The sequence below is a fragment of the Sphingomonas sp. Ant H11 genome, from assembly GCF_000797515.1.
Taxonomy (GTDB): Bacteria; Pseudomonadota; Alphaproteobacteria; order Sphingomonadales; family Sphingomonadaceae; genus Sphingomonas.
This window is the reverse complement of the sequence record NZ_JSBN01000031.1, coordinates 1-57671: the sequence shown is the minus strand read 5'-3', so window position 1 is coordinate 57671 and position 57671 is coordinate 1. Positions and strand designations below refer to the sequence as shown.

33 protein-coding genes and 9 pseudogenes (1 of these 42 running past the window's edge) are annotated in these 57671 nt (G+C 64.4%); 18 read left to right on the top strand and 24 right to left on the bottom strand.

Features of this window, described 5'->3' with window-relative positions:
* The 8 genes and pseudogenes from trbJ to NW75_RS07405 form a co-directional block, all read right to left on the bottom strand.
* A protein-coding gene (gene trbJ, locus NW75_RS07440; protein WP_033964519.1) for a P-type conjugative transfer protein TrbJ crosses the window boundary here: on the bottom strand, positions 1-641 show its 5' portion. 106 nt of this gene lie to the left of the window's left edge; the window shows 641 of its 747 coding nt (coding positions 1-641); its start codon is at positions 639-641; its stop codon lies off the left edge, out of view.
* Between the two features lies 1 nt (position 642).
* Positions 643-3087: a conjugal transfer protein TrbE gene (gene trbE, locus NW75_RS07435; RefSeq protein WP_033964517.1), complete on the bottom strand. Its 2445-nt coding sequence runs from the start codon at positions 3085-3087 to the stop codon at positions 643-645.
* The gene (locus tag NW75_RS07430) at positions 3081-3341 is read right to left on the bottom strand and encodes a VirB3 family type IV secretion system protein (RefSeq protein WP_033964516.1); all 261 of its coding nucleotides are present in this window, start codon (positions 3339-3341) and stop codon (positions 3081-3083) included. The genes trbE and NW75_RS07430 overlap by 7 nt, the downstream gene beginning before the upstream one ends.
* A complete protein-coding gene (locus tag NW75_RS07425; protein WP_033964565.1) occupies positions 3338-3673 on the bottom strand; it encodes a TrbC/VirB2 family protein in 336 nt (111 codons plus the stop codon). Before NW75_RS07425 ends, NW75_RS07430 begins: the two co-directional genes overlap by 4 nt.
* 1 nt (position 3674) lies before the next feature.
* Complete coding sequence (gene trbB, locus NW75_RS07420; RefSeq protein ID WP_033964515.1) at positions 3675-4673, bottom strand: P-type conjugative transfer ATPase TrbB; 999 nt, start codon at positions 4671-4673, stop codon at positions 3675-3677.
* The gene (locus tag NW75_RS07415) at positions 4673-5077 is read right to left on the bottom strand and encodes a hypothetical protein (protein ID WP_033964514.1); all 405 of its coding nucleotides are present in this window, start codon (positions 5075-5077) and stop codon (positions 4673-4675) included. Before NW75_RS07415 ends, trbB begins: the two co-directional genes overlap by 1 nt.
* A gap of 7 nt (positions 5078-5084) precedes the next feature.
* Positions 5085-7108: pseudogene (locus NW75_RS07410) on the bottom strand (conjugal transfer protein TraG).
* 161 nt (positions 7109-7269) lie between these two features.
* On the bottom strand, positions 7270-8124 hold the full coding sequence (locus NW75_RS07405; RefSeq protein ID WP_231565034.1) for a HEPN domain-containing protein: 855 nt from the start codon (positions 8122-8124) through the stop codon (positions 7270-7272).
* 276 nt (positions 8125-8400) lie between these two features.
* Between NW75_RS07405 and NW75_RS07400 the strand changes: the two genes are divergently transcribed.
* The 11 genes and pseudogenes from NW75_RS07400 to NW75_RS07355 all read left to right on the top strand — a co-directional run bounded on the left by NW75_RS07400 (position 8401) and on the right by NW75_RS07355 (position 22618).
* Positions 8401-9597 carry a Fic family protein gene (locus tag NW75_RS07400; RefSeq protein ID WP_033964513.1) on the top strand — a complete coding sequence of 399 codons (1197 nt, stop codon included), beginning with the start codon at positions 8401-8403 and terminating at the stop codon, positions 9595-9597.
* A 518-nt stretch (positions 9598-10115) separates the two neighbouring features.
* The gene (locus NW75_RS28160; RefSeq protein WP_081988669.1) at positions 10116-10598 is read left to right on the top strand and encodes a nuclease-related domain-containing protein; all 483 of its coding nucleotides are present in this window, start codon (positions 10116-10118) and stop codon (positions 10596-10598) included.
* Positions 10546-11697, top strand: coding sequence for a hypothetical protein (locus NW75_RS07395; RefSeq protein WP_052192286.1), 1152 nt, complete (start codon positions 10546-10548; stop codon positions 11695-11697). Before NW75_RS28160 ends, NW75_RS07395 begins: the two co-directional genes overlap by 53 nt.
* A 26-nt stretch (positions 11698-11723) precedes the next feature.
* A pseudogene (locus NW75_RS23585) lies at positions 11724-12415 on the top strand (IS3 family transposase); the annotation flags it as partial.
* A gap of 622 nt (positions 12416-13037) precedes the next feature.
* Positions 13038-14567 (top strand): group II intron reverse transcriptase/maturase, encoded by a 1530-nt coding sequence (gene ltrA / locus NW75_RS07380; RefSeq protein ID WP_171010570.1) that lies wholly within the window; start codon positions 13038-13040, stop codon positions 14565-14567.
* Positions 14568-14634: 67 nt separating this feature from the next.
* A pseudogene (locus NW75_RS23580) lies at positions 14635-15095 on the top strand (IS3 family transposase); the annotation flags it as partial.
* 105 nt (positions 15096-15200) lie between these two features.
* Positions 15201-15662: a hypothetical protein gene (locus NW75_RS07370; RefSeq protein WP_126845143.1), complete on the top strand. Its 462-nt coding sequence runs from the start codon at positions 15201-15203 to the stop codon at positions 15660-15662.
* A gap of 345 nt (positions 15663-16007) precedes the next feature.
* Entirely contained in the window at positions 16008-18458 is a 2451-nt protein-coding gene (locus NW75_RS07365; protein ID WP_137903051.1) for a TonB-dependent receptor, read from the top strand.
* Between the two features lie 293 nt (positions 18459-18751).
* Entirely contained in the window at positions 18752-18889 is a 138-nt protein-coding gene (locus NW75_RS24350; protein ID WP_156142989.1) for a hypothetical protein, read from the top strand.
* A 102-nt stretch (positions 18890-18991) separates the two neighbouring features.
* Complete coding sequence (locus tag NW75_RS24345) at positions 18992-20020, top strand: hypothetical protein (protein ID WP_156142988.1); 1029 nt, start codon at positions 18992-18994, stop codon at positions 20018-20020.
* A 338-nt stretch (positions 20021-20358) separates the two neighbouring features.
* Positions 20359-22618, top strand: a pseudogene (locus NW75_RS07355) (heavy metal translocating P-type ATPase).
* Positions 22619-22756: 138 nt separating this feature from the next.
* Here the strand turns inward: NW75_RS07355 and NW75_RS07350 are convergent.
* Positions 22757-24457 carry a sialate O-acetylesterase gene (locus NW75_RS07350; RefSeq protein WP_231565033.1) on the bottom strand — a complete coding sequence of 567 codons (1701 nt, stop codon included), beginning with the start codon at positions 24455-24457 and terminating at the stop codon, positions 22757-22759.
* Positions 24435-24704, bottom strand: a complete 270-nt coding sequence (locus NW75_RS26110) for a hypothetical protein (RefSeq protein ID WP_231565032.1) — start codon at positions 24702-24704, stop codon at positions 24435-24437. Before NW75_RS26110 ends, NW75_RS07350 begins: the two co-directional genes overlap by 23 nt.
* Positions 24705-24959: 255 nt before the next feature.
* On the opposite strand from NW75_RS26110, the pseudogene NW75_RS07345 reads away from it, so the two are divergent.
* Positions 24960-26530: pseudogene (locus tag NW75_RS07345) on the top strand (alpha-N-arabinofuranosidase).
* 115 nt (positions 26531-26645) lie between these two features.
* On the opposite strand, the gene NW75_RS07340 reads toward NW75_RS07345, so the two are convergent.
* The 3 genes from NW75_RS07340 to NW75_RS07330 are packed head-to-tail and all read right to left on the bottom strand — an operon-like array spanning position 26646 to position 33990.
* Positions 26646-29351 carry a glycoside hydrolase family 3 C-terminal domain-containing protein gene (locus NW75_RS07340; RefSeq protein ID WP_033964507.1) on the bottom strand — a complete coding sequence of 902 codons (2706 nt, stop codon included), beginning with the start codon at positions 29349-29351 and terminating at the stop codon, positions 26646-26648.
* A gap of 42 nt (positions 29352-29393) precedes the next feature.
* Entirely contained in the window at positions 29394-30935 is a 1542-nt protein-coding gene (locus NW75_RS07335) for a tryptophan halogenase family protein (protein ID WP_033964506.1), read from the bottom strand.
* Positions 30936-30993: 58 nt separating this feature from the next.
* Positions 30994-33990 (bottom strand): TonB-dependent receptor, encoded by a 2997-nt coding sequence (locus NW75_RS07330; RefSeq protein WP_405053019.1) that lies wholly within the window; start codon positions 33988-33990, stop codon positions 30994-30996.
* A gap of 259 nt (positions 33991-34249) precedes the next feature.
* On the opposite strand from NW75_RS07330, the gene NW75_RS07325 reads away from it, so the two are divergent.
* The 4 genes and pseudogenes from NW75_RS07325 to NW75_RS07310 all read left to right on the top strand — a co-directional run bounded on the left by NW75_RS07325 (position 34250) and on the right by NW75_RS07310 (position 39084).
* Positions 34250-34933 (top strand): SapC family protein, encoded by a 684-nt coding sequence (locus tag NW75_RS07325; RefSeq protein ID WP_033964504.1) that lies wholly within the window; start codon positions 34250-34252, stop codon positions 34931-34933.
* Positions 34930-35955: pseudogene (locus NW75_RS07320) on the top strand (cupin-like domain-containing protein). Before NW75_RS07325 ends, NW75_RS07320 begins: the two are co-directional and overlap by 4 nt.
* A gap of 112 nt (positions 35956-36067) precedes the next feature.
* Positions 36068-37168, top strand: a complete 1101-nt coding sequence (locus tag NW75_RS07315) for an alpha/beta hydrolase (RefSeq protein ID WP_033964503.1) — start codon at positions 36068-36070, stop codon at positions 37166-37168.
* Positions 37168-39084 carry an NPCBM/NEW2 domain-containing protein gene (locus tag NW75_RS07310; protein ID WP_052192284.1) on the top strand — a complete coding sequence of 639 codons (1917 nt, stop codon included), beginning with the start codon at positions 37168-37170 and terminating at the stop codon, positions 39082-39084. The genes NW75_RS07315 and NW75_RS07310 overlap by 1 nt, the downstream gene beginning before the upstream one ends.
* Before the next feature lie 11 nt (positions 39085-39095).
* On the opposite strand, the gene NW75_RS07305 is transcribed toward NW75_RS07310, so the two are convergent.
* From NW75_RS07305 to NW75_RS07290, 4 genes and pseudogenes are all read right to left on the bottom strand, one after another.
* On the bottom strand, positions 39096-39812 hold the full coding sequence (locus NW75_RS07305; protein ID WP_052192290.1) for a FadR/GntR family transcriptional regulator: 717 nt from the start codon (positions 39810-39812) through the stop codon (positions 39096-39098).
* 143 nt (positions 39813-39955) lie between these two features.
* The gene (locus tag NW75_RS07300) at positions 39956-41392 is read right to left on the bottom strand and encodes a family 43 glycosylhydrolase (protein ID WP_033964501.1); all 1437 of its coding nucleotides are present in this window, start codon (positions 41390-41392) and stop codon (positions 39956-39958) included.
* Positions 41393-41434: 42 nt separating this feature from the next.
* On the bottom strand, positions 41435-42124 hold the full coding sequence (locus tag NW75_RS07295; protein WP_033964500.1) for a hypothetical protein: 690 nt from the start codon (positions 42122-42124) through the stop codon (positions 41435-41437).
* A pseudogene (locus NW75_RS07290) lies at positions 42121-43136 on the bottom strand (alpha/beta hydrolase). The gene NW75_RS07295 and the pseudogene NW75_RS07290 overlap by 4 nt, the downstream one beginning before the upstream one ends.
* 219 nt (positions 43137-43355) lie before the next feature.
* On the opposite strand from NW75_RS07290, the gene NW75_RS27275 reads away from it, so the two are divergent.
* Positions 43356-43724, top strand: a complete 369-nt coding sequence (locus tag NW75_RS27275; protein ID WP_197057743.1) for a glycoside hydrolase N-terminal domain-containing protein — start codon at positions 43356-43358, stop codon at positions 43722-43724.
* Entirely contained in the window at positions 43721-45793 is a 2073-nt protein-coding gene (locus tag NW75_RS07285; protein ID WP_197057742.1) for a glycosyl hydrolase family 95 catalytic domain-containing protein, read from the top strand. Before NW75_RS27275 ends, NW75_RS07285 begins: the two co-directional genes overlap by 4 nt.
* 16 nt (positions 45794-45809) lie before the next feature.
* Here the strand turns inward: NW75_RS07285 and NW75_RS07280 are convergent, their stop codons facing one another.
* From NW75_RS07280 to NW75_RS07255, 7 genes and pseudogenes are all read right to left on the bottom strand, one after another.
* Positions 45810-48296, bottom strand: coding sequence for a TIM-barrel domain-containing protein (locus tag NW75_RS07280; RefSeq protein WP_033964499.1), 2487 nt, complete (start codon positions 48294-48296; stop codon positions 45810-45812).
* Positions 48293-49456, bottom strand: a complete 1164-nt coding sequence (locus NW75_RS07275; RefSeq protein WP_269430290.1) for a tryptophan 7-halogenase — start codon at positions 49454-49456, stop codon at positions 48293-48295. Before NW75_RS07275 ends, NW75_RS07280 begins: the two co-directional genes overlap by 4 nt.
* Complete coding sequence (locus tag NW75_RS27270; RefSeq protein WP_269430289.1) at positions 49440-49829, bottom strand: tryptophan 7-halogenase; 390 nt, start codon at positions 49827-49829, stop codon at positions 49440-49442. The genes NW75_RS07275 and NW75_RS27270 overlap by 17 nt, the downstream gene beginning before the upstream one ends.
* Entirely contained in the window at positions 49826-51451 is a 1626-nt protein-coding gene (locus NW75_RS07270) for an alpha-glucosidase family protein (protein WP_033964560.1), read from the bottom strand. Before NW75_RS07270 ends, NW75_RS27270 begins: the two co-directional genes overlap by 4 nt.
* A 5-nt stretch (positions 51452-51456) precedes the next feature.
* Positions 51457-53256, bottom strand: coding sequence for an alpha-amylase family glycosyl hydrolase (locus NW75_RS07265; RefSeq protein WP_033964498.1), 1800 nt, complete (start codon positions 53254-53256; stop codon positions 51457-51459).
* Positions 53253-54783: pseudogene (locus NW75_RS07260) on the bottom strand (tryptophan halogenase family protein). Before NW75_RS07260 ends, NW75_RS07265 begins: the two are co-directional and overlap by 4 nt.
* Positions 54784-54867: 84 nt before the next feature.
* A pseudogene (locus NW75_RS07255) lies at positions 54868-57671 on the bottom strand (TonB-dependent receptor); the annotation flags it as partial.

Here is a 57671-nt window from a genome sequence, read left to right as displayed (position 1 = left end):
TATTGGGCAGCCATCAGGTTCTGAATCTGGAACTGCTGCTTGGCGGTCAGCGCGAGCAGCTGGTTGGTCGCCTGTTGCGCCTGGAGCGAGCCTTGTGCCCCCTGGCTCTGCGCAACGATGCCGTTCATTGCATTTGCGTCGGCCTGCACGTTCGCGACGACCTGGGACTGGACGCCCATCGTCTGCCGGTACCCGGCCATTGCAGCATCGAGCCGCGCCTTCGCGTCGATCACACGCTGGTTGGTGGTCAGCGCCTGGTTGAAGTCGGTCGGAAACAGGCGGCTGAACTGCTGGTCGAGGCCGTCGATCCGGAAATCGATCCCCTGAGCCTGCGCCATCAGTCGGTCGATCGCTTGCAGGTTCTGGGTGAGCTGCTGGAGCTGGGGGAAATCGATGCGAGTCAGGTTCTTCGCCTGATTGGTCAGCATCTGCGCTTCGTTCTGGAGCGACTGGATCTGATTGTTGATCTGCTGGAGGGTTCGCGCGGCGGTGAGCAGGTTCTGGCTATAGTTGCTGGGGTCGAACACGGTGAACTGCGCATGGGCAGGCGCGCTCGGCATGATCAGCGCGCAGGCGAGCGAACCGATGGCGCCGAACCCGAGCGCGGACGCGATCAGATGTTTGCGGGTGGGGGTACGCATCTCATTTTACTCCTTGGCTTGGGGGGACGGGAAAGTCGGCGAGGAGGCCGGCGGCCCAGTCGAGGCCGGCTCCCTCAAGGAAGCGCGCCGCGAAATCCTCGGGGCCGTGCTCAGCCAGCAACCCATCGATGCGGGCCTGGGTCGCGGGATCGGAGGCACCGCAGAGGGCCAGCGCAATCGGGCCAAGGCCCAGTTCGAACAGCCGGTTGCCGCGTGCGGATTGCAGATAATAATGCCGCTTGGGGGTAGCCCGACTGACCAGCTCGATCTGTCGCTCGTTGAGGCCGAACCTCTCATAGGCGGCGCGCGACTGCGGTTCGATCGCGCGGTCGTTGGGCAGCAATATGCGCTGCGGGCAGCTTTCGATGATGGCGGGCGCGATGCTGCTGTCGGCGATGTCGGCCAGACTCTGCGTCGCGAACAGCACCGCGACATTCTTCTTGCGCAGCGTCTTCAGCCATTCGCGGATGCGAGCGGCGAAGAGCGGGTGATCGAGGAAGATCCAGGCCTCGTCGAGGATCAGCAGCGTCGGCCGGCCGTCGAAGCGCTCCTCAAGGCGGTGGAACAGATAGGTCAGCACCGGGGCGACCACGCCGGCCTGTCCCATCAGAGACTCGGTCTCGAAGCACTGGACGTCGGCGAGCGCGAGATGCTGTTCCGCCGCGTCGAGCAGCCGCCCATAGGGGCCGTCGAGCGTATAGGCGGTGAGCGCGGTGCGCAGCGCATTCGATTGGAGCAGCATTGCGAGCCCGGTCAGCGTGCGCTCCTCCGGGGGCGCCGATGCGAGACTGCCCAGCGCCGACCAGACGGCGTCCTTCACCTCGGGGGTAACGATGACCTTCTCGTGCGCCAGCAGCGCCGCGATCCATTCCGCCGCCCAGCTCCGCTCGCTTTGATCGTCGATCCGGCGCAGCGGCTGGAACGCCAGCGTTTCGCTGCTGTCCGCGCCGAGGCCCAGTGCATGATGGGCGCCGCCCATCGCCAGCACCGCCGCGCGCGCCGAATAGCCCTTGTCGAAGATATAGAGTTGGGAGCCGCCGTAGCGCCGGAACTGCAGCGCGATGAGCGCCAGCAGCACCGACTTGCCAGCACCAGTCGGCCCGACGACGAGCATGTGGCCGACATCGCCGACATGGGTCGAAAGGCGAAACGGGGTCGATCCGCTGGTCTGGGCGTAGAGCAGCGGCGGTCCGCCGAGATGCCGGTTTTCCGTTGGTCCGGCCCAGACCGACGAGAGCGGCATGAGATGGGCGAGGTTGAGGGTATGGATCAGCGGCTGCCGCACATTGGCATAGGCCTGGCCGGGCAGCGACGAAAGCCACGCTTCGACCGCGTTGACGCCTTCGCGCTTGGCTGTGAAGCCAAGGCCGTTGACGATCCGCTCGACCGCGCGAACCTTGTCTTCGGCGCGGGCACGATCGGTATCGGCGACGGTGATCGTCGTCGTCAGATAGCCGAATGCGACATGATCGCCGCCGAGCGCCTGCAGCGCGAGATCGGCGTCGACCACCTTGTTGTCGGCGTCGCTATCGAGAAGCTGGACCGGCTGGTTGTACATCACCTCGCGCAGCAGCGCGGTGATCGACTTGCGCTTGTTGAACCATTGCCGCCGGATCTTCGTCAGCGCCTTGGTCGCGTCGGTCTTGTCGAGCGCGATGAAACGCGTGACCCAGCGGTAGCCAAAATCCTGGTGGTTGAGCGCGTCGAGGATGCCGGGCCGGCTGAGGTTCGGGAATCCCAGCACCGTCAGCGTGCGCAGATGGTTTGCGCCGAGCGTCGGCTCCAACCCGCCGACCAGCGGCGTGTCGGCGAGCAGCGCATCAAGATAGATTGGCGTTTCCGGCACGGCGACCGGGTGACGACGGCTGGAAACGGTGCCGTGGAGATAGGTCAGCGTCTCCGCGTCGCCCAACGCCCGCACCTCGGGCATGAAGCCCGACAGGAGATCAAGCACGCGGTCGGTCTCGGCGATGAAGCCGACGAGGCTGGCGTGCCAGTCCCGCCCTTTCGCGTCGTCGGGCCGCTCGACCAGTGTCCGTCCCGCGGCATCGCTGCTGTCGGCGGGCGGCAACCAGACGAGTGTGCCGTGGAAGCGGCTCTCGAAATGCTGGCCCTCGGCTTCGAACCCGGCACGCCGCTCCTGCTCGACCAGCCAGGATGCCGCATCGGGAAAGACGCTCTCGGGATAGCCGAGCGCATCGCGCCGCTCGGCCTCGAAGAACAAGGCCCAGCCCGAGCCGAGTCGCTTGAGCACATTGTTGGCGCGCGCACAGGCCGAGACCAGCTCCGCCTCGGTCGCGCTTTCGAGATCGGGACCGCGAAAGGCGAAGCTGCGCTGGAAACTGCCGTCCTTGTTAAGGACGACGCCGGGTGCGACCAGCGCTGCCCAGGGCAGATGATCGGCAAGCCGATCGGCACGCGACCGGTATTCCGCGAGGTTCAGCATGCCAGATATCCTTTCTGGCGCAGATGGCGGAGCAGCACGGGCACGAAGTCCGGGTCGCGGCGGGCGGCGAAGACCGCGATGCTGTGTCCGATGGCCCAGATCGCGATCCCGACCAGCCACTGCTGGAGACCCAGACCGACCGCGGCCGCGATCGTGCCGTTGACGATCGCGATACCGCGCGGCGCACCACCCAGCAGGATGGCTTGCCCCAGGCTGGCGTGGATCGGCGCCTCGAATCCCTCGATGTGGCTCACGCGACGAGCGCCCCGCCGCCGAAGCTGAAGAAGGACAGGAAGAAGCTCGAGGCGGCGAACGCGATCGACAGGCCGAAGATGATCTGGATGAGCTTGCGGAAGCCGCCGGCGGTCTCGCCGAACGCGAGCGCGAGCCCAGTGGAAATGATGATCAGCACCGCGACGATCTTGGCGACCGGTCCCTGGACCGACTCCAGCACCTGCTGGAGCGGTTGTTCCCACGGCATGCCCGCACCGCTCGCATATGCGCGGCTGGTCATGGTGATCGAAAGGCCGAGGATCAGGCCGGTGACGAAGAAGCGGTCGCGGTTGGGAATACGAACGGTGGTCATGTCAGTCTCCTTCATGGTCAGGGGTCAGGGTTGGGGTGAGATCCACGACGACGTAGTCGGCCTGCGGGTCGAGCCCGGCGACGCGGACGATCGTCTCGATGCGCCGCGCGGTGCCGCGCCCTGCGATGAACACGATCATGTCGATGGCCTCGGCGATCAGGCGGCGCGGTACGGTGACCACGGCTTCCTGGATGAGTTGCTCGACCCGGTAGAGCGCGGACGTCGCGCTGTTGGCGTGGACGGTCGCGATCCCGCCGGGATGGCCGGTGTTCCAAGCCTTGAGCATGTCGAGCGCTTCGGCACCCCGCACCTCGCCGACGATGATGCGATCGGGCCGAAGGCGCAGCGTCGAGCGCACGAGATCGCCCATGGTGACGGCGCCGGCCCGGGTCCTGAGCGCGACCGTGTCGCGTGCCGGCGATTGCAGCTCGCGGGTATCCTCGATCAGGATCACCCGTTCGTCGAGATGGGCCATCTCGGCGAGCAGCGCGTTGGCGAGTGTCGTCTTGCCCGAACTGGTCCCGCCGGCGACGAGGATGTTGCGGCGATCGACGACGGCGAGCGAGAGGAGGCGCGCCGCTTCCGCCGACATGATGCCGTCGGTCACATAGTCCATCAGCGTGTAGATGCGCGCCGCCGGCTTGCGGATCGAAAAGCACGGGGCGGTGGATACGGGCGGCAGGATTCCCTCGAACCGCTCGCCCGCACCAGAACCAAGCGGCGGCAGCTCAGCCGACACGATGGGCTTGTCGCCATGGACTTCGGATCGGACATGGGATGCCACCAGCCGGATGATCCGCTCGATCTGGGGCGCATCGAGCTTCACGTCGGTATCGACGCGGCCTTCGCCGAGGATATCGACGCGCAGCGCGCCGTCGGGATTGACCATGATCTCGATCACCCGCGGGTCGGCGAGCGCGGCGGCAATCGCCGGCCCCATCGCGGTGCGCAGCATGGCACGGCGGCGTTCCGCCGAGACGCTTGTCGTCTGGGCGGACATCATGATGCGCCTCCAGCGGGTTCGGCGGGCACCAGCGTGCGCTTTCCACCGGCAATGTGGCGGCCGACCTGCGAGACGAACGCCTCGAACCGGTCGCGGCCGATGGCACGGGCTGCTGCATCAGCTTCGGGCAACGGCGCCGTCACCATCAGCTGGTAGCGGACGAACAACGACAGGCTTTCTAGCAGCACATCGATGTCGCGCCGCGCGCCGGCGAGTTCGCGTGTCAGACGGTCGAGGCGAACCTTGAGGAGGTCGTCGACTTCCTTGGTGCCACGGCGCGCCAGCCAATCCTTCAGCGCATCGTTGACGAGGTGGCTCTTGTTGCCGCGCGGACCGGCCGCGAGCGCTTCCAGCGCGTCGCTGAGTTCGCGGTCGATATAGAGGTTCTGGCGGATCTTCATCGCGGCCTCAGAAGTCCGGAATGAGGTCGCGCTTCGCGCCCTCGTTGATGGCATGACCCCGGACGACGGCGTTCTGCCCTTGCGCCTGGTCCATGGCGCGCTTGTCGGCGGCGACATCGTCGTCGTCGGGCACGATCTGGGGATCGCGCGTTTCGGCGGCGTCGGTTGCTCTGGAGACCTGTTCGGGAAGGCCTGGATGGCGCTGCTGCTGCATGCCACCATCGTCCTCGCTGCCTGCGGCGTCCTCCGCCTGGTGCAGTCGGTCATCGGTGCCGCACACCTGGTTGGACCAGTCGTCGCCGCGCGACTTCGGCCGATCGGCATATTGGCCAGATGCCAGTTTGGGTGCGGCAGCCACGCGTGCGGCGAAGTTGCGGTCGCGGAAATAGCGCAGCTTGCGCGCCCGGATTGGCGCAAGCCCGGACACGAGCACAAGTTCTTCGTCGGGAGAAAGCTGCATCACCTCGCCCGGCGTCAGGAGCTGGCGAGCGGTTTCCTGGCGGCTGACCATGACGTGGGCGAGCCAGGGGGCGAGCCGGTGGCCGGCATAGTTGCGCATGGCACGCTGCTCGGTCGCCGTACCGAGCGCGTCGGAAATGCGTTTGGCGGTGCGCTCGTCGTTGGTCGCGAAGGCGACGCGCACATGACAATTGTCGAGAATGGCATTGTGGTCGCCGTAAGCCTTCTCGATCTGGTTGAGACTCTGGGCGATCAGGAAGGCACGAATGCCGTAGCCGGCCATGAAGGCGAGGCTGGTCTCGAAGAAATCGAGGCGGCCCAGCGCCGGGAACTCGTCGAGCATCATCAGGAGCTGGTGCCGGCGCGTGGACGTTCCGGGCTGGTCGAGCCGCTCGGTCAGGCGGCGGCCGATCTGGTTGAGCACGAGGCGGATCAGCGGCTTGGTGCGGCTGATGTCCGATGGCGGAATGACGAGATAGAGCGACAGCGGCCGTTCGGCCTCGATCAGGTCGGCGATCCGCCAGTCGCAGCGCGACGTGACCTCGGCGACGGTCGGATCGCGATAGAGGCCGAGAAAGGACATCGCGGTCGACAGCACGCCGGAGCGCTCGTTCTCACTCTTGTTGAGCAGTTCGCGCGCGGCGGAGGCGACGACGGGATGGACCCTGGGTTTCTTGTGGTCGCCGACATGATTGGTGGTCATCATCCGGCGCAGCGTGGCGACGAAGCTGCGCTGCGGATCGGAGAGGAAGGTCGCGACGCGCGCGAGCGTCTTCTCCTCCTCGGCATAGAGGATGTGAAGGATCGCGCCGACCAACAGCGAATGGCTGGTCTTCTCCCAATGGTTGCGGCGTTCGAGCGCGCCTTCGGGATCGACCAGGATGTCGGCGATGTTCTGGACGTCGCGCACCTCGTCGATACCGCGCCGGACTTCGAGCAGCGGATTGTAATGCGCCGATGCGGCGTCGGTCGGATTGAACAGCAGACAGTGCGAGAACAGCGCGCGCCAGCCGGCGGTCAGCGTCCAGTTCTCACCCTTGATGTCATGGACGACTGTCGAACCGGTCCAGGACAGCAAGGTCGGGACGACGAGGCCCACGCCCTTGCCCGATCGCGTTGGCGCGAACGCCATTATGTGCTCGGGGCCGTCGTGGCGGAGATAGCGGCCACCGAGCGTGCCGAGCATGACGCCCGCGTCGCGGTGCAGCCCGGCGCGCTCGATCTCGCGGGGGCTTGCCCAGCGCGCCGAACCATAGGTGGTGACGTTGCTCGACTGGCGGGCGCGCCACAACGAACCGAAGATCGCCGCAGCACAGCCCACGAAGCCGCTGGCGCCGGCGAGCATGCCCGCCTTGTCGAAGACGACCGGGGCATAGGCATCATAGTGATACCACCAGCGAACAGCGCCCAGGGATGATAGACCGGCACGCTACCGAGCCGGAACCAGGGCAGGCCGAGTTCGGGCTGATAAGCCAGCATCGCCGCTGCCCATTGCGTCGCCGCCCACACCCCCGCGATGACGATCGCGAAGACGACAAGGATCTGGCCGATGAGCAATTTGGTGGGTGTCACGTCGAAGCTCCCGCCCGCCGAACAGGATCGGCTGGGGCGGTCTCAGACTCGGTGACAGGCTCGAAAAACGGAACGGCGCTGATGGGCGCTGATGGGCTCGCGTCGGCCTGCTTTGGCCGAGAGGTGGAACCGGAAGCTATCCGGCAGGCGTCGTCCGGCGGTTAGAGGCCTGCGTCTGTTCGGAGCGTTTCGATGCGTTCGCGCGAAACGGTCTCGACGATGTCGCGAAGGTCGCGGACCGACTGTGAGAGGGCGCAGAGGTCGTCATTGCCGATCTCATAGCTCGCCGAATAACGCGCCTCGACATAGGCGCGCTTCAGAAGTTCAAAGCGGCGGCGGTCGACCCGGGTCGCACGCGGCCATGCCTCGATCAGGCGGGGTTCGCTGTCCTCAGCGAGCGAGCGCAGGAATTTGATGTTGTGCGAGCGCGGAAAATACAGGGTGCGAACAAGCAGGAAGCAAATATAGGCCCGCTCGGTCGCTTGATGGAGCAGGAAAGCCGCATCTTTCAATTCGCCCTCCTGAAGTGCGAATGCTGCCAGTTTGATCCCGCTGTCGATCTTGGCGAGCCAGTCTTGGAAGTAGGTGGAGGCCATCTCATAAGCATCGGCGGCCGTCAGTGGCTGCGGCGTGGCAAGTGCGCTCCCGGGCAATTCGTAGAGAACGATCCCGTCGCGGGCGATATCAACCCAGAAATATTCGCCCCGGCTTAGCGCTTGGTTCACCTCCTCCAGCGTGTGGACGATGATATTCACGGGTCGCGCGATTGCGGTGTCGCGCAGGATCTTGTCTTCGGCAACGTACCAGTAATCGGCGATATCAGTGAGATCGGGATGGCTGACGATGACCAGCAGATCATAGTCGGACTGGTAGCCATTTTCGGGTTCATCAACCCAATCGTCCCTCGCATAGCTGCCGAACAGGACGACTTTGAGGATGCTCCCGTTTTTCTTCCAGGGCTGGGTCGCGCGCGCCGTCGTCGCCTCGGCAAACTCGCCCATCAGCAATTGCTTCACCCGATCCAGTTCGCCTTGCTGGACCGAGGCAGATGATCAACATCAGAGCGCACGGCGACGATTCTCGCGAGAGACCAGGCGCTTGGCAAGCCTTGACCGCGTGCATGGACACGCCGATGGTCCCGCCTCACGCACGAGCACAGCCTCGTAGATATCGTACACGCCTGCGCATCGCCCCGTCGTCTCCCTTATTTAAGCCCGCTTACCTTAGCTTGTTTGCTAATTAAGCCAAGTGCCAGTTGCTTAAATAAGAGGTTTTCCGCATATTGGGTCCGCATGGTCGATCCTGAACCGAATCTGCGGCTGGGCCGCTTCGTCGAGACCCCCGTTGCGGGCGAGGTTGTGCGAGCCTTCGTGCCCCCACCGCTTCCACCAGCGCCACCCATCGACGTGCTGGGCCTCCTCGACCGTCTCAGTCTGGCCGAGCGCGCCTTGGGGCGCCTCGACGGTATCACCATGCTGCTGCCGCGCCAGGAGCTCTTCCTCTACATGTACGTGCGAAAGGAAGCGGTGCTGTCCTCTCAGATCGAGGGCACGCAATCGACCTTGTCGGACCTGCTCCGCTTCGAAACAGAGGCGCAGGCTGGCCAGCCGATCGACGATATCCGCGAGGTCTCGAACTATGTCGACGCCATGATGTACGGGCTCGATCGGCTGGAAGAGCTGCCGCTGTCGCTCCGTCTCATCCGAGAGATGCACGAACGCTTGCTGCAAAGCGGCCGGGGCGGCACCAAGAGCCCCGGCGAATTCCGCCGTTCGCAGAATTGGATCGGCGGCACGCGCCCAGCCAACGCGCTGTTTGTGCCACCGCCGATTACGGAACTCGATGGCTGCCTGGATGCTCTCGAACGCTTCATGCACGAGAGTGAATCTCGCCTGCCCGCCCTGATCAAGGCAGGTCTCCTCCACGTCCAATTCGAGACGATCCACCCGTTCCTTGATGGCAACGGCCGCATCGGCCGTCTGCTGGTGACGCTGTACCTCTGCGTCAACGGCGTCCTTCGCAAGCCGCTGCTCTACCTCAGCCTGTATCTGAAAACCCACCGGACCGACTATTACCGGCTGCTTCAGGAGGTGCGCGAGCATGGCGCATGGGAGGCCTGGTTGGACTTCTTTCTTGCCGGTGTCGCCGACACCGCCAACCAGGCTTTCGACGCCGCTACCCGCATAGTCGATCTTTTCAAGGACGATCGCGAACGCATCACGGCCCAGAGTGATCGCGCAGGCTCGGCCCTGCGGGTTCATGATCTTTTCCAGCAGAACCCGTTTCTCACCGCAAACCAACTCGTCGAACGAACAGGGCTCTCGGCGCCGACGGTTAATGCGGCGTTGGCAGACCTTGAACGCCTCGGCGTGGTCGATGAAATCACGGGCAAGAAGCGAGGCCGGGTGTTCGGCTATCGCAGATATCTCGCTATCCTCAGCGAAGGGACGGAACCGTTGTCATCCGCAGCATCAGGAATAGCGACTTAGTCCCGCGTCCGTCGCTCCAACGGGCCATCCATCAGCGCACGAACGAACGACCTAACGAACGCGCCATCGTTTTGCCGAATGTCGGCAACGTCGAACCTTGCGCACCGTCAGGATTTGACGGGCAATTGCTGTAAGCGATCGTTGGTTCACATGGAGGGGAACTAGGTCTGCGAGGTCCGCGAGGCCGTTCCGAACGGTCCGCTGGTGGCGAGCGGGCCTACCGGACACTATCACTAGCTCGCATCTACAAGGCTCTCCCGGCCAGGCAAAACGTCCAGAAGCCAGTGGAAATGCGAGAGATATCTATCCCGCGGGACGTAACCAAAGAACGCCTAAAGGTGATATCAATACATCTTCGTCATCGACGAACGGGAGGGCAATCGCCTATGGTTACCGTGGGGCAACTGGGCGCAATGTTAATGGGGGTGGCGGCGTGAACTTTTTCTTCGTGAGGACAAGGCCGGCGCACCGTTTCAATCAATCGCGCATCGCCGGACTTGGATTAGCGAGGGACGAAGTTGCGCGTTGAACATCTGCCCTGCGGGCCTTTTGCAAACCGGAGCGAGGAACTCGCTTATCGCGCCGTCGAGGCCCATTTTCGGGCAACGGTTGGCGAGGGCACCGTTTATGTTCTGACCAACCTGGCCCATGCGCTAAAGCCCGACGGTCAGCCCGACGAAATCGATCTGGTCGTGATTGGTCCTGGCGGCGCGACGGCGATCGAGGTCAAGCATTGGGATATTGGGCGGTTGAAGGGCCGTGCGCGCGAGTTCGAGCATCATGCCGACCTCATCACGACCAAGGCCAAGCGTGTAGCTACGCGCTTGCGACGCCTCTATCCCGAACTCAGCTACGTAGCAGCAGGCATGTTGCTTACCACCGGGCCGAAAAACGACTCGTCGCGATGGACAACTGCCCTCTGTCCGAGGGGTCAAGCTATACGGTCTGGTGGACCTCGAAGAGGCGTTTGCGGACATCCTTACGAATCGTGCGATCATTGATACCCATCGGCTGGCGAAGGAACTTGCGCCTTATGAGCTTTCCGTCACACGCGGTGAGTTGAGGCGCCTCGGCCGCTATGCCCAGCTTCAACGCCTGTCACCGGCTGAAGATCAGTTCGTGCGCGTCTATTCCGCGCAGGATGTCAGCGGTGGCGACCATGTGACAATCTACCTGTATGATTTATCAGCCAGCAGCGCCTCAAACGCGGAGAATCTGGCACGCCGTGAATTCGACACTGTCCGACGGTTTCAGAAATCGCCCGCACTTCCAAGCCTGGTCGACAGCTTCCAAGCCTTGCCCGACTATGCAGGTGAGCTGTTTTTCTTTTCGACCGCTGATAGCGCTGCGACGTCCATCGCTGAGGCGTCTACGGATCTAGATTGGACAATAGCTGGCCGGCTTGCCTTCGCTACGGCAGCTTTGCGCGAACTCTCAGATCTCCACGAGCCCACCCTGGACGGAGAGACGCTTGTTCACCGCTCTCTAACGCCGGAAACAGTGCGCGTCCGTTCGGACGGGCGGCCATTGTTCGCCGGATGGCGGTGGGCGAGATTGCCAAAAGCGGAGACGATTGCTGGCGCTGGCGCGAATGTCAGCGCTGACCAATATGCTGCGCCCGAGGTTCTACGGTCTGGCCTTGCCACGGCCGATGTACGGTCGGACGTGTACAGCCTTTGCAAGGTGCTTCTGGAACTCTTTACAGACGGCTCCGCCGAGGCCGACGACGCCTGTGTCATCCTGCAGCAGGGACTTAGCGACGCGCCCGCGCATCGAGCGCCCGCGCGCGAGATCGCCGACGCTCTGACAGCGGAAGCCGTTGTTCCAAGCCAAGCGAATCCCCCTAAATCACCGCTTCATTGGGACGAGGGAGCGATCATCGAATGGAATGATGAGCGGTTTCGGGTCGTTTCAAGACTTGGCGAGGGAGCGGCGGGCCGGACGTTCAAGCTTGAGCAACTCGATGGCCAGACTGACGAACCTATAGGCACATTTGTTGGCAAGGTTGTCCTTAATCCCGAGGTCGGCGAGACGGCACTGATCGCCTATCGCAAGATACGCTCCATTGAGCTGCTGCCGGTTTCGTGGACACCAAGATAAGGTGTTTTCGGAACCGGAGGGTGTAGATGCAACGACGGAAGTTCAGCCGAGAGTTCAAGCTCGAGGCGGTGAAGTTGGTCCGAGATCGCGGCGTGGCGGTAGCGCAGGCCGCGCGCGATCTGGACCTGCACGAGAACGTGCTGCGCAAATGGGTCCGCGAAGCGGAAGCTGATCCCCAGTCGGCGTTTCCGGGCAACGGTCAGATGAAGCCCGAGCAGCAGGAGATTGAGCGGCTACGCCGCGAGTTGGCCCGGATGAAGGCCGAACGTGACATCCTAAAAAAAGCCGCGGCCTACTTTGCCAGGGACTCGATATGAAGTTCGGGTTCATCGCAAAGCATCGAGGGATCTGGCCGGTGTCGTGGCTTTGCGGGGCGCTCGATGTCTCGCGCAGTGGTTTCCACGCCTGGCTCGTACGCGCGCCAAGCGCCCGGTCGCTGAGCGACGAAGCGTATGCAGGGAAGATCCGCGCCAGCTTCATCTCCAGCTACCGAACCTATGGCGCGCGTCGCGTCTGGCACGATCTCTTGGCCGAAGGCCTTTCATGCGGCCTGCATCGTGTCGAACGGCTGATGCGGATGCACGGCCTGATGGCGCGGCCTAGGCGCCGCGGTCTGCCCAAGGATCATGGCGAACGCTCGGTCATCGCGGGCAACGTGCTCGATCGGCAGTTCAGCGCCGACGCGCCGAACCAGAAGTGGGTGGCCGACTTCACCTACAGTGCGCCTCGAGCGCATATGTCTGGAATGCAAAGGAGAAAGGAGGAATCGAACGAATGCCTTGCCCTCTGCTGTGAGGGGGCATGAGCCCAAGCGGCGGTGACCTGCCGTCAACTGGCAGGGTGACGTAGCCCGCAGGTAAAGGGGATTGAGGCGAAGCCGTTACGTCAAGATGGTCCCCGAGGCTGTAGCGCTGGAAGGTTGAGGAACACGAACCGGTTAATCCGCATCCGAGGGCTAAAATGTCGCCTTCGCCTACACGGCTTAACAGGCGGAATGTTGATGGTGGCGCCGGAGACGTATGTCGGCGGCACCCGAGTGCGGTCGTACATGTAGCTCGCCCGCATGGAGTCATGGAGAGAACGCAGCCAGGCCATGGCATCGGCATCGACTTGCAGGACGCAAGGACAAGGACTGCGACCGGCAGCCTCCCCAGCGCGTGAAAGTCCAGCATATGAACGAGGGAAGGCATGATGGAATGCCAAGGGAGTTGACCCTGATGTCCACCATGCTGACGGAGTCCTCGTAGTAGTCCGCGACCGGGAAATCCGGCCACATGGCGAAGGGGGGCAGTTCAATCTGCTTGAAGTGCAAACTACCTGACCAAATGAGGTGAAGACCTTTGATAATCAGCGAAATGCAGCACAAGCTCGCGACATGGGCCGAGAGCGATCCAACCCGCCGGTTTGATCGCCTTCTCCGGCTCATTGCCGATCAGGCGTGGCTTGCCGAGGCCGCCCGGGTCGTATTGGCGTCAAGCGGCGCCCATACGCCGGGCATCGACGGAATGGATAAGCAGCGGATGCGGACAGGCCTTACGCAACATTTGGCCAGCCTGCGTACGGACCTGCTGGACGGGACTTACTGCCCGCAGCCGGTCAGGCGAATTTATATCCCGAAAGCCAATGGCAAGAAACGCCCATTGGGTATCCCGACCCTGAAAGACCGCATCGTCCAGCGCGCGATGCTGATGGCCATGGAGCCGATCTGGGAGAGCGATTTCCATCGCCTCTCCTACGGCTTCAGGCCGGAGCGCAGCGTGCATCACGCTGTTCGGACCGTGAAGATACAGTTGCAGGATACTGGTGCCGGGACGCGGGGCCGCTGGATCATCGAAGGTGATCTGGCGAGCTACTTCGACACGGTCCACCACCGGCTTCTGCTTCGTTGCGTCCGGCGGCGTATCCGGGACGACCGGTTTGTTGATCTGCTCTGGCGGTTCCTGAAGGCAGGCCACATTGATCGTGGCCTGTTCGTGGCCTCAAGCGAAGGTGTTCCGCAAGGCGGCGTTCTGTCGCCACTCCTGTCCAACATCATGCTCCATGAGTTTGATGCGTGGCTGGAGGCGAAATATCTGAGCGACAAGGCCCGGAAGGACCGCTGGGCATGGAACTTCGGTATCCAGCAGGAGCGCCCCATTACGGTTCGTGAGAACCGGCAATGGAAACCTGCTGTCGCCTACTGCCGATATGCCGATGATTTTGTCGTCATCGTCAAGGGCACCAAGGCACATGCCGAGGCCATCCGCGAGGAATGCCGGACCTTTCTGGAGGACGGCCTGAAGCTGACGTTGAATATGGACAAGAGCCATATCACCCACGTTGACGACGGGTTCGTGTTCCTCGGGCACCGGATCATTCGCAGGCGGGGATCAAGCGGACGCATGTCCGTGGTCTCAACGATACCCAAGGAGAAAGCCAAGACCTTCGCTCACCGCTTGATCGAGGCGCTCTCCGGCAATCATGATGTTGCCACGGTGGACATGATCGACAGCCTGAACCGCCAACTGGCGGGATGGGCTGCGTTCTACAAGTTCACCGACTTCACGGCGCGCACATTCCGGCGCATCGACACCGTCGTATTCTGGAAAATGGCGCACTGGTTGGCGCAAAAGTACCGCTCTCGCATCAAACCGTTGATGCGCAAATGGTACCGCGCCCCGGGCATCGGCCAATCGAAAACTTGGCTGCTGTACGGGCGAAGCAATCAGGGCAATGCCGTGGGTAAGGCGCTGCGGCGACTGGTCACAAGCCAGAAGTTGCAGTTCCGGTGGCGGAACCCGGAGCGAAATCCCTACATCTTCCGGGACGAACTCCGAAACACTGTCACCTCCCATTATCATGATGTCGCCATGGCCATGGGCCAAGGCTGAATGGAGAGCCGTATGCGCTGAAAGGTGCACGTACGGTTCGGGGAGGGGAAGCGCTGATGCGCTTCCTACTCCACTCTGGACCGCCGAAGGATGGCTGTACGCGGCCGCAGTGATCGATCTGTTCTCGCGGCGGGTGGTCGGCTGGTCGATGAGCGACACGATGACGGCGCAGCTCGTCACCGATGCGCTGGTCATGGCGATCTGGCGGCGCGGCAAGCCCGATGCGCTGCTGCATCACTCCGACCAGGGCAGCCAATATACCAGCGAGCAGTTCCAGCGACTGATGGCCGACAATGGCGTCACCTGCTCGATGAGCCGGTCCGGCAACGTCTGGGACAACGCGGCGATGGAGAGCTTCTTCTCCTCGCTGAAGACCGAACGGATCGCGCGCAAACCTACCGCACGCGCAATCAGGCAAGGCAGGACGTGTTCGATTACATCGAACGCTTCTACAATCCCATGCGCAGGCACTCGACCTTGGGCTATCTCAGCCCCATGGACTTCGAGAAGCAGGCTCATGTAGCCTAACTTGGTGTCCATGGGACCGGCAGCAGCTCAACGAGCGTCAATCGAAATGGGGAGGAATTCCCCGAAAAAAGATGTGTAAACCATCTATTCGAGAGAGGATGAACCATGAAAAAGCTTGCAGTACTTTGCGCTGCCGCCGCAATGACGTTGGCCGGACCGGCGTTCGCGCAGTCGTTTTCCCCATCGGGTGCTACCGTCACGGCGACGGGCGCGACCAGCTTGACCGCGCCTGGTTTCCCGACCCTCAATTGTGCAGCGACCTTTCGCGGTACCGTCAATAGCGACGGAACGGCGACGATCACCAGCGCCAGCTTTGTCGGCGGGCCGCTCGGTGCTTGTGCGCTAGTGCGGTTGACCACGCCGTTCACGCTCGTTCCAACGTCGACGACTTCGGTCAACGTCAATGGCCTCGAAGTGACCGCGCCGGTATCGTGCGGTCCCGCCAATGTCAGCGCGACCTGGGCCAATGGAACGCCGTCGCACTTCGATATTCCGACGGCCACGATCAGCCCTGGCGGCTGCACGGTCACCGCGCACCTGACCGTGTCGGGCATCACGATCATCTGACCGACGACGATCGGGGGGATCGTTCGTCCTCCCGGTTCCGTCGAAGTGTGATCCCGTTCCTCGTCGATCCCGGTGTGCCGGTGCATCGGGATCGACACGGGGGTGGTACCGCATTCCGGTGTAAAATGAGGGGGGCGGATCAACCGGCGGGGATTGCCCCAGGATGATGTGTGCGTGTCGGATTTGAAGGTAACCCACCCAGCCACTCCGCGAAAAGGTCTGGCCGGTTCCTCCGGTTGCGCGCTTTGGGCAGTCGGCGCGATCTTAGGCGGATGCTCTGCGGCAGCGGCGGCGCAAGTCTCAACGCCGACTGCCAGCCCTGTAGCGGGGCCACTGCCGGCCCCGGTGAACGCGGCGGACCGGGCTCCTCGGACGGACGATAGAGACGACATCATCGTTACGGCGCGGCGCGGTGACGCGGTTGTACCACCGGAAACCGAGCTGGGCGCGGACGACATCGCAGCATATGGCGCGGATACGATCGCGGAGTTGCTAGGCGTCATTGCCCCATTGATCGATGGAAGCGGCAGGGCACCTGTGCTGCTGGTCAATGGAAAACGGATCGGCGCGGCAGCGGGCGTCACCGGATTCCCGCCCGAGGCGCTCGCGCGGCTGGCGATTTTGCCGCCGGGGGCGGCGTCACGATATGGCTATCCGGCCGATCAGCGCGTGGTCAATCTGGTCTTGAAGCCGAAATTCGCCAGCTGGGACGGCTCCACCGGCGTGACGCTTGCAACGGCGGGTGGGCGCGACAGCGAAAACGGTTCGGTGAGCCGCGTCGTGATCGACGGGGCGACCTACTGGAACGCGCAGCTTCAGCTGTCCCGCGACAGCGCCCTTCGCAAGAGTGCCCGACCTTTAACCTCGCCTGCGGCTTTGGTTGATCTGGCGGCGCATTTCGCCGCGCCGGATGGAGGAGAAATCGATCCGGCGTTAAGTCGGATCGTCGGCCGCACTGTTGCCGTCGTCGACATTCCCGCGATGGCGTCGGGGCACTCGCCCAACCTGGCAGCGCTTGCGGCCGCCGCCGCTTCCAATGTGCGGTATGACAATCCCGACGATGTTGATGCGTTGCTTCCCGGCGGTCGGACACTGGGGATCAATCTGGGGGTTACCCGTCCGCTCGGCGGGTTTTCCTTATCCTTGAACACAAATTTCGCGGTCATCGGCAGTATTCAGCAGCTTGGATATCCCGCCCAGGCGCTTCACCTGCCAGCGGGCAGCCCGTGGTCGCCGTTCGCGCGCGATGTCCTGCTGATACCGGCTTTGTCGGGCGTCATATCTACCGCGCGCCAGGATACCGCCACGTTCGGCGTATCGAGCACGCTTGCAGGCTCTGTCGCGGGCTGGAATGTGAACCTGGTCGCAAACTACACCCAAAGCTGGAGCGACAGCCGCTTCGATCGAAGCGGAGATCTTACCGCTGTGCAAGCGCGCATCGATGCACATGATTCAACCTTCAATCCCTATGTCGCGCTGCCGCGCGCGACGCTTATCACCACGGACCGGGTGCAGTCGCAAACGCGCGGTCTTGACGTAAAAGTGATCGTGGACAAAGCGGTGGCGACGCTCCCGGCCGGACCGCTGACGGTGAACCTCGCGACCGGGGGCAGCCACGTTGCGGTGGGCAGCGATGCCCGCGACACCGCGAATGCGTCGCTGCCCGGCCTGCGTCGTACGGAAATTAACGCCCAGGCCGGTTTCACCGTGCCGCTGACCCGGCGGCGCGAAGGTCCCGGTGCCGTATTGGGTGAGCTGTCGGCCACGGTCACGGCTGGGATGGCTGGCATCCTCGGCAGTACGGTGCAACGCCAGCTCGACAACGCGCTCAGCTGGTCGCCCGCCGCCACGGTCCAGGTGTTTGGCGACTATAGTATCGCAGAGGACGCGCCAGACGTAGCCCAGCTAAATGCTCCGCAAACTCGGACGGTGGTTCGCCTCTATGACCCTGTTCGGCAGGAGGTCGCCGCGCCGATCTGGCTCAGCGGCGGCAATCCAAATTTGCGCCGCGGGTCGAGGACGAATTTTGTCCTGAAAGGGGCGTGGCGACCCCTGGGCGGGCAGGGACTGACGATCAATCTAGGCTATCAACGGCAAATCGCGCGTGGCGGCGCGACGGGCTTTCCGCAGTTGACGCCGGCTGTCGAGGCGGCGTTCCCGGATAGGGTCATGCGAAACGGAGCCGGGCAGCTGATCGAGATCGATGCGCGCCCGATCGCGATCGAGCAGGACGATAAGGCACAATTGACCGCAGGATTTACGCTGCTCTGGAACCTCGGGCGCGCGGTCGCCCCCGCCCAGGAGCGGCAAATACGCGCAGGAAACTGGCGGTTTTCGGTGGCACTCATCCATCATTGGCAATTGGAAAGTCGGTTGACGATCCGTGCGGACCTTCCCGCCCTGGATCGGCTTGGGGGGGATGGCGGACAGCCGCGCCATTTGCTGTCGGCGCAGGCGGTGGCGGGTAAGCGTGGTATGGGAGTGACGCTAAACGGTCGCTGGCAAAGCGGCGTCCGTATCCGCAATTTGGCCATTGCCGCTGGGAGGGGCGACAATGCGTATGCTGCGCTGGCCCAGCTCGATCTGGATCTGTTTCTCGAGCCAGCGACGCTTTTCGGCGCGCGTTTCGACCGGGGTTGGGCAGCAAACACACGGCTTTCGATCAACGTCCAAAACATGTTCGATCGGTTCCAACGCGTAACGCTCGCCGACGGAACCGTGCCAGCCGGTTACGATCGCTACCAACTCAACCCGCTTGGCCGAACCGTGCAAGTAACGTTCCGGAAGCATTTGTGAGGAGGCGCTTGCCGACCCGCAGACCTGGCCCTGCGTTCGGGGATGTGACCTCCCGCCCGTCGGTGGCGCGCGGCGTTGGGGATGTTCTCCAGGAGCGGTCTCGAGGCTGGTAGCATCAATGAAAGGCTTTGCGACAATTACGCCCAGAGCAAGATCGGATCGACTTTAAGAGTTTATTGATGCTGTTGACAAAAATACTCTCGCGGAAAAGAATAGATCGCTGTAAAAATCGTAAAACCCTTGGGGGCATTTGTCGCGCACGCCAGTGACGCAGGACTGGAAGGATTGGTATCATGCCGCGTTTGTCGGGAATGGTCCACATCACGTCGATCGAGGACCTGCATGGCGACATGGCCGGTGCCAGCCAAGATGCGATGATCTCGGTTCTTGGTCGTCGGAGAATACCGCTGACCTGCCAGCGCAGCCAATAGACAGGGTCGGCGACACAAAGCACGAGTCCGGCTTCTGGACGCTGTCACGATAGGCGAGAGGCGGACTGGCACGGGCAGAGCAAGGAAAGGGGGACGGGGCGCATGAGGCTTTTGGATCCATCGACATGGTTTGCTGCGGCGAAACCGGTGCCGCCAGTACAACCGCCCACCGAGGTGAGGGTTCATGAATGGAAGCAGGCCGAGATCCTCTGGCGAATCCGCAAGGCGGACACGGCTTCGCCGGCGGACCCCATCATCGCAGCAGAGCTGGACAAGATCTTCTACGATAGCAGCGGGAATCTCAACGAGGCCGACTGGTCCCGGATCAACGAGGCGGAAAGTCTGCTCGGCGCTGTCCTCACCGATGTCCAACTGAGATCGCAATACTCGATCCTGCTGACATTGGCGGCCACGCGAGCGCTTCCCTCGCTCAGTACCTATCCAAACCGGTCCGCATTCGGATTGCTCGGTCTGGATGACAAGCGGGATATCTACGGTGCGCTTCTGTACGAGCTGCAGTCCGGCTTCATCGGCGGGCGTTTCATCCGCCGACTGCGAGCCGAGGCCGCATCCACCTTGCTGCGCTACGGCATTATCATTGCCGCGATCACGATTCTGGTTCCCTTTCTATGGCTCTTCTTCACGTGGCTCAGCCTACCGAAGAAAGCTCTTTTGGAAGGAGGCGCGGTGATCAACGAGACCATCTTCGTGCTGCTGGCGGTCGCGTGCGCCGGCGCGCTTGGCGCATTCTTTAGCCGTGCCATGAAATTTCAGACAGACAGCGCCGCGCTGACCTTCGACACGGTCATTCAGACTTACGTTTCCCGCATGCTTTGTCTCCGCCTGCTCTGCGGAATGACCGGGGCGATTTTCTTCTACTTCTTCATCTGCGGAAAATTTGTCGGCGGAAACCTCTTCCCGGCTCTGAGCTCCGGCATGGTGACAGAGCAGACGATCTGGACGTTGCACTTGGCCGGCCCCGTTACCAAGGGCCTCGCCAAGGTTAAGCCCGAAGATCTTCGTGCGGCGTCCGAACTGTCGCCAACGGTGGAGTTTGCCAAACTTCTGGTCTGGTCGTTTTTTGGCGGGCTTCTCCGAACGGCTCGTTCCGGACACCTTGGCGAGCCTTGAAAAGAAATCGGCCGACGCATTGCAGGCTCCCGGTGCGAAGCCGTAACCGAAGGCATCGAACGGCCTTCTCGACGCGACGTATGCCTGCAGCCAAGACGGCTGATTTCTGCTCGCCATAATGATCTGCGAGATAATCAACGAACAGGCGCGTGCGCGCAGGCACGTTCGGGCCGCCTAAGAACGTCCTTGCGGCGATATTCTGCGACCCTACTTTCTACGGTGCGGTCGCCGAACGGAGCGCGCCGTTAGCGCTCGCGGGAAGGAGCAATATGGCGGATCACCCGGACCACATGGTCCACGCCTCCGATACACGAAGCGCCAAAGATCCGGTCTGCGGGATGTCCGTCGATCCGGATACGGTGCCGCATCACGCCGATCATGCAGGGCGGCGGTATGCGTTCTGTTCGGCGGGCTGTCGCACGAAATTCGTGGATGACCCGGGGAAATATCTCTCGTCCGATGCCCCCCCGGCGGTATCGCCATCGCTTGTCTCAATGTGGACGTGCCCGATGCACCCGCAAATCCATCGGGATGGGCCAGGCACCTGCCCGATCTGCGGCATGGCGCTCGAGCCCGAACAGCCTTCGCTGGACGACGTAGCGAACCCCGAGCTTATAGATTTCACACGGCGCACATGGGTGGCAGGTGTCCTCAGCGTGCCGTTGCTGGCGATATCGATGCTCGCCGAGATGCTGGGCCTGCACTTCGTGCCGCCGGCCTGGTCGCCCTGGATCCAGCTCGGGCTGACCGCACCGATCGTGTTGTGGGCGGGCTGGCCGTTCTTTGTGCGGGCCTGGACGTCGGTGGTAACGCGTCATCTCAACATGTTCACCCTCGTCGCGCTCGGGGTGGGGGGCGGCGTTCTTCTACAGCTTGGTGGTGACCGTCGCGCCGGGCATCGTCCCTGCGACCTCTCGCATGCACGGGGCGGTGCCGGTCTATTATGAAGCGGCGGGCGTCGTCGTCACGCTCGTGTTGCTGGGGCAGGTGCTCGAATTGCGCGCGCGCGCGGCGACGGGGCGGGCAATCCGCGCGCTGCTCAATCTGGCCCCCAAGACGGCGCGGCGGATCGCCGCCGACGGAACGGAAGAGGACGTCGACCTCGCGCTGGTCAAAGCCGGCGATCGATTGCGCGTTCGACCGGGAGAAGCGGTGCCGGTGGACGGGGTGGTGGTCGATGGACGGTCCTCCGTCGATGAATCGATGCTGACCGGTGAGCCTGCTTCCGTGCTGAAAGCCGATGGGGCGGTTGTAACCGGCGGCACCGTCAACGGCACCGGATCGCTCGTCATCGAAACGCGGGCGGTGGGATCGGACACGGTCCTCGCGCGGATCGTGAAGATGGTGGCCGAGGCGCAGCGCAGCCGTGCGCCGATCCAGGCGGTCGCGGATCGCGTATCTGGCTGGTTCGTTCCGCTGGTGGTGGCGATCGCGGTCGCGACCTTCGTGGTATGGAACCTGACCGGGCCGGAGCCGCGCTTCGGCCAAGCGCTGCTCAACGCGATCGCGGTGCTGATCATCGCCTGTCCTTGCGCGCTGGGGCTGGCGACGCCGATGTCGATCATGGTCGGCACCGGGCGCGGGGCGGCCGCTGGCGTGCTGATCAAGGATGCCGAGGCGCTGCAACGCATGGAACGCGTCGACACGCTGGTAATCGACAAGACCGGCACGTTGACCGAGGGGCGTCCAATCCTGACCGCGGTGGAGACCGCCGGGGGTTTCGAGCGCACGACGGTGCTCTCGGCGGCGGCGGCGGTCGAGGCCCGGTCCGAGCATCCGCTGGCGCGGGCCGTGGTGTCCGCCGCCAAGCACGAGAGACTCTCGATCGAACCCGTCGACGCGTTCGATTCTCAGACCGGGCGCGGCGTGAGCGGCAGCGTGGCCAGCCGTAGTGTGCTCGTCGGCAACGCGGAACAAATGACCCTGGCGGGTGCCGACACCGCCCCACTCGCCGATGCGGCGGATCGCTATCGCAGCGAAGGGGCCGGGGTCATGTTCGTTGCGATTGACGGGCAACTTGCGGGGCTGCTGGTGGTCGCGGATCCGATCAAGCGATCCGCGCGCGCTGCGGTCGCCGCGCTACGCGCCGAGGGGTTGAGGATCGTGATGCTCACGGGCGATGTCGCTGCTACCGCGAACGCAGTGGCCGTCGCGATCGGCGGAATCGATGAGGTTCATGCCGGGCTGAAACCCGCGGACAAAGCGCGCATCGTCGGCGAGCTGAGGGCAAAGGGCGCGATCGTGGCGATGGCGGGCGACGGCATCAACGACGCCCCCGCCCTGGCTGCGGCCGATGTCGGCGTGGCGATGGGCACCGGCACCGACGTAGCGATCGAGAGCGCCGGTATGACGCTGACCAAGGGCGATCTGGCCGCGATGGTCCGGGCGCGGCGGCTGGCAAAGGCGACGATGCGCAACATTCGGCAAAACTTGCTGTTCTCGTTCCTGTTCAACGGCATCGGCGTACCGGTCGCGGCGGGCGTGCTCTACCCGGTCGCGGGCATCCTGTTGTCGCCGATGCTGGCTGGCGCGGCGATGGCACTGTCGTCCTTCACCGTCGTGACCAACGCGCTGCGATTGAATGCCGTGCGGCTGTAGCTCGGGATGGCGGCAGCGTGGCGCGACACCTGCTCGCCTTGAAAAAGGGGCGGTACGGCTTGCTCATTGTCGGCGGGGGGCTGCGATCTCCCCGCGATGCGACGATCGTTCGGGCTACCGTACCCGGTCAACGCCCGATCAAGGAATGCGCAGCTCGAACGGCCCGGCCGGGAGTTGGGCGTCGTCGACCACATTGACGACCGGAAAATCCGCCCAGGCATAGCGCACGCGCGTAACCGGGCGATTGTCCGCGAAGAGCGTGGCATGGTTCCCCGTAACGGTCGCGCGGGCGTAGCGACAGGAGCCGACCTCGGGCCCGCACAGCTCGAATCCGATGGCCTGGTTCGTGCTGCGCGTGTGCAACGCACCGGTCACGCCTGCGAACGTCACGGTCACGTTGCCAGCCGTGTCCTGTGTGGCTTCTAAGGGCTGCGGCCCCGATGCCGACATCGTCTGTCCATAGACGAGTGCGCCCATCGCTCGAGCCAATCTTTGCCCGACTTCGTGCTTCTCGCCCGGATGGATGTCGAGGGGATCGCCAAGGTCGAGCGTTACCGCGACCGCCGCATGACCGTCGTCTTGGGCCACTTTGCGCTGGTCGTCGCGGACTCGCGCCCAGCCGCTTTCGCCAGGCGCGATCGACGGCGTGCCGAAACCGGCGAGCGAAACGATTGCGAACGGCAAGTGCGGTTGCGCCACTTGACGCCGCCATTCGGACATCATCGCCTTCAGCCGGTCGGCATAGCCGGGAATGTCCGTGTCGGATTCGCCTTGATACCAGGCCACGCCCGCCAGCGCGGTTTGGCCGAGCGGCGCAATCATCGCATTGTAGATCGTTCCGGCACCGGTGATCTCGTCCCATGGCACGCGCGGCGAGGTGCCGAGGACGCGTTTGGCGATCGCATAACGCCAGCCATCGGCAATCGGCACAATGCTGCCGTCGGCGAAGGTCAGTTTCATGGCGTCCGCCGGGCCGGGCATGCCCCCCGTCGCATAGGCGTTTTCCACGTTGACGGTGATAACGTTGCGGCCGGCGACGAACGTACCGGCGGGGACGGAATACATACGCGCGTCCCAGCCGCCGCGCCCGCCGACAGGTTTTCCGTTGATCCAGGTGCGGTCGGCATCGTCGATCGCGCCGATGGCGATGGTGGCCATCTGGCGTGCCTGTTCGGGCGTCAGCGTTATGGTCTTCTGATACCACAGCATGCCGAGATAGGTCTGCAGTGCTGGCACGCCCCAGTCTTCGTAAAAGGCGATCTTTGGTACGGGCTGCCAGTCGAGCGCCGCGTCGGGCTGCCACGGTTCGTGACCACGCGTGTCGCCGGTCTTGTCGCGCCACCAACTTTCCCAGGCGGCGCTCGCCGTGCGCTCGGCGGCGGCAGGATCCCGGGCGTAGAGTGCGAGCAGGTCGGCTTGCGCGCCACGGCCCGCGGCGCGCTGTGCGTCTTCGCCCATCCATGCGGCGATTTGCGATCCACCCCAACTCGAATGGATCGCGCCGATCGGCACCTTGGCGACCTTGCGCAATGCCTGCACCATGTAGAAGCAAGCCGCCGAAAAGCTGCCGGTCGTCTTTGCGTCGGCGGCGCTCCAGCTGGGCTGTTGCGCAAAACGGTCACGCGCGGTCGTCGATGTTCGCTTGGCCACGGTCACGAGGCGGAGCTGATCGTCGGCACCCCCCATGATCGCGCCCATCGCATTCTGTGCGCGCTCGACGGGGAGCTCCATGTTGCTTTGGCCCGAACACAGATAGACATCGCCGATCAGCACATCGTGCAGCGCCGTCGTGCCGCTTGGTGCCATTACGAGCACGTCATACGGGCCGCCGGCGGGCAAGGGCGGCAGCGTGACGCGAAAAACGACCGTCGCGGGCCGCGCGGGCTTGGGCCGATTGTCCGGCCAGCACGACGGTAACGGGCTCTCCCGCGATCGCTTCGCCGGTCACCACGATCGGCTGGTTACGCTGGACGACGCTATGGTCGGACAGCAGTCCGCCCACGGTAGGCGCGGCACAGGCGGGACCGACGAGGGTCCCCAAGGCCAGCGCGAACGCGCTCGTCCCCACAGCAAAGGTGCGAAGCATGAAATACCCTCTCCTTCGAACCGCCTGACGATTGCGCGTTCCGCGCCGTTGACGCACTGGCTCTCTGCTTATACTCAGACAATATAACGGAAAGCGCAAGGGCTCGGTAGCGCTCTTTGCGGGTGTGAGGGGGGAATGTTGCATATGATCTGCATGTCCCGCGCGGCATCGGGCCGCGCCGAAACTCTCGCCTTTCCGGATCCGCGTCGTGCTCCGACCGACTTCCCCCACGCTCTGCGTCAAAGGACTATTGCCATGATCCGTCGCGCCCATCTTTTGCTCGGCCTTGCCCTTGTCGCCACGGTGCCTGGCGCGGGCTTTGCCCAGGAAAATGTCGACCCCGCCAATACCGCGACCGCCACGCTTCACGGCGATCAACCGGGACCGGTGATGAACCGGCAAGTGTTCGGCCAGTTCGCCGAGCATCTCGGCCACGGCATCTATGGCGGGATCTGGGTCGGTGAGAGGTCGTCGATTCCCAACGATCACGGTTATCGCCGCGACGTGCTGGAGGCGCTGCGCGCGATCAAGGTGCCGGTGGTACGCTGGCCCGGCGGCTGCTTTGCCGACGAATATCACTGGCGTGACGGGGTTGGTCCGCGCGGCAAGCGTCCGGTCAAGATCAACACCAACTGGGGGGGCGTCAACGAAGACAATGCCTTCGGCACGATCGAATATATGGGCTTTGTCGAGCGGTTGGGGGCGGAGGCCTATGTCTCCGCCAATGTCGGCAGCGCGCCACCGAGCGAAACCGCGCAATGGGTCGAGTATATGACCTCGCCGAACGGATCGACGCTGGCCAAGGAACGCGCGGCGGACGGTCATGCGGCACCGTTCAAGGTCCCCTATATCGGCATCGGCAATGAGCTGTGGGGCTGCGGTGGCAATATGCGCGCCGAATATGCTGCGGACCTGACCAATCGCTACGCCCTTTTTGCCAAGTCGGGCACCGGCAAGATGCTCAAGATCGCCAGCGGTCCAAGCGACGCGAATTATGAGTGGACCGACACGCTGATGCGGCTGTCGGGCAAGAACATCGATGGTCTTTCGCTGCATTACTATACGCGCCCGCGCGATCAGGAATGGAAGGACAAGGGCGCGGCCCTCGGCTTTCCCGAAAGCGAATGGGCCAGCACGATGGCGCACTCGCTGCAGATGGACGAGTTCGTCACCAAGCATTCGGCGATCATGGACAAATACGATCCGGCCAAGAAGGTGTGGCTGGTGGTCGACGAATGGGGCACCTGGTACGATCCCGCTCCCGGCAGCAACCCGGGCTTCCTCGTGCAGCAGAACAGTGTGCGCGACGCGGTCGTCGCGGGGCTCAACCTCAACATCTTCGCGCATCATGCCGACCGCGTGAAGATGGCGGCGATCGCGCAGATGGTGAACGTGCTGCAGGCGATGCTGCTCACCGACGGCGCGAAGATGGTCAAGACGCGACCTATTGGGTATTCGATCTGTACAAGCCCTGGCAGGATGCGACCGTGTTGCCGATCGACGTGAAGTCGCCCTGGTATCACAAGGATGCGACGGCACTTCCCGCGATCAGTGCGTCGGCGGTGCGTGACACAGCCGGGCAAGTGCATGTCGCGTTGGTCAATCTCGATCCCAACCGCGCGATCCCGCTGTCGATTGCGCTGGCCGGGGTCACGGCTGGCAGCGTTTCGGGGCGGATCGTCACCGGCGCGACGATGGACGCGCATAACAGCTTTGAGCAGCCCGATGTGGTGAAGCCGGTCGCCTTCACCGGCGCGCATGTGAGCGGTGGCACGCTCAGCACGACGCTGCCGCCTATGTCGGTCGTGGTGCTCGATTTGCAGTGAGGCCGCGAGGGCGGTCCTGCGCTGCGGGTGCGGACCGCCTTTGGAGCTCGGGGTTTCTTTGAAAATAGCCCGGCTTCCTCCCCTCCCTTTCAGGGAGGGAGAAGTCGCCTATTCGTCAGAGCGGCAGCCGGACCGCGCGGCTGGTGGTGAAGCTGGCGGTGCTGGTCGGCACGCCGGTGTCGGGCTGGCCCGATCCCACGCTGACGCGGTATTGGCCGGCCATCACTTGGCGCGTTCCGTCGATCGCCACTGCGCTCAAGTCGCGGGGCGACAGGTCGAAGCTGATGACGCGATGCTCGCCCGGCTTGAGCGTGACACGCTGATAGCCGCGCAGTGCCACGCGCGGGGTGCCGGGTTGATCGGGGAAGTTGAGGTAGAGCTGCACCACCTCGTCGCCCGCGCGCTCACCGGCGTTGCTGACCTCGGTCGTCACGCGCAGCCCGCTCTCGGCACCGCCGCTGGCGGGTGTCACCGTCAGCGGCGTGTAGGCGAAGCGCGTGAAGCTCAGGCCGTAGCCAAACGGGTAAACGGGCGTGCCGGTGAAATAGCGATAGGTGCGCCCCGCCATCGCATAATCGTCGAACGGCGGCAGGTCGGCAACGCTGCGGTAGAAGGTCAGCGGCAGGCGACCGGCGGGATTGGTCTTGCCGGTCAGCACGTTGGCGACGGCAAGCCCGCCCGACTGGCCGGGATACCAGGCCTCGACGATCGCGGCGGCATTGTCCTTGGCCCAGGCAAGGTTGATCGGGCTGCCGTTCATCGCGACCACGATCAGCGGCTTGCCGGTCGCCTTCGCGCGTTCCAGCATCGCTTGCTGCTCGGCGGGCAGGTCGAGCGAGGTCTTGTCGCCGCCCTTGAAGCCCGGAATGTCGGTGCCGGTTTCCTCGGCCTCCATGTCGGACGTCAGCCCGACCACCGCGACGAGCACGTCGGCCTTGGCAGCGGCGGCGGCGAGATCGGGCTCGGGCTGGGGCGAGATCCGCTTCCACACCAGATCGGTATTTCCGAAGCCGCGCGCGGTCGAGACCAGCCGCAAGCGATAGCGCTGGCCCTTTTGCAGCGTCACCGTCTTGAGCGTCGGCAGCGGGCTGTGATGCTCGCCGCCGACATCAAGGAAGGTGTGCCCGTCAATTTCCAGCAGCCCGCTGCCGCCAAGGCCAAGGCGGTAGCTGCCTGTCTCGGGCGCGACCAGAAACCCGGTCCATTCGGTGCGGTGATAATCGTTCACCCTGGGCAGATCGAAGGCGCGCGCGGCAACATCGACCTCGCGCCGCGTCACGATCGGGCGGTCCTGATAGGTGAGCGCGGCAAGGATGGTGTGGTCGGTCCCTGGCTTGAAGGGGAGGCTGGGCGGGGTGACCGGGTTGAAATAGCGTGCGAGCAGCCCGGGCTTGCCGTCTGGCCCAATCAGCGCCGACGGCGGCACGCGATCGCCATCGGTGATCGATTCCCCGAACGGCACCAGCGTCACCGCGCTTGCTCCGGCGGCTTGGCGCAGACCGTCGACCACCGATACGGGCGGCGCGGATTGCGTAGAGGAATAATTGCCGCGCAGCACGCGCGTCGCATCGCCGAGGGGCCCAAGCACGGCGATCCGCGCGCCGGGACGCAGCGGCAGCACGCCGTCATTCTTGAGCAGCACCAGGCTCTTTTCGGCCGCTTCCAGCGCGAGCGCAATATGATCGGGGGTGAGGATGGCGCTTACCGGAACCACCGCCGGTGCGCCCGCGACGCCTGGCAAATCGCCATTGCGGAGGCGCGCGGAGAACAGCCGGACCAAGGTGCGATCGATATCGCCTTGCGAAATCAGATTGCGCTTCAACGCCTCGCCGAACCGGTCGGGCAGGCCGCCGATATCGCCGATCGTCTGGGTGTTGCATTCATTGTCGACGCCCGCCTTCATCGCTGCAGCGACGGCGGTCGCCTGGTCGGGGGCATATTTGTGATTGTCGGCAATGTCTTTCACCGCGTCACAATCCGACACGACATAGCCGGTAAAGCCCCAGGCACCGCGCAGGTGATCCTTAAGCAGCAGATCGTTCGCGCAAGCGGGCTGGCCGTCGATGCGGTTGTAGGCGCACATGATCGAACCGGCGCGCCCCTCGACGATCGCCGCGCGGAACGCGGGGAGATAGGTATCCTCCAGATCGTGCGGCGAGACATAGACGTTGGCGGCGTGGCGGGTCGATTCGGGGCCACTATGGACCGCGAAATGCTTGGGCGTGGAGATGACCTGCGGCAGATCCGGGTTGGGCCCCTGCATGCCTGTTACGAAGGCAACGCCCATGCGTGCGGCGAGATAGGGATCCTCGCCATAGGTCTCCTGGCCCCGGCCCCAGCGCGGATCGCGGAAGATGTTGATGTTGGGCGACCACGTATCGAGCCCGGTGCCGATCCGGCCCAGCTTGCCGGTCTGCCGCCCTTGGGTGTGGAGCGCGCGCACCTCGGTGCTGATCGCGCCCGCGACCTGATGCACCAGTGGGGCATCGAAGCTCGCCGCTAGGCCGATCGGCTCGGGGAAGTTGGTGGTCGGAATCGGCCCGAGCGCGCCGTGGAGCGATTCCGTCCACCAGTTATACGCCGGAATCTTCAGCCGTGGGATGGCGGGTGCGACGTTGAGCAGCTGCGGCAGCTTCTCCTCGGTCGTCATTTGCGCAACCAGTGTTGCCGCAAGGCGGTCCGCCTCGGCGCGCGCCACGCCGGGCTGCGGCGGCAAGCGGGTTGGCGATGCGGGCACGTCCTGCGCTTGCGACGCAATGGTTGCGACGCTGGCGCTCACCAGCAGGAGCGCGCGCGATGCGAAAGAAAGGGTCGATGCCATAATGTACCTCAAATCCGGGGGAGGGAAGGAGTCGTCGGAGGATCAGATCGTCGGTAACCCATGCTCGACGATCTTGCGGATCAGATCGCGGTGCCGCGGCAAGCCCGCGCGCAGACGCTCGGTCTGGGTCGCGGCTTCGCGCCGTGCCTGCGCCGCGAGCCGGGTTTCGCCCGCGATCGCGTCGCGCGACACTTCGGTGTGGAAGTTCATGCCATAGAGCACATATTGATAGCTTGCCGCGGGGAAGACTTCCTCGACACGGTCAAATTCGTCGTGGAACCATGGCGGCTGGTATTTCCACAGGGTCAGCAGATCGCGTAGCCGGTCCGGGACCGTTTCGGGCCGGACATTGTCGCGCCAGAAATCGCTGTCGGTGCGCTTGGTCAGCACATAATGCAGCTTCAGGAAATCGATGATCCGGCCCCAGCGGTACAGCGTCGTCGCGTTGAAGCGCGCGGCGAGGATGTCCATCACTTCGCGGCACACCGGCATCTGTTCGGCCACCAGCTTGGCGGAGAGTTCGATCAGCACGATCGCCGATGCTTCGAGCGGTTCGAGGAAACCGGCGGCCAGGCCGATCGCCACGCAATTGTTCTTCCAGAAGGTTTCGCGGTGCCCGGCCCGGATCGCCAGTTTGCGCACCGCCAGATCGCGGCCGCGCGGGCCGAGATAGGCTCGCAATTCCTGCTCGGCGGCATCGTCGGAAATGTGGCTGCTCGAATAGACATGTCCGACGCCGCGCCGCGTCGGCAGGCCGATGTCCCAGATCCAGCCTGACGATTGCGCGGTCGAAATCGTGTGCGAGGCGATTGGTCCGTCCGGATCCTCATGCGGGATTTGCACCGCCAGCGCCGTGTCGCAAAACAAGGTGTCGCTGCAACTCTTGAACGGCACGCCGAGCGTCTTGCCGATCAGCAGCGCCGCAAAGCCAGTGCAGTCGATGAACAGATCGCCCGCGATCTCGCCTGCCTGTTCGGTGACGACGGTGAGGATGTCGCCATTTTCGGCCTGCGTCGCATGCTGGACGTCGGCGAGTATGTGGCGAACGCCGAGCGTTTCGCAGCAGTGCCGCTGGAGGAAGCCCGCGAATTTCCCGGCATCGAGATGATAGGCGTAGTTGGCGAGCGCCTCATATTCGGGGGTGGCGATCGTCTTGGGGGCAAGCCCGTCATCGCACAGCCGCCCTTGCGGCGAGACCATGTCGCAGAAGCTTTGGCCATGGCCGTCGGCCAGCCAATGCGTCGCAAGATTAACCCGCGAGAAACTCTGCGGCAGCATCAGCGGATGATAATAGCCTTCATCGGGCTCGCCGGTTGTCCAGCGGGCGAAGCGCGCGCCTTGTTTGAACGATGCGTTGCATTCGCGGAAGAAATCGCTTTCCGACACACCGATTTTGGAAAGCGTCGTGCGCAGCGTCGGCCAGGTGCCCTCGCCAACCCCGATGATCGGCGTTCCGGGGGATTCGATCAGCGTTACCGAAAAGCCTTCCGACATCCGGCCGCGATGCCGCGCGGCGATGATGCCGGCCGTCAGCCACCCAGCCGTCCCGCCGCCGACGATGACGATGTTTTTGACGCTCTGCATCGCTCCCGACTACCAAAAATGAGGGGGTGCCGATACGGCACCCCCGAGGTGGCAGAGACTAGAAGCGGAAGCGCGCGCCAGCCAGATAGCGCCGACCATAATCGAACACATCGAGCAACTGGTTGTCGAAGCGGCCGTGGGTGCTTTGCTGGTTGTTGTTGACGTTCTGCACTTCGCCAAACACGCTGAAGTGTTTGTTGATGTCATAGCTCGACGACAGATCGAGCTGGAGGCTCGAATTGACGAAGGTCGGCTCGGCCCCGAATTGTCCGGTATTCTGGTTCTGGCCAAACTGGAGCAGATATTTGTCGCGCCAGTTGAGCGCCGCCCGGAACTGGAAGCCGTGCTTGTCGTAGAAGCCGACGAAGTTCGCCGAGTTGGCCAGGCCGGTCACGGCAAAACCGGTCTGCGAGATGTTGGTTGGGTCATACGGCTTGTTGGTATCGACAAAGGTGGCGTTGGCGGTGAAGCCGAAGCCAGATTCGCCGAACACCTGTTGCCATGCAACCTCGACCCCGCGCACCGTCGCGTCAGGCCCGTTGACCTGTTGCGTGACCGCAAAGTTGGCGGGCTGCCCGGTGGTCGGATCGATCACGCCGTTAATGGCCTGCCGCGTCACACCGCCAACGATGAAGTTGCTGACGTTCTTCACGAAGAAATCGACCGAAACGTAGGAGTTGCGCTTGTAATACCATTCGGCCGCGACGTCGAAATTGTCCGACAGATACGGCTTGAGGTTGGGGTTGCCGCCGCTTGCCGTCAGCGCGTTGACGCGCTGGCCGCTGCCGACGTTGAGCACCGGCGACAGCAGGTTGAGCGCCGGGCGCGTCAGCGTGCGCGACGCATCGAAGCGCAATTGCAGCCGGTCGGTGACTTCGAGCCGGGCGTCGAGCGTCGGCAGGAGGAACGAATAGCTGCTCTTGCTCGAAACCGCCTGAACCGGGGTATAGCTCGACACTGTCAGCAGCGTCGGATCGGCGCTGCTGGTGCTGAGCACCAACGGCAGGCGGCCCTGGCCGACCGATGTCAGATGGGTGTTCTCGTTCCGCACGCCCGCGTTGAAGTGGAACGGCATATTGCCGATGTCGGTGGTGAAATTGACGCTCATGTAGAGCGACCAGGTCTTTTCCCGAATATCCTGGATGCTGCCGGGATCGACCGCCTCGTCAAAGGTTCCGGTAAAGCCGGTAACGCCCGAATAGTTATAGCCGGGGATGTTTTTCGTCTGAGGATTGCCGAGGCTGGTCAGATAATTCTGATAGGCGATCGGGTTGAACATGATCAACGACGGCGGCAACGAGCCCTTGAAGCCGGGGATGAAGTTGTTGGTCGAGATCGTGCCCTGATACAGGCTGCTTGGCAGCGGCGCGATGCCACCACCCTGCGCGGAAGGCGTGCCGTAGCCGGCATAGGCCTGCCAGAAGTTGTTGGTGAAGGTGCTCTGGTTGCTGAGCTGGAAGCGGTCCTCGATATACTGTCCGCCAGCCTTGATGGTCAGATTGTCCTGATGCCAGGTCGCATTAAAGCGCGCCTGCTTCAGGGTATCGGTGTTGCGCTGGGTTTGGTTCACGGTGACATGCGAACCGATCAGCGCGGGATTGGCGAAATCCGCAGCGGTACCGTTGGGCCCAAAAGCCGTCAGCACCGGAATGGCGTTGCTGCTGTTGCCGAGAATTTGCAGCCCGGTCGTCGTGCCGAGCGCACCGCCATAGCCGATATCGCCGTTCTGGCTGCCGATATTGCCGTCCGGATTACGCCAGCTCTGCGCGTAGTTGAGATCGCCCTCGAGCGTGAGGTGCTCGTTCGCGTCCCATTTGACGTTGCCGCCGATCGCATTGGTCTGCAGCACTTCGGTGTTGATTGCCGAGGTGAAGTCGGTCGGCGAGCCGGTCTGCGTGAAATTGATGGCCTGCCCGTTCTTGTCGAGCTCGACGTTGCGCAGCGCGCCCTGGTTGAACCACACGCCGAAACCGTAAATGTCGGTGACGACCTTCTGCCGCGAGAAATTGTCGTCGATCGTGACCATCACATCGTCCGACGGATGCCATTGCAGCGCGATGCGCCCGTCATAGCGTTCGTCCTTGGTACGATCCTGCTCGTAAACATATTGCTGGGGGAACCAGCCGACCACCGTCTGGCGGTTGCGTGCGTCGGCATAGGCGGCGCTCTTGGAGTCGCTGGTTGGCGAGCAACTGGTCGCAGTGGTGCCCTTCAGCTGGCACGGCGCGTAATAGCCGCCCTCCCAGCCATTGACGCCGACGCGGTTGGTGTTGGTATCGCGGCGCGTGTAGATGAAGTCGGCGAGCACGCCGAGCGTGCCATTGGCGAAGGTGTCGCTAAGCAGCACGCCGCCGGTCGGAACGATCTTGCCCGAGCGATCCTGCACCGAGCCTGCAATGCTGGTCGCCAGGCGGAGGCCCGGATGATCGAACGGCTTGGGGAATTCGACATTGACGGTCGCGCCGATCGAGCTTGAGGTCAGCGCCACGTCGGGCGTCTTGAGGACGCTCAGGCGACCGATGAAATCGGAACCGACGGTGGAGAAATCGATCTGGCGGCCACCGGTCGCGGTCGAGATGCGGCGACCGTCGTACAGCGTGGTGTTGAAGTCGCCGCCAAAGCCGCGAACCGTGATGCCGGTTGCTTCGCCGCGGGCACCGGAGCGCTGGATCGACACGCCGGGCAAGCGCTGGAGCGAGGCTGCGACGTTCGAGTCGGGAAATTTGCCGATGTCTTCGGACGAGATGGCGTCGACAACGCCTGTCGCCGAACGCTTGATGTCCAGGTTGCGCTGGAGCGATCCGCGCAGACCCGTGACGATGATGTCCTGCCCGATGTCGTCGGGGGTAGAAGGTTTGCCGGTGTCGGCGGTAGCAGCCCCATCCTGCGGCGTTACGGCCTGCGCGGTATGGATAGTCTGCGCGTCGCTGGTTTGTGCGGCGGCCGGATCTGCCAAAGCAAGCGCGAGCAAGCTCGGAGCGCCAATCAGAATAAATTTGCGCCTGCGTGAGCCCGATGCTGCGCTATTCCGGCGTGCGGTGAAGTACGTCACAATCCCCTCCCTCTTAAACTATCATTATTATTCAGACGTCTGCCCCAGGCCGTGGGCCCTGGGACAAGCTTCTCGCGCCCCAGTCGGTATCGTCCGACCTATTGCGCTGGGAGCATTGTTATCGCTACCAGAGACGCTGCGCAATGGTATTTGTCGGTGTAATGCGAAAAAACGATCAAGGCTCTTGGCCGGAGCGTGGTGCGCCGCTTATGCCAGCAGGACGACCGTGAGCAGCGGCGCGATAGCTTAGGAGAGGACGCCGATGGCGACGCTGGAGGTCTTAAATACCGATAATCACGCGGCGCTGCGGCTTGGTCCGCCGCTGTCCGCCGACCGGCACTTCGTGCAGATCGTGGTCGAAGAGTTCGAGTCGGTCGCTGCCCGATTTCCGATCCTTTTTACCAAACATCCTGAAACCGGGGCATTTTATGCAGGAGCACTGCTGGGCCTGAAGCCGGGCGAAAACATTTTTTCCGGAACGGGTGATGGCGCGGCGGTCGAAGGGCTCCTCGATCTGGTGCGGCAGGGTTTCTATATTTCCGGCGATCATATCGCGATCGATCCGGCGCAACCCCGCTTTGCGGGAACGGGTGGGCAAAGGGTGTTTGAAGAAGAGGGCCTGCCCGCCGCGGCGCTGCGCCGTGTCCAGAGCGCCTTGAGTCAGTTGCACGCGGGGTTGCCGCGGACCGAGCAGTTCCTCAAGCGTTTGCTCGCGCTCAAACTGGTCGAGCCGATCGACCTGTCATTCAGCTTCGACGATGGCGAACGACTCGTGCTGGAAGGCCTCTACACGATCAGTCGCGATGCCCTGGCCGAGCTCGACGACGTTGCGGTGATCGGACTGTTCCGGCAAGGCGACCTGGCGCTCGCGCAAAGCGTCCTTGGATCACAGCAGCATCTTTCGCGCCTCGCCCGCCTGCGCAACGATCGTCTTGTTGCCGGATGACATCGCTCGACTCGCCCTGCTTGCGAACCGTCGACGGCACGACATTGGATCGCGACCGGTTCCTCCGCGACATTGCCGAGCCGTGCGAACCGGTCGTCTTGCGCGGCGTATGTCGCCAGTGGCCGGCTTATGCCGCGCAAGCGCAATCGCAGGCGGCGCTCGTCGCCTATCTGGCACGATTCGCGGTCGACCGGGCGGCGGAGATGTTTGTCGGCGATCCGGGAACGGGTGGACGATACGATTATGCCGACGGACTGGCCGGGTTTACCTTCTCGCGCGAAAGCGTGCGGTTCGGTGAGGCGCTTGGGCGGATCGCGGACGCAGCACAGTCTCCCTCGCAACCGTCAATCTATGTCGGTTCGCTGCCCACAGATGACTATCTTCCGGGCTTTTCTGCCGAAAATACGCTCTCGATCCTGTCGCCCGACGTCGGCCGCGGATCTGGCTTGGGACCGCGTCGTCGGTCGCTTGCCACTATGATACGTTCGACAACCTCGCCTGTGTCGTGGCGGGGCGACGGCGTTTCACGCTTTATCCGCCCGATGCGATTGCCGATCTGTATGTCGGGCCGATCGATCACACGCTGGCCGGGCAACCGGTCAGCCTGGCCGCCAGTGCGCCGCCGGAAGACGCACGCTACCCGGCGTTCGCCAACGCCCGGGGACGGGCGATTCCCGTCGATCTGGAACCCGGCGACGCGCTGTATCTGCCGAAGCTGTGGTGGCATTCGGTCGAAGCGACTGCACCCTTCAATGTTCTGGTCAATTATTGGTGGGATGGCTTCGCCAGCGGTCCCGATGCTCCGCATACCGCGATGTTGCTCGCGATGATCGCAATCGCCGAGCGCCCCGCGCCCGAACGCGCGGCGTGGCGAGCGTTTTTTTGAACACTATGTTTTTCGCCCCGATGGCCATCCGCTCAGGCACCTGTCGGAACAGCAGCATGGTATCCTGGGGCCGCTGCGTGGCGGCAATTATGGGCGGATCCGGGCGTTGGTGATGCGCTTGCTTCGCGGCGGGTAGGCCCCGGCCTAGAGGAGGCGCTGCAAGGAATTGACGCGGACTTGCTTTAGACGGACAAGACGACACGTCGCGAAGACGCGATACCGATCCAATAAGTGCTTGGGAGAGTGATATGCGCAATCGTCATCGGCTGCGGGCGGCATGGCGTGCCTCACGCGTTGCCTGCATCGGAACCGCCGCTTTGCTGATGGGGGGGATGCCGGCAATCGGACAAGTGCCGACGCACGTCCCACCGCCGGTTGCCGGTGCTCCGGCCGTTACGATCGAGCGGATCAAGGTGCATGCGCCGACCATCGTCGGCAATCTCGAGGGCGATTCGGCGGACCGCGACGTGCTGGTGATGCTGCCGCCAAGCTACGCCGCCAACCCGAAGCGGCGTTACCCGGTGCTGTATGCGCTCCACGGCTATTCGATCGGTGCCGAGCAATGGACCCACGAAATTCACGTGCCGCAGACGATCGAGGGCGCGTTCGCCAAGGGCGTGCCCGAGATGATCGTGGTGCTGCCCGATTCGAAGACGCTGCATAACGGATCGATGTATTCCAGCTCGGTCACCACCGGCGATTTCGAGACCTTCATCGCGCGCGACCTGATCCATTATGTCGATGCGCATTATCGCACGATCGCCGACCGGCGCAGCCGCGGGCTCGCCGGGCATTCGATGGGGGGATACGGCACCGCGCGGATCGGGATGCGGCATCCCGACATGTTCGGCGCGATCTATATGATGAGCCCGTGCTGCCTGTCGGCGCGCGATCCCGGCCAGATCGACCCCAAGGCGGCCGCCGCGCTGGAGGCCATTCATACGCGCGAGGAAGCCACCGCGCTGCCCTTCTTCGGGCGCGCGCAATTTGCGACCGCCGCCGCCTGGTCGCCCAATCCGAAAAACCCGCCTTTTTACCTCGACTTGCCGACCAAGAACGGCGTCGTGCAGCCCGAGGTGCTGGCAAAATGGGCGGCGAACGCGCCGCTCGCCTTTGTCGACCAATATATCGGCAATTTGCGCCAGTATCGCGCCATCGCGATCGATGTCGGCGATCAGGACGGCCTCAAGGACGACGCCGCCAAGCTTCACGCGACATTGGACCGCTATGGTATCGCCAACAGCTTCGAACTGTACCACGGGACGCACGTCAGCGACGTGGCGGTGCGCTTTCAGGAAAATGTGATGCCCTTCTTCGGCAAGAACCTCGTGACCAAGGCGGCGCGCTGATGCGCGGCGGACGCAGCCGATTGCGCGTCTGTGCGGCGCTGCTCGCGGCCACGGCTTGCAGCTTGCCCGCGATGGCGCAGGCCGACGATCTCGCCCCAGCCGGGCGGTGGAGCGCTTATACTGCGGGCGCGGGGCAATTGCCGCCAATGGGGTGGAACAGCTGGAACGCCTTTTACGAAGATGTCAGCGAGGACAAGGTGCTCGCCTCGGCGCAGATCATCGTCGATTCGGGGCTGGCGGCGAAGGGCTATCGCTATATCGACATCGATGACGGCTGGTGGCTCAAGCGACGGGAAAGTGACGGGCGGATGGTCATCCGCACCACCACCTTTCCCTCGGCCAAGGGGGCGGGGCCGGGCGGCGACACCAGCTTCCGGCCCTTTACCGACCGGCTCCATGCGATGGGGCTCAAGGCCGGCATTTATTCCGACATCGGGCGCAATACCTGCGGGCAGGCGTTCACCTCGACCATGGCCAATATGCCCGAAGGTACCGTCGCCGAGCGCGAGGTCGCCCTGTACGGGCATGTCGACCAGGATATCGCGCTCTATTTCAAGGACTGGGGCTTCGACCTGATCAAGGTCGACGGCTGCGGCATCCGCGCTTTCCCCGCCACCGATCCGCGCGTGAAGTCGGGCCAGTATCGCGCGCTCGCGCCGCTGGTCGACGTCGAATCGGTCGGGCGCAGCGACATTGCGGCGGTGCGCGGGCTGTATGAGGAGGTCGGGCGCGCGCTAAAGCGCTATAACCCCGACAACGACTTCCTCTATTCGATCTGCCTGTGGGGCTCGGCCGATGTCCGCGCCTGGGGCAAGGATGTCGGCAGCATCTCGCGCACCAGCGAGGACATTTCGCCAAGCTGGTCGCGGATGCTGCACAATTTCGACAGCGTGTCGCGCCGCGCGCTCTATGCGCATCCGGGATCGTGGAACGACCCCGACATGCTGTTCATCGGCACCGGCGATTTCGATGCGGCGCATGCGGCCGAGGCGCGGACGCATTTCACACTTTGGGCAATGGTGAATGCGCCGCTGTTCATCGGCTATGACTTGCGCAAGGCACCGCCGACGATGCTGGCGATCCTGGGCAATTCGCGGATCATCGCGCTCGACCAGGATCCCGCCGGCAACCAGGCGGTGCTGGCGTTCGATACCGACGATGTGCAGATCCTCGTCAAAACGCTGGCGAGCGGCGACAAAGCGGTGGCGATCTTCAACCGCACCGCGTCGCCAGCGCAAGCGGTGCTGACTGCCGACCATCTCAAATTCACCGCCGATGGCGACGTTACGCTCGACGATCTGTGGGATGGCGGCACGACGCACTTCCGCGGCGAGACCAAGCTCGCGCTCGCGCCGCATCAGACGCTTGTCTTCACTGCGCACGGCACGCGGCAATTGCCCGGCGGTCTCTATCTCTCGGAGCAGCCGGGCCGGGTGAATCCTGCGGTCGATGGCGTCGTCGTCCCCGAGCATGAGCCGCTGATCCACCGTGGCATCTTGCCGTGGCGCGGGACTCGGGGCGACGGCGACCACCCGCGTTATGGCGGCTGGGGTGGCGCGCAGGCTGACGGCACGCCTTATGGCGAGACGCTGCAGGTGGCCGGGCGTCGCTTCACCACCGGGATCGGTGTGCTTGCCAATTCGCGGATCGAAGTGCGCAATTCGGGGTTCGCCCGCTTCTCGGCGTTGGTCGGGGTCGACGATTCGGCGCGCGATCGCAGCCAGCCGGTGCGCTTCGCGGTCTATGGCGACGGCAAGCTGCTCGGCCAGTCGGCACCGATGCGCTTCGGCGACGCAGTCGCGCCGCTGTCGGTCGACGTGCGTGGCGTCACGCTGATCGAACTCGTTGCGCGCACCGCGACGCCGCTGCGCTTTCCCGATCCGGTGAGCTGGTCCGAGGCGGCGCTGACGCGCTGACTCCGGCGCGATCAGCTCGCCATCGCGCTTTGGGTATCTTCCAGCGCGAGTTCGACCAGCCGCCGCATCGCCGCGCTGGCGGCGTCGGGGTCGGCGGCGGCAATCGCGTCATAAACGAGCACGTGATCGGGGATCGGGTTGCGCGGCAGCGCGCGCAGGCGTTGCTTGAACTGCGTTGTCCAACTGACCGCTGCGCCGATCGAGGCGCTGAGCACCACCAACGCATCGTTGCGGGTGGCGCGCAGGATCGTATCGTGAAACTGCCGGTCGGCCGCACGGCCCAGATCGGTCGCGAGCGAATGCCGCCGCATCGCGGCAAGTGCCTCCTTCATGCGTTTGAGTTCGCTGCGGTCGCGCTTGGTCGCGGCCATCCCGGCGGCGGCAGGTTCGATGATCAAGCGCAGTTCGAACAGGCTGCGCACCAATTGCGGATCGGGTTCGCCGGCAAAGGCCCAGCCGAGCACGTCGGGGTCGAGCAGATTCCACCGGTCGCGCGGGAGCACGCGCGTTCCCGCTTTTGGTCGGCTTTCGACCAGCCCCTTGGCAATCAGCGCCTGGATGCCTTCGCGATAAGCACTGCGCGATACGTCGAGCGATTCGGCAAAGACGGTCTCGCTGGAAAGCGTCTCGCCCGGGGCATATTTGCCAGACAGGATGGCCACGCCGAGTTTGTGGGCAATGGCGCCGCGCAGCCGCCGCCCTTTGCCGCGCGGAGAGCGCGTTGGCAGTTCGCTGTCGGTTGCGGTTCCGGCATCTTCAGCCGGGGAGAGGGAATGTTCGATCGTCACAGCGCCGAACTCTAGCAGCAGCCGGTCGTGACGGAAACTGCGACTATCGTAGGACGTCCTTCCGTGAAGATGGGGAGTCTCCGCTACGGTCGCTTGAAGGTCCACCGTCCGACGGCGCTTGCGGGATCGAACGGGGCAAGGGCGGGGGTGCTGGCCCCCACGGCAACCAGCGCGCGCGACGGGCCTTGTCCCGTCACCTTCGGCGTTATCCGGTAGGTGCCGTCGGTGAGTTGGTCGATCCGCCACAATTGCTCGGGTGCGCCGGTAAAGGTTGGCACGGTTGCGACGGTCTCGCCCGACACGGCCAGCGCGCGGCCGGTACCCGCGATGAGGATGCTGTAATACGGGGCACCGAAATAGCCGCCTGCCCCGGCGACTGGGGCGATTGTCCATTGCTGGTGCGGCCTGATCATATAATCGCCAAGGTCGACGTTGATCGGCCCGCTTGGCCAGTTCGCCTGATCTTCGCCAAGCGTCTGGTTCGCGATGGGGGTGACCGGCGTATTCGGCGCAGCAAAGAAGCTGCGGCGCGCATCGAACGCGATGCGGGTGTCGTCAACGGCAAGCTGCAGCGCGCCGCCGCTGCGCTGCGATTCGATCTCATACGTTCCGGCCGCAAGATTTTCGCCGCCGACCGGCCAGCCATCCTTCCACAACAAGGGCTCGATCGCGAGCACGCTACGCCCGCTGCGATCCATATCGGCTTCATAGTGCATCGAGAACTTCTGGAGTCCGTCGCCAAGGTCGACCAGGCCGAAATGGCCGGGGCCGTAGCGACGCCCGCGCCCGGCGACCACCAGTTTCCCACCGCCTTTCAGCAGCGGTACGCCCATATGGTCGACGAACGGGCCGGTCGGCGAGCGCGAGCGCCCGACGCGAATGTTGTACGAAGAATTGGGCCCGTCGCAGCACGTGCCGTGCGTTCCCAGCAGATAGTAATAGCCATCGCGGTAGAGCAGTGCGGTGGCTTCCATGTCGATCGCGATATCGACCGGTTGGTTGCCTGCGCGCCGGGCACCCGTTGTGGGATCGAGCTCGACCATGCGGATATAGCCGAAATAGGTGCCGTAGCTCAGCCACAGCCGCCCGTCGGCGAGGAGGAAGGCGGGATCGATCGCATCGGCGTCTTCGACGCCGTTGCTCTCGGCAACGACGCCGACATCATGATATCCGAAAGCGGGCGAGCCGGGGTCAAGCGAGTGCGTCCACATCACCTTGATCTGGCTGGCATGGCCGCCGTTCATGCCGCCGCCGCCGACCGCATAGGCGACATAGTAGCGATCGCCGATGTGGATGATGTCGGGCGCGACCCCGCCGCCGGGACGAACGCCACCGCTATGCCAGCTCCAGCCGTCTTCGGACACCAGGCCACCGCGCCCTGTGCCGAACGTATAATATTTCCCGTCCGACAGCGCGATCGTCGAGGGATCATGGATAAAGGGCTCGCCCTCCAATTGGGCAGCGGCGGTGCCCGGCAGTGCGAGCAGGGCCGACAGGACGGCAATCGCAGCGTACTTCATGGTATCTCCAACGGGATCGCGCGGGTTTAAGCCCGGACGGAGCTATTTGAGGTCGATCGTGAGGTCGCGGACCGGTCGCCCCTCGGCGTCGACAAAGCGGACGCAAAAGTCGCTGAGGCCCGGACCGTTGATGACCGCACCACGGATGATGTTGCGCCCTTTGTGCAGCGTCAGCGGTTGCGATACGCCATCGTCCATCACCATCCGGCGGTCGCCGTACAGGCCGACGGCTTCGGTGCCATTGACCCACCACATCGATGCCGCGTTCGAGCCGACGGCGAGGCGCACATTGTGCATTTCGCGCGGGCTGTCGACGACGGTGACCGCATGGAAGATCACACCATAGACCGGCTTGCCGAGGCTTTGCGCGAAATTGAACAGCTTGACGTCGAACAACCGCGCATCGAGCGCGTGCCAGCGCAGCGGCTCCGGCGTCTTGATCAGCGCACCATCGCGCGGCACGGCAACAGTGCCACCGGGAAAATCGGTCAGCGCGGCGCGCACATAGCTTTGCGTGAAACCGATGTTGCTGCGGTTTGGCTTGACGATCGGTTCCAACAGCAGCCAGCGTTGCAGGAAACCGTCGGCGTCAGGGGGCAGCGGTGCGTTTGTCGGCGCGGTAAAATAGGGTTCGAAACTGCGCGCAGGCGCGGGTGCCTGTTGCGCCAAACCGGCGGTCAGCGGCGCTAAAGCGCCCACTGCCAGCACGATTGCGATCTTGATCGGTTTCATGGCTTTGTCGCTCCCGTGCCGCTTGCGCCTGCCGCGCCGCCGTCCCGCTGGCGTGTCAGCAAGCCGTTCATATCGAGCCAACGGACGAAGGCGTCGAACCACTCGGTGCTCGTCGTGTTCGCTTTACCAAGCCGAAGCCGTGGCCGCCCTGGCCATACAAATGAAATTCGACAGGCCGTCCCGCCTGCTGCCACGAATCGATCAGGCCCAGACCTTTGCGTGCGAACAGCGGGTCGTCGGCGGCGAGCACCGCGAACAGCGGCGGCGCGTCGGGGCGTACGCTGACCGCCTCCATCGAGCCGTAGATCGGCGCGAGGAACGCCGGGTGCAGTTCGGGGGCGGTGAGCGCGGTGGCCATTGTCGTCATGGCCCCTGCCGAGAAGCCCATCATCCCAACGCGGGCTGGATCGACCCGCCATTCGCGGGCGTGCGCACGGATCAGTGCGAAGGCGGCGCGCGCGTCGGCGATCGGCTCGGCCAGCCCGGCGGCAGCCTCCTCGGGGCGCAGCCGCGATGTGGGACGTCCGGCACCCGCGAACATCGCCGCTACCGCCTGTTCGAACTCGGGCATGCCGGCGGGGGTTGGCTTCAGGCGGTATTTCAGAACGAACGCGGCGATCCCGCGATCGGCGAGCGCACGCGCGACGCGCCACCCCTCATTCTCCATCGACAGCATCAGGAAACCGCCGCCGGGTGCCACGATCACCGCCGCGCCGGTCGCCTTGGCAGGATCGGGGAGGAACGGCGTCAGCGTCGCGCTGCTGACGTTGCGCGTCATCGCGACGCCATATTGGCGGAACCATGACTCCGGTGCGGTCGCGCCCGCGGCGTCGCCGGTCTCGAGCCGGATCGCATTGGGTTCGGCCGGGGCTACAGTCGGCACCATCCGCGCGTCCTGTGCCATGGCGGGCGCGCCCAGCAGCAATGCCATTCCGTACAATGCGGCGCGCCCCGCGCCATGCGATGCGAACCAAGCACGACGTCGATCAACGGATCGCCCCACTCCGGTCATCCGGTCTTCTCCCGATCGCCCTGCCTTATGCTGGCCGGAGCTTTTTGTTTTCGACGATCGTGCAGCGGGCGTGCGACCTTACGGATCGTGCGGCATTGCTAAACGGAGGGTGGTTCGACGGTCAATAGTCGGACAAAATAATTTACGAGCGCCTTGCCAATGCGGGCATCCGCACCGCACAGGGTTTTGGAGCTTGGACGAAGCCGCATGGGGAGAGCGATGATGCCATCAAGCGATGCGTTCGCAGCCGTCAATCGACGCGAGACGCTGGCGGCGGGGCTTGCGATTGCGGCTGCGCCGACGCTGCTGGCGGCGAAGGCGAGCGATTCGAGCGGCGACCTGCGGCTTTGGTATCGGCAGCCTGCCGGAGCCTGGACCGAGGCGCTCCCGGTCGGCAACGGACGGCTGGGCGCAATGGTGTTCGGTCGCGTCGCACAGGAGCGGCTTCAGCTCAACGAGGACACGCTATGGGCGGGTGCGCCCTATGATCCGGACAATCTCGAGGCCTTGGCCGCGTTGCCCGAGGTCCGGGCGCTGCTGGCCGCCGGGCGCTATAGGGACGCGACGGATCTGGCTTCCGCAAAATGATGGGCAAACCGCCCGCCCAGATGCCCTATGGCACGCTCGGCGATCTGCTGTTGACCTTCGCATCCGCGAAGGTCCCGACCGCCTATCGGCGCGAGCTCGACCTCGCATCGGGCATTGCCACGACGGAGTTCGAAACTGCAGACGGCCGTTACCGGCGCGAGCTGTTCGCATCGGCCCCGGATCAGGTGATCGTGATGCGGCTGGAAGCGGAAGGTGGCACGCTCGACTTCGATCTGGCTTATCGCGCGCCCCGTGCGATCAGCACCCCCCGCGCGCAATTCTCCGAGGGGGCAAAGCCCCAAACCACGCGCCCGACCGAGTGGCTGCAGCGCGAGGATGCGGACCGGCCCGGACCGGACGTGACGATCGCCGCCGACGGAGCGCATGCGCTGCTTGTTACCGGGTCGAACGAGGCCGCCCTCGGTGCTCCTGCGGGGTTGCGCTACGCACTGCGCGTGCAGGCGGTTGGGGACGGTGTCATCGTTGCGAACCAAAAGGGCATAACCGTGTCCGGCGCGCGCAGCGTGACCCTGCTGATCGCCGCCGCGACCAGCTACCGCCGCTATGATGACACGGGCGGCGACCCCGTTGGCGCGGTGCGCGCCGCTGGGCAGGCGGTCGAACACAAGGCGTATCACGCGTTGCAACGGTCGCATGTGACGGATCATGCGGCGCTGTTCGGCGGGGTGAAGATCGATCTGGGCACCAGCCCGGCGGCGGCGTTGCCGACCGACGAACGCATTGCGGCGGGCGCAAGCGCGGTCGATCCGGCGCTGGCGGCGCTGTATCTGCAATATGGTCGCTATCTGCTCATCGCCTCGTCGCGGCCGGGCAGCCAGCCGTCGACGCTGCAAGGCATCTGGAATGAGGGGACCACCCCGCCCTGGGGCAGCAAATACACCATCAACATCAACACCGAGATGAATTACTGGGCGGCTGACCCAGGCGGGCTCGGCCTCTGCGTCGAGCCGCTGGTGCGGATGGTCGAGGATTTGTCCGTTACCGGCGCGCGGACCGCGCGGACGATGTACGGCGCGCGGGGCTGGGTCGCGCATCACAATACCGATCTCTGGCGCGCGACCGCTCCAATCGATGGACCGTTATGGGGCCTATGGCCGTGCGGCGGCGCGTGGCTCTGCAACACGCTGTTCACGCATTGGGACTTTGCCCGCGACCCGGCACTGTTGGCGCGGTTGTACCCGTTGCTGAAGGGAGCGGCGCACTTCTTCGTCGACACGCTGATCGAGGACCCCAAGGGGCGCGGGCTGGTGACGTCGCCCTCGCTCTCGCCCGAGAACGAACATCCGTTCGGATCGTCGCTGTGCGTCGGCCCGGCGATGGACCGGCAGATCGTCCGCGACCTGTTCAACAATACGATCGCCGCTGGCCGAAAGCTGGGTCGGGACACCGAATGGCTCGCCATGCTCGAACAGGTCGGTGCGCGGATTGCGCCCGATCGGATCGGCGCGGCGGGGCAGCTTCAGGAATGGCTCGAGGATTGGGATGCGCAAGCCCCCGATCAACACCATCGGCACGTTTCGCACCTCTATGCGGTGTATCCGAGCGGGCAGATCAACGTCCGCGACACGCCGGCGCTGATCGAGGCGGCCAAGGTCAGCTTGCGCCAACGCGGCGATCTATCGACCGGCTGGGCAACCGCATGGCGCGTGTGTCTGTGGGCGCGCATGGGCGAGGGCGATCACGCCTATACGGTGCTCAAAGGACTGCTCGGTCCGCAGCGCACCTATCCCAACATGTTCGACGCGCATCCGCCCTTCCAGATTGACGGAAATTTCGGCGGGGCGGCGGGTATTCTCGAAATGCTGGTGCAGTCCTGGGGTGGGGAACTGCATTTGCTGCCCGCCTTGCCAACGGCATGGCCGGACGGATCGATCGCGGGTGTCCGGGCACGCGGTGGGGTCCGCGTCGATCTGACGTGGCGGCAGGGCCGTGCGACAGCGCTGACGCTTTCGGCACCGGCCGGATCGACGGTGAAGATCCGGCTCGGCACCGAGCGCTTTGCGGTAACGATCCCGGCCTCTGGCCGCTATATGCGGCACTGGGCTTAGCCCGGGACTTTTGCGTTCAGTTCTTCTCGATCGTGACTCGCGCCGCTTTGCCCGGCGTCGGGATGGTGAAGCGCAGCGTCTGAGCCGACACGTCGCTTTCCGCATTGAGCGACGCTCCGTTTTGCGTCACGCGGCCCGGCCCCTGCCAGCCGTGCACGGTCACCGCAATCTGCTTCCACCACGGCGCAAGCGATCCTTCTTTGCTGTCGAACGTCACGGTGATGCCCGTCGCAGTGGTGGCGCAGCGCACGGTCTGACGGAAGAACGCGCCGCGCTGATAGCCAAGCGTGGTGCCATCGTCTTCGTACAGCGTACCACTGCAGTCGCCGCCGGGATAAATGTCGAGCATCAGCGGCCCGGACGGGGTTTGCGCGGTGCTCTGGACCAGCGGCTGGCGCGGCAGGATCGTCCCGGCGCGGACGAACACCGGCAAGCGATCGAGCCGCGGCGTCTCGAGCACGCGCTCGCTTTTGGCGTGTTCGGTCGGCACGGCTTGCGTCGCCGACTGGATCGGACCGCTGGTGGCCGCTTCGGGCGTTCCCGCACGCAGGCCGGTCCAATAATCGTACCAGCCACCGGCGGGCAGGCAGACATCGTAGGTCTGCGGTGATTCCGGGCTGGGCGGCGGCGCGATCAGCAGCGCCTTGCCGAGCGTGAAGGCCATGGACTGGTTGCAACCCATGCTCGCGGCGCTGGGGTAATCGTAGAAGACCGGGCGCATGATCGGGTCGCCAAGGCGGCTGTTCTGGTCCGCCAGCGCGTAGAAATAGGGCATCAGGCGATAGCGTTCCTCGACGAAGCGGCGACGGATTGCGAGGTGGTCGGGGCCATCGACCCATGGTTCGACACGCGGCGTGCCGGTCGCGCTATGGTCGCGGAAGACCGGGGTGAAGGCACCGATCTCAAACCAGCGCGTCAGCAAATCGGGGCTGGGGCCGCCCGCAAAGCCGCTGACGTCGGCGGCGCTATAGGCAAAGCCCGAAAGCCCCAGGTTGATGATCTGTTGCACCGACAGTTTGAGGTGATCCCAGGTCGCGCTGTTATCGCCGGTCCAGGTGACGGCATAGCGCTGCCCCCCGGCATAGCTGGCGCGCGTCATCACGAACGGGCGCTCGTCGGGGCGCAGCGTCAGCAACCCGTCATAGGTCGCGCGCGTATTCTGCATGCCATAGACGTTGTGGATCTCGCGGTGGTCGCCGGTGCGGGGCGCGAAATCGTCGCTGGCGATGCGGTGGACGGTGTCGAGCGGCATCGTCTTGGTGGGCGTGTTGAAGATCGCCGGTTCGTTCATGTCGTTCCAGAACCCGGCAATGCCGTCCTCGAGGAACCCCTTGTAGAGCGTGCCCCACCACGCCCGCGACTTGGTTTGCGTGAAGTCGGGGAAGACCGAGGCACCGGGCCACACGGGCGCGACATAATCGGTTCCGTCAGGGTTTTTGACGAATTCGTCGCCCTGTTTGCCGCTCGTATACGGCGCATAGCCAGTCTCGACCTTGGCGATATGCAGATCGGTGATCGCGACCAGCTTGATCCCCTGCGCCTTCATGTCGGCGGCGAGCTTGGGCAGATCGGGGAAGGTCTTCGGGTTGGTGGTGAAGGGCCGGTTGCGATCCTGATAATCTATGTCCATCCAGATCACGTCGGTCGGCACGCGATCCGCGCGCAGGTGGCGCGCGATTTCGCGGATCTCGTCGGCGGACATGTAGCTGTAGCGCGACTGCTGATAGCCCAGCGCCCATTTCGGGGCGAGCGGGGCATGGCCGGTAAGATCGGCATAGCGCCGCGTGACATCGGCGAGGCTGGGACCGGCGACGAAGTAATAATCGATCGGCCCGTCGGGGCCACCAAAGGTCAGCGTATCGGCATCGCGGTGGCCGAAATCGAACCAGGTGCGATAGGTGTTGTCGAGCAAGATGCCGTAGCTACCGCCCGGCGCGCCGGTCGAGAGGAAGAATGGAATCGATTTGTAGATCGGATCGTCGGCGCTGGTGAAACCGAACGCGTCGGTATTCCAGTCGACGAATTCCTTGCCGCGCCGGTCGAGACCCCCGGTCTTGTCGCCAAGGCCATAGAAATGCTCAGTGATCGGCAGGCTTTTGCGCAGCGTGAAGCTCTTGCCGTCGATCGCGACGGGCGCGGCATCGGCCGAGATGATCTTACCGTCGAGTGTTTCGAAGGTGATCGCGCCGCCCGCGCCGATGCGGACGCGCAGGCTGGCGGTGGTGAAGCCGTCCGCGGTCGGCGTCACCTTGGCGCGCGCCTTGCGCTGCTCGGGCAGCACCGCCCAACTGGCGTCTTCGGGATACGCACCGTCGCGCGCGATACGCACACGCACCAGGCCGTCGGCAAGTGCTGTCAGGCGCATCTTGAGCGCGCCTGCCGTTACCTCGACGCCATCGCGTTGGGCGCTCAGCGCCGCAGCTGGCGCAGTGGCGTGCGCGGCGGTCGCGCCCAGCGGCAGCGCGGCGGTGGTCAGCAAGGCTGCAAGACATAGGTGTTTCATCGCGTGTCTCTCGATTTCAAATGCCGGGGGAGGTGGGTCAGGTGCGGGCGGAAGTTCAGCGCACAACGATCGAGGAAGTCGTCGATCTTGTGCAGGTCGATCCGTTCGATATCGGGTCCGGCGGGCACCAGGCGGTGCTCGTCAGGGAATGTGCCATAGCCCGCCATCAGGCAATGCCAACTGATCGCGTTGTAATAGCGGCCAATTCCCATTTGTTCGACCAGCGCGGCCATATCGGCCCCGGTGAACCATGCCGACATCAGCGCTTTGAGCGGATCCGACAGTTGCGCCAGCGCGCGCGCCTCGGCCCAATAACCGGTCGGGTCGGTGCCGCGCTGGTTGAGCCGGTAATGCGCGACGATGTAATCGCGCACGCCGTCATAGCGCGCGGCGATCGCCTCGTTGAAGGGCGCGCTGGCGGCGGGGGTGAAGCCGTTCGCATCGACGGCGTCCAGAAACGCCTCGACCGTCGCCATCACGATGTGCAGCGCCGTTGCCTCAAGCGGCTCGATAAAGCCCTGCGCCAGGCCGATCGCCAGCGCGTTGTGCGACCAGCTTTTGGCGACCCGGCCAACGCGCATCGTCAGATGCCGCGCGGTGCCGACGTCGCCTACCCCGAGATGCGCGCGCAATTCCGCCTCGGCCTGATCGGGCGAAAGATGGCGGCTGGAATAGACATAGCCATTGCCGGTGCGCGTGGTGAGCGGGATGTCCCACACCCATCCGGCGCTGAGCGCAGTGGCGCGAGTCTGACTGGGCAAGGGTGCCGCTTCGTCGCGCGGCGTGGGCAGGACGACCGCGCGATCGTTGAACAGGGTATCGGCAAAGGACTGAAACGGCACGCCGAGCGTCTTTTCGAACAGGATGCTGCGAAAGCCGCTGGCATCGAGGAAGACGTCGCCCGGGATGCGCTCGCCATCGTCGCACAGCAGCGCCGCGATATCGCCGCTTGCGTCGCGCTCGGCAGTGGCGATGGTGCGCTGGAGCTGAACCACGCCCAGCTTGGTCGTCGCATGGTGCCCGAGGAACGCGCCAACCTTGTGGGCATCGAAATGATAGCCGTAGCTCACCTCGAACGGGAAATTCGCGTCCGGCTGCGGCGCGCAAGCCGCCGCCGCCAGCCGGGCGGGGAGCAGGAACCGATCAGGATGCGCCGCCACATCGCGCCCGGTGCGCCGCGCGCGCGTATTGTAGAAAAAAATGCGGTGCGGTGTGGCTGTCGAGCGCGGTCGGGAAGGGATGGAAATAGGCACCATGGCCCGCCCGGTCGGACCAGCCGTGAAAGCCGATGCCGAGCTTGTAGGTCGCGTCGCAGGCCGGCATCCATTCGGCCTCGGCAATGCCAAGCCGGCCGAAGAAGTGTTTCAATTGCGGGGTCGAGCCTTCGCCGACTCCGACAATGCCGATCTCGGGGCTTTCGACCAGCGTCACCTGCGCATGCGGCCACCGCTGCGCGATCAGACAGGCGGCCATCCATCCGGCGGTGCCGCCGCCGAGGATGACGATCGCTTTGCCTGCCGCCGCTTGCGTCACGATCGCAGCACCAGCCCCGAAAAGGGCGGAAGCGCGCTGGGGCTTGCGTCGTTCGCGCTGAGCAGCACCGTCCCTGTCTGTGCGAGGCGGGGCGGCCAGTCGCGCGCTGCATCGCCCAGGTTGAACACGCACAGCAGGCGCTCGCCCGCATCGCGGCGTTCGAAGGCGAGCACCGCATCGTCGCTGTGCAGGATGCGGATGTCGCCCTGGCGCAGCGCGGGATGGGCGTTGCGCACCGCGAGCACCCGCCGGGTCCAGTGCAGCAGCGAGTCCGGATCGGCGCGCTGCCGGTCGGCGGCGAGCGCGTTATGGTCGCCCCCGAACGGGAGCCACGGCGTCTCGCTGCCAAAGCCGAGATCGGGCGCGCTCCCGATCCACGGCATTGGCGTGCGCGCGCCATCGCGCGACAGCGTCATCGGCCAATTGGCGATCGCCTCGGGATCGAGCAACGCATCGAACGGAATGTCGACTTGCGTCAGCCCCAATTCCTCGCCCTGGTACAGGAAGATGTTGCCACGCAGGCACGCCAGCAGCAGCATCTTCATGCGCGCAAAGGCCGGCGCGTGCGCGGGCGTTGTCCAGCGCGAAAGCGCGCGCGGGGCGTCGTGATTTTCGAACGCCCAACTTGGCCAGCCGATACCCGGCGCATCGGGCCAGCGCGCCACCGCATCGGCGACGAGATCTGGAGTCAGACGCTCGGCATACAGGAAGTCGAAGCCATACGCGCTGTCCAGCCGCGTGCCGCCGGCGGTGAACAGCTTCATTTCGCGATCGCTGTCCTCGCCGCCAACCTCGGCGACGGTGAACCCTGCGCCATATTCGTCGAGCAAGGCGCGGATCCGCTCGAGGAAGGGCGGGATATCGGCATGGCCCTGATTGTGCAGCTTGACCTGGAAATCGAACGGCCGCGTGCGTGCGCGGTTGGTCGCGGGGGCGGGCGGGTTATCGGTCAGCGCGGGATCGTGCATCGCGAAATTGATCGCATCGAGCCGGAAGCCGTCCACACCGCGATCGAGCCAGAAGCGCGCGGTATCGAGCAATGCCTGTTGTACCGCCGGATTGTGCCCGTTGAGCTGTGGCTGCTCCTTCAGGAAATTGTGCATGTAATATTGCTGGCGGCGCGCGTCCCACGTCCAGGCCGGGCCGCCGAACACCGATTGCCAGTTGGATGGCGGGCTGCCGTCGGGCTTGGCATCGGCCCAGACATACCAGTCGGCCTTGTCGCCCGATCGGCTCGCGCGGCTTTGCTGAAACCACGGATGCTCGTTCGAGGTGTGCGAATACACTTGGTCGATAATCACGCGCAGCCCGAGCGCATGCGCGCGCGCGATCAGCGCATCGAAATCGGCCAGCGTGCCGAAGATCGGGTCGACATCGCGGTAATCGGCGACGTCATAGCCGAAATCCTTCATCGGCGAGGTGAAGAAGGGCGACAGCCACACCGCATCGACGCCGAGCGTCGCGACATGGTCGAGATGCGCGGTGATGCCATTCAAATCGCCGATACCGTCGCCATTCGAATCGGCGAAGCTGCGCGGATAGATCTGATAGATCGCGGCCCCCTTCCACCAGGGCGTCGTGGGCGCGGCATCGGGTTTCGGCGGGGCGATCGATGGGGTCATGAGGCTCATTCGCTGGGGAGGGCGGCGCAGATGGCATAGCCGAGCGGGGGCAGGGTGATCGAGATACTACCGGGCGCGGCGGCGCGTGCGGGACACGCGCCCGCGAGCGTGGTGAAGCCCGCCGAACGCGCACCGATTTCGACATTGGCGCTGACCGGCCGGTTCGAGGTGTTGAGCGCGACCAAGATTTCATGCCCGTCATCGGCACCGCGGGTGAAGGCGAGCAGGCCGGGCTTGTCCGACGCCGCGCGCACCACGGTGCGGCCGTGGCGCAATTGGGCATGGTCGCGGCGGATTTGGGCGAGCTTGGCGATCGTCTGGAAAATCGGGTTTTCGGTGCCGAAATGCGCGGTCGCGGTGGTCGTCGCCGTGCCGATCAGGCGGTTGTCGTTGTAACTGGCGACGTGGCTGGCGAACAGGTCCTCGCGCGCGTCCTGGTCGCCGCCATGGCCGGTGAAGCCTTGTTCGTCGCCCGAATAAATTGTCGGCACGCCGCGCGCCGACAGCAGCAGGACATGCGCGAGCGTGAGGCGCTGCAGCCGCTCGGCCTCGGTCGCATTGGGCCACGCCAGATCGAGCATATGCCCGATCCGCCCCATGTCGTGATTGCCAAGGAAGGTCGGCAAGCGTTGCGCGGTGGCGTCGCCGCCTCCGTAGAGGACGTCGCCGTCGATCAGCTTGGCGAAGAGGTCGGTCCCGGCCTTGCCCGAAAGCATCGCGCGCGCCGCCGCCTGGAACGAGAAATCGAGGATTTCGGGGAAGCCGTCGCGGCGGGTATATTGCGCGGTATAACCGGGATCGACGGTCTCCGAATAGACTTCGCCGAAGATCGGGAAGTTGGGGATGCCGCGCGCCGCCGCGCGCGTTTGCATTGCCGGGACGAACGCCTGCCAGAATTCGGGATTGACGTGCCGTGCGGTGTCGACACGGAAGCCGTCAATGCCGAAGCGATCGATCCAGCTTCCGTAGATGGCGATGAATCCGGCGACGACACGTGGGTCCTCGGTCATCAGGTCGTCGAGCCCGGCGAAATCGCCATAGCGCGCGGATTCGCCCGCAAAGGTCGAGTCCCCGCGATTGTGATAATAACGCGGGTCGTTGAGCCACGCCGGGACTTTGACGGTCTGCTCCGCTGCGGGCACGAAGGGCGTATAGGCATAAGCCGGGTCGGTCAGCCGCGCGAAATTCTCGGGCGTTTGCACGGCATCGCCGGCAAAGCCCGGATTGATCGGCGTGCCGCTTACGCCGCCGCGCCGCTGATACGGGTAATCGGCCGTGCTGCGATACGCGCAGGGTTTGCCGATGCATTCGCGATACTGGATCACATCGGCTGTGTGGTTGGCGATGATGTCCATATAGACCTTGATCCCGCGCGCATGCGCCGCATCGACGAAGGTCGCGAAATCGGCATCGGTGCCGAAATGCGGATCGACCGTGGTGAAGTCGGTGATCCAATAGCCGTGATAGCCCGCGCTCTCTTGTCCCGCCGCGCCCTGGACCGGCTTGTTCTTGAAGATCGGCCCGATCCAGATCGCGGTAACGCCAAGCGCCTGGATATAGTCAAGCCGCCGTGTCAGCCCCTTCAGATCGCCGCCATGATAGAAGCCCTTGGCCGTCGGATCATAGCCGGTTGCCAGCCGGTCGCCAGTCAGCCCGCCTGTGTCGTTGGTCGGATCGGCATTGTCGAAGCGATCGGGCAGCACGAAATAGATGATTTCGTCTTCGGCCGCACGCGCGCGCACCTGCTCGATCGGGACAATCGCCGGGCCAGTGAGCGCCAGCAGCAGCGCGGCGGCGATGCTCATGCCGTCACCGGCTGCGGCGCGGCGCAGTGGCGCGCGATGAAATCGGCATGGCTCGGCATCTGGGCGACCTCGCGGGCATTGAGTTTGGCGATCGTGTCCATGAATTCTGCGAGGTCGCTTGCCGGGATCGCGTCGGCGAGCGGATGGTGCCCCGTTGGTATTACGCCCTGCCCGGCGAACACCTGCAGCCAGCCGACCTCGGTGAACAATTCCTCATGCTCGCGCGTGATATGGCCGTTGCCGCGCCACAGGTCGATCTTGGCCGACAACGTTTCGGGCAGCTCCATGTCGCGGCACATCCGCCAGAACGGCTCGCTGCGCGCGTTGGCGGCGTAGTGCAGGATGATGAAGTCGCGAATGCGCTCATATTCAAAGTCGCTCTGGCGATTGAACTCGACGCGGTCGGCCTCGGCGATGGTGTGGCCGGGCAGGAGCTTCATCAGTCGCGCGATCGCCGACTGGATCAAATGGATGCTGGTAGATTCGAGCGGTTCGAGGAAGCCCCCGGCGAGGCCGATCGCGACGACATTGCGGTTCCACAATTTGCGGCGCTTGCCGGTGCGGAAGTGGATCGGGCGCGGGTCGGCGAGCGCCTCCCCCATCGAGCCCCGCGAGCAGCGTCGCGGTCGCCTCGTCGTCGCTCAGATGCGCCGAGGCATAGACGATGCCGTTACCGGTGCGATGCTGCAGCGGAATCCGCCATTGCCAGCCGGCCGCCTTCGCCGTCGAACGGGTATAAGGCGTGAAGGCAGCACTGCGCGCCGACGGCACCGCCAGCGCGCGATCGGCGGGGAGCCAGTGCGTCCAGTCGTCATAGCCGGTGTGGAGCGTCTGTTCGATCAGCAGGCCGCGGAAACCGGTGCAATCGATGTACAGGTCCGCGCTGACCACGCTGCCATCTTCGAGCACCAGCCCCGACACGTCGCCTATATCATTCTGCGTGACGCGGACGATCTTGCCCTCGATGCGGTTGATGCCGCGCGTCTCGCTGTAGCGGCGCAAATGGCGCGCATAGAGACCCGCGTCGAAGTGAAAGGCATAAGGCATGTCCGGCAGTACGCGCGCGGTACGCGCCGGACCGCGCTGCATCCGCTCCGCCAGCGCCGCCTGGTTGTTCAGCGAATAGGCCGCGAGATCGCCCGCCAGCCCCAGTTTTCGCGCGCGCAGCCAATAATGATGGAACGGCAGCAACCCGACATCGCGGCCGATGTCGCCAAAGGCGTGCATGTAGCGCTGGCCGGGTGCACCCCAATCGACAAATTCGATGCCGAGTTTGTACGTCCCCTGTGTCGCGCGCAGAAACGCGTCCTCGTCCAGCCCGAGCGCGTCGTTGAACAGCCGGATTTGGGGGATCGTCGCCTCGCCCACGCCGACCGTGCCGATCTCCTCGGATTCGATCAGGTCGATTTCGAAGCCGACCTCCAGAAAGCGCGCGAACGTGGCCGCCGTCATCCAACCGGCGGTGCCGCCGCCGGCAATGACGATCCGGATCGGTCTGGAGCCATTCGGCTCCGCAGGATTGGCCATGGTCCGCGTCCCCGCTTACTCAATTTCAGGTACCGGAAGGGCGAGCGGTGAGGAGCCCCCACCGCTCGCCGATGGCATCGTCGTTCAGAACTTGTACGTGACGCCCAGATAATAGTCCCGTCCGTAGCGCTGATAATCGATCACCTGGCGCGGGTCGTCATTCTGATAGGTCACGAACGGCCGGTCGGTGAGGTTCTTCGCCTGAGCGAGGATCGCGAAGCCCTTGAGGAAGCCCTCCTGGAATTCATAACCGATCTGCGCGTCGAGGATGCCTTCCGATCGCGCGGTGCGATAGGTCGGGTTGGCCGAAAGGCCGGCCACCTCGGCCAGGAACGACGAGCGGTAGCGATAGTTCACGCGCGCCTGGAAGCCGTTCTTCTCGTAATAGACGGTGCCGCTGCCGGTCCATTTGGACAGGCCGGGCAACGTAATCGGCTGGGTCGGGTTGCTCGCGAACTTGATCTCGGATTCGGTGTAATTGCCCGAGACAAACACCCCGAAACCATCCAGCACCTTGGTCAGCGACTTGAACGGCACCGACACCGTCGCCTCCAGCCCCAGCACCGTGCCACGCCCGGTGTTGGCGGGGGCGCTGACATTGCCGATGGTCAGCTTGTTGGCGGTGACGATCGCTTGCTGGGCCGGGGTCAACGCGCCGAGCAGCGATGAGAAGTCATAGGCATAGCTGTTATTGGGATCGACGAAGTCGGTGAGATGCTTGAAATAGCCCGACAGCGCGACATAGCCGCCGCCGTGGAAATATTTTTCCAGCGACACGTCGATATTGGTCGACTGATAGGGCTTCAGCGCGACGTTGCCGCCGGACGAGGTGAACACCGGATTGAGCCCGGCATTGGTATTGTTGGTCTGGATGTTGGCGACGTTGATGGCGACATCCTGCGTGACGCGCTCCTGATCGAGGCGCGGGCGCACCATCGTCTGCGATGCACCAAGCTTGACGTACCCAAGCGGGATCAGCTCCACCGCCATCGTCGCCGAGGGCAGCACGTTGGTGTAGCTCACCTTCTGCGAGGCCGGGGCGATCGTCACCACGCCGTTGACGACACTGGCGATCTGGCCGTCGGAGCGCTGCTCGCTATGCACGACTTGCGTTCCGATCGAGCCCTTGAGCGCCTTGCCCCCCCACGTCGCCGTCGATGGTGATCTTGGCATAGCCGGTATAGACGTTTTCGGTCACGACATTGTCGCGCACCAACGACGACGGACGGTTGTCGTAGAAGGTGTTGAAGCTGTTATTGTAGAGATACAGCGGATTGAGCGCGAGCACCGCCGGCACACCGAGATAGTCGAGCGGGATCTTGCCGAGGATCGCCTGGCTCGGGATCGGTGCCGAAGTGGGCGTGCCGCTTGCGACGGTGCAATTCGTGCCCGCGCCCTTGGGGCAGAGGAAGTAGGACTGGTAGGCGCTGGTTTTCTCGCGGCGGCTGTAATTGGCACCGGCCTCCCAGCTTTTGACGATGCTGTTGTCGAACTCGCCATTCAGGCTGGCGCGCAGCGACTTGAGGTCGTCCTTGAAGCTTGGGCGGTTGAGGAAGCCGGACTGCACCACGGCCTGCGTGCCGTTATAGCCCCAGCCTTGCGGATCGGTCAGCTTGAACACGCTGGTGTCGGTATAATCGAGCGTCGGCACGATCTTGTAGATGCCGTTCGCCTGCTGCGTGACCTTGACGGTGTCGTTGGGGCCGGTGCCGCCATAGCCGACGCCGGTATAGGTCTCGAGCAGGAAGTCGGTGCGCGTGGCATGGCTCCAGCTCGCATCGACGTTGAGGTGGATTTTCTCGCTCAGCTTCAGGTCGTTGTTCCAGCCGAACGAGAAATTCTCCGCCTTGCGCTGGTTATAGTCGTTGCGCTGGATCGCATGCACGCCCGAGAAGGTCGTGGTGGTTGCGAAACCATCGCTCACCGTCACGCCGCTTTGCGTGGGGCTGGAAAAGCCGAGCGGGAATTCGATGCCGCGCAGATGCTGCGTTTCCTCGAAATGCGAATAGAGCGCGTCGAAGGTCGAGTGGAACACGTCCGAGGGCCGCCATTCGATCGTCGCCACGCCGCCATAGCGCTTCAGCTCGTTCGACTGGACATAGGGCTTGGCACCGCCGAGCACGAATGGGCTGGCTGCGGTGCCGCTGCCGGCATAGCCCCAGGCGTTGTAGCGCTCGTCCTGCGACGGGGTCAGCGTGGCCGACGCACCCAGCGCGATGCCAAGCGTGTCGTTGGCGAATTTGTCGACATAGGTCGCCGAGGCCCGATAGCCGTAGCGCGTGCCGTCGGGATTGAGCTTGTTGATCCCGTTCATTTCCCCGCGCGCGCTGACCGCGATGACGCGTTTGCCTTGATCGAGCGGGCGCAGCATGCGCAGGTCGACCGTGCCCGAAATGCCGGCGGCGACCAGCGAGGCGTCGGCCGACTTGTACACGTTGACGGTCTTGAAGAATTCCGACGGATACTGGTCATATTCCACGCCACGATTGTCGCGACGGTGACCTGTTCGCGGCCGTTGAGCAGCGTCGTCGAGAAATCGGGCCCGAGGCCGCGGATCGACAGGCGCTGGTCGCGGCCTTCAAGCCGCTGCGCGGTCACGCCGGGCAAGCGTGCGAGCGAGTCCGCGATCGATACGTCAGGCAGCTTGCCGACGTCTTCGGCGGAGACCGAGTCGACGATCAACACCGACTGACGCTTGATCTTGGCCGAGGATTCAAGGCCGGCGCGGATGCCGGTGACGACGATGGAGTCATCCACGGCAGCGGGGGCATCCGCAGGCGAAGCCACCGCCGGGGTCGCGGGTTGCGGGGTCGGATCGGCCTGGCTGGTGGTCGCCTCGACCTGCGCCTTGGCGGTCGGGTTGGCGTTGCGTGCTGGCCGGCATCGCC

Coding starts and splice junctions, on each gene's coding strand:
- trbE (WP_033964517.1), bottom strand. CDS start 3,087: ATGCTGAACCTCGCGGAATACCGGTCGCGTGCCGATCGGCTTGCCGAT.
- NW75_RS07425 (WP_033964565.1), bottom strand. CDS start 3,673: ATGACCACCGTTCGTATTCCCAACCGCGACCGCTTCTTCGTCACCGGC.
- trbB (WP_033964515.1), bottom strand. CDS start 4,673: ATGTCCGCCCAGACGACAAGCGTCTCGGCGGAACGCCGCCGTGCCATG.
- NW75_RS07415 (WP_033964514.1), bottom strand. CDS start 5,077: ATGAAGATCCGCCAGAACCTCTATATCGACCGCGAACTCAGCGACGCG.
- NW75_RS07400 (WP_033964513.1), top strand. CDS start 8,401: ATGGTCGATCCTGAACCGAATCTGCGGCTGGGCCGCTTCGTCGAGACC.
- NW75_RS07370 (WP_126845143.1), top strand. CDS start 15,201: ATGAAAAAGCTTGCAGTACTTTGCGCTGCCGCCGCAATGACGTTGGCC.
- NW75_RS24350 (WP_156142989.1), top strand. CDS start 18,752: ATGCCGCGTTTGTCGGGAATGGTCCACATCACGTCGATCGAGGACCTG.
- NW75_RS24345 (WP_156142988.1), top strand. CDS start 18,992: ATGAGGCTTTTGGATCCATCGACATGGTTTGCTGCGGCGAAACCGGTG.
- NW75_RS26110 (WP_231565032.1), bottom strand. CDS start 24,704: ATGCTTCGCACCTTTGCTGTGGGGACGAGCGCGTTCGCGCTGGCCTTG.
- NW75_RS07340 (WP_033964507.1), bottom strand. CDS start 29,351: ATGGCATCGACCCTTTCTTTCGCATCGCGCGCGCTCCTGCTGGTGAGC.
- NW75_RS07335 (WP_033964506.1), bottom strand. CDS start 30,935: ATGCAGAGCGTCAAAAACATCGTCATCGTCGGCGGCGGGACGGCTGGG.
- NW75_RS07325 (WP_033964504.1), top strand. CDS start 34,250: ATGGCGACGCTGGAGGTCTTAAATACCGATAATCACGCGGCGCTGCGG.
- NW75_RS07315 (WP_033964503.1), top strand. CDS start 36,068: ATGCGCAATCGTCATCGGCTGCGGGCGGCATGGCGTGCCTCACGCGTT.
- NW75_RS07310 (WP_052192284.1), top strand. CDS start 37,168: ATGCGCGGCGGACGCAGCCGATTGCGCGTCTGTGCGGCGCTGCTCGCG.
- NW75_RS07300 (WP_033964501.1), bottom strand. CDS start 41,392: ATGAAGTACGCTGCGATTGCCGTCCTGTCGGCCCTGCTCGCACTGCCG.
- NW75_RS07295 (WP_033964500.1), bottom strand. CDS start 42,124: ATGAAACCGATCAAGATCGCAATCGTGCTGGCAGTGGGCGCTTTAGCG.
- NW75_RS27275 (WP_197057743.1), top strand. CDS start 43,356: ATGATGCCATCAAGCGATGCGTTCGCAGCCGTCAATCGACGCGAGACG.
- NW75_RS07285 (WP_197057742.1), top strand. CDS start 43,721: ATGATGGGCAAACCGCCCGCCCAGATGCCCTATGGCACGCTCGGCGAT.
- NW75_RS07280 (WP_033964499.1), bottom strand. CDS start 48,296: ATGAAACACCTATGTCTTGCAGCCTTGCTGACCACCGCCGCGCTGCCG.
- NW75_RS07270 (WP_033964560.1), bottom strand. CDS start 51,451: ATGACCCCATCGATCGCCCCGCCGAAACCCGATGCCGCGCCCACGACG.
- NW75_RS07265 (WP_033964498.1), bottom strand. CDS start 53,256: ATGAGCATCGCCGCCGCGCTGCTGCTGGCGCTCACTGGCCCGGCGATT.